Source organism: Mesorhizobium sp. WSM4816 (assembly GCF_055811535.1).
Genome location: NZ_JBVVQR010000013.1, coordinates 57,672 through 112,922 on the forward strand (window position 1 = coordinate 57,672; position 55,251 = coordinate 112,922).

The 55,251-nt window shown below is 63.1% G+C and carries 56 protein-coding genes, 1 tRNA gene, 1 other RNA gene and 2 pseudogenes (2 of these 60 running past the window's edge); 39 read left to right on the forward strand and 21 right to left on the reverse strand.

Going from position 1 to position 55,251, the window contains the following annotated elements:
- The 3 genes from AC0L3H_RS16070 to AC0L3H_RS16080 form a co-directional block, all read right to left on the reverse strand.
- Window positions 1-918: the 5' portion of a DUF1186 domain-containing protein gene (locus AC0L3H_RS16070; protein WP_473586118.1), read on the reverse strand. 198 nt of this gene lie to the left of the window's left edge; only the first 918 of its 1,116 coding nucleotides appear in the window; its start codon is at window positions 916-918; the stop codon falls past the left edge of the window.
- Window positions 919-1,242 carry a hypothetical protein gene (locus AC0L3H_RS16075; protein WP_128248061.1) on the reverse strand — a complete coding sequence of 108 codons (324 nt, stop codon included), beginning with the start codon at window positions 1,240-1,242 and terminating at the stop codon, window positions 919-921. It abuts the gene before it with no gap.
- A gap of 79 nt (window positions 1,243-1,321) precedes the next feature.
- Window positions 1,322-2,215: an alpha/beta fold hydrolase gene (locus AC0L3H_RS16080; protein WP_473586119.1), complete on the reverse strand. Its 894-nt coding sequence runs from the start codon at window positions 2,213-2,215 to the stop codon at window positions 1,322-1,324.
- Between the two features lie 189 nt (window positions 2,216-2,404).
- Between AC0L3H_RS16080 and AC0L3H_RS16085 the strand changes: the two genes are divergently transcribed.
- Window positions 2,405-3,385 carry a Tim44 domain-containing protein gene (locus tag AC0L3H_RS16085; protein ID WP_473586120.1) on the forward strand — a complete coding sequence of 327 codons (981 nt, stop codon included), beginning with the start codon at window positions 2,405-2,407 and terminating at the stop codon, window positions 3,383-3,385.
- An 82-nt stretch (window positions 3,386-3,467) separates the two neighbouring features.
- Here AC0L3H_RS16085 and AC0L3H_RS16090 read toward each other — a convergent pair whose 3' ends face one another.
- From AC0L3H_RS16090 to AC0L3H_RS16100, 3 genes are all read right to left on the reverse strand, one after another.
- Window positions 3,468-4,361 (reverse strand): LysR family transcriptional regulator, encoded by an 894-nt coding sequence (locus AC0L3H_RS16090; RefSeq protein ID WP_128248059.1) that lies wholly within the window; start codon window positions 4,359-4,361, stop codon window positions 3,468-3,470.
- A gap of 134 nt (window positions 4,362-4,495) precedes the next feature.
- Window positions 4,496-4,906 (reverse strand): cyclophilin-like fold protein, encoded by a 411-nt coding sequence (locus AC0L3H_RS16095; protein ID WP_473586121.1) that lies wholly within the window; start codon window positions 4,904-4,906, stop codon window positions 4,496-4,498.
- A 65-nt stretch (window positions 4,907-4,971) separates the two neighbouring features.
- Window positions 4,972-6,090 (reverse strand): alpha/beta hydrolase, encoded by a 1,119-nt coding sequence (locus tag AC0L3H_RS16100; protein ID WP_473586122.1) that lies wholly within the window; start codon window positions 6,088-6,090, stop codon window positions 4,972-4,974.
- Window positions 6,091-6,288: 198 nt separating this feature from the next.
- Here AC0L3H_RS16100 and AC0L3H_RS16105 point away from each other — a divergent pair.
- Window positions 6,289-6,564 (forward strand): annotated as a pseudogene (locus tag AC0L3H_RS16105) (hypothetical protein); the annotation flags it as partial.
- A gap of 181 nt (window positions 6,565-6,745) precedes the next feature.
- Here AC0L3H_RS16105 and AC0L3H_RS16110 read toward each other — a convergent pair.
- Both AC0L3H_RS16110 and AC0L3H_RS16115 read right to left on the reverse strand, forming a co-directional pair.
- Window positions 6,746-7,462, reverse strand: coding sequence for a pentapeptide repeat-containing protein (locus AC0L3H_RS16110; RefSeq protein ID WP_473586123.1), 717 nt, complete (start codon window positions 7,460-7,462; stop codon window positions 6,746-6,748).
- Between the two features lie 441 nt (window positions 7,463-7,903).
- A tRNA-Ser gene (locus AC0L3H_RS16115) sits at window positions 7,904-7,993 on the reverse strand.
- Window positions 7,994-8,308: 315 nt separating this feature from the next.
- Between AC0L3H_RS16115 and AC0L3H_RS16120 the strand changes: the two genes are divergently transcribed.
- From AC0L3H_RS16120 to AC0L3H_RS16130, 3 genes are all read left to right on the forward strand, one after another.
- Window positions 8,309-8,968 carry a 50S ribosomal protein L21 gene (locus AC0L3H_RS16120; RefSeq protein ID WP_473586124.1) on the forward strand — a complete coding sequence of 220 codons (660 nt, stop codon included), beginning with the start codon at window positions 8,309-8,311 and terminating at the stop codon, window positions 8,966-8,968.
- 99 nt (window positions 8,969-9,067) lie between these two features.
- Window positions 9,068-9,337 (forward strand): 50S ribosomal protein L27, encoded by a 270-nt coding sequence (gene rpmA / locus AC0L3H_RS16125; RefSeq protein ID WP_023678077.1) that lies wholly within the window; start codon window positions 9,068-9,070, stop codon window positions 9,335-9,337.
- A 116-nt stretch (window positions 9,338-9,453) separates the two neighbouring features.
- Window positions 9,454-10,041: a GNAT family N-acetyltransferase gene (locus tag AC0L3H_RS16130; RefSeq protein WP_128173597.1), complete on the forward strand. Its 588-nt coding sequence runs from the start codon at window positions 9,454-9,456 to the stop codon at window positions 10,039-10,041.
- Window positions 10,042-10,051: 10 nt separating this feature from the next.
- Here AC0L3H_RS16130 and AC0L3H_RS16135 read toward each other — a convergent pair whose 3' ends face one another.
- Window positions 10,052-10,921 carry an endonuclease/exonuclease/phosphatase family protein gene (locus tag AC0L3H_RS16135; RefSeq protein ID WP_473586125.1) on the reverse strand — a complete coding sequence of 290 codons (870 nt, stop codon included), beginning with the start codon at window positions 10,919-10,921 and terminating at the stop codon, window positions 10,052-10,054.
- Between the two features lie 164 nt (window positions 10,922-11,085).
- Between AC0L3H_RS16135 and obgE the strand changes: the two genes are divergently transcribed.
- From obgE to AC0L3H_RS16160, 5 genes are all read left to right on the forward strand, one after another.
- Window positions 11,086-12,114: a GTPase ObgE gene (gene obgE, locus AC0L3H_RS16140; protein WP_473518023.1), complete on the forward strand. Its 1,029-nt coding sequence runs from the start codon at window positions 11,086-11,088 to the stop codon at window positions 12,112-12,114.
- Window positions 12,115-12,116: 2 nt separating this feature from the next.
- Window positions 12,117-13,313, forward strand: coding sequence for a glutamate 5-kinase (proB, locus tag AC0L3H_RS16145; RefSeq protein WP_473586126.1), 1,197 nt, complete (start codon window positions 12,117-12,119; stop codon window positions 13,311-13,313).
- Window positions 13,314-13,316: 3 nt separating this feature from the next.
- Complete coding sequence (locus AC0L3H_RS16150) at window positions 13,317-14,603, forward strand: glutamate-5-semialdehyde dehydrogenase (protein ID WP_473586127.1); 1,287 nt, start codon at window positions 13,317-13,319, stop codon at window positions 14,601-14,603.
- Between the two features lie 206 nt (window positions 14,604-14,809).
- A complete protein-coding gene (locus tag AC0L3H_RS16155; protein ID WP_473586128.1) occupies window positions 14,810-15,442 on the forward strand; it encodes a nicotinate-nucleotide adenylyltransferase in 633 nt (210 codons plus the stop codon).
- A 194-nt stretch (window positions 15,443-15,636) separates the two neighbouring features.
- The gene (locus tag AC0L3H_RS16160) at window positions 15,637-16,932 is read left to right on the forward strand and encodes an MFS transporter (RefSeq protein ID WP_128246131.1); all 1,296 of its coding nucleotides are present in this window, start codon (window positions 15,637-15,639) and stop codon (window positions 16,930-16,932) included.
- A 21-nt stretch (window positions 16,933-16,953) separates the two neighbouring features.
- Here the strand turns inward: AC0L3H_RS16160 and AC0L3H_RS16165 are convergent, their stop codons facing one another.
- Window positions 16,954-17,808: a mechanosensitive ion channel family protein gene (locus tag AC0L3H_RS16165; RefSeq protein WP_473586129.1), complete on the reverse strand. Its 855-nt coding sequence runs from the start codon at window positions 17,806-17,808 to the stop codon at window positions 16,954-16,956.
- Window positions 17,809-18,047: 239 nt separating this feature from the next.
- Between AC0L3H_RS16165 and rsfS the strand changes: the two genes are divergently transcribed.
- The 8 genes from rsfS (at window position 18,048) to AC0L3H_RS16205 (ending at window position 26,398) form a co-directional block, all read left to right on the forward strand.
- Window positions 18,048-18,425 (forward strand): ribosome silencing factor, encoded by a 378-nt coding sequence (gene rsfS / locus AC0L3H_RS16170; protein ID WP_023800052.1) that lies wholly within the window; start codon window positions 18,048-18,050, stop codon window positions 18,423-18,425.
- Between the two features lie 81 nt (window positions 18,426-18,506).
- Window positions 18,507-18,989, forward strand: coding sequence for a 23S rRNA (pseudouridine(1915)-N(3))-methyltransferase RlmH (gene rlmH, locus AC0L3H_RS16175; RefSeq protein WP_473586130.1), 483 nt, complete (start codon window positions 18,507-18,509; stop codon window positions 18,987-18,989).
- 146 nt (window positions 18,990-19,135) lie between these two features.
- Window positions 19,136-20,557, forward strand: coding sequence for a murein hydrolase activator EnvC family protein (locus AC0L3H_RS16180; RefSeq protein WP_473586131.1), 1,422 nt, complete (start codon window positions 19,136-19,138; stop codon window positions 20,555-20,557).
- Window position 20,558: 1 nt separating this feature from the next.
- On the forward strand, window positions 20,559-21,884 hold the full coding sequence (locus tag AC0L3H_RS16185; protein ID WP_473513284.1) for a S41 family peptidase: 1,326 nt from the start codon (window positions 20,559-20,561) through the stop codon (window positions 21,882-21,884).
- A gap of 130 nt (window positions 21,885-22,014) precedes the next feature.
- Entirely contained in the window at window positions 22,015-23,226 is a 1,212-nt protein-coding gene (locus tag AC0L3H_RS16190; protein WP_473586132.1) for a divergent polysaccharide deacetylase family protein, read from the forward strand.
- A 2-nt stretch (window positions 23,227-23,228) separates the two neighbouring features.
- Complete coding sequence (locus tag AC0L3H_RS16195; protein WP_473586133.1) at window positions 23,229-23,750, forward strand: RNA pyrophosphohydrolase; 522 nt, start codon at window positions 23,229-23,231, stop codon at window positions 23,748-23,750.
- Between the two features lie 90 nt (window positions 23,751-23,840).
- Window positions 23,841-24,989: an alanine racemase gene (gene alr / locus AC0L3H_RS16200; RefSeq protein ID WP_473586134.1), complete on the forward strand. Its 1,149-nt coding sequence runs from the start codon at window positions 23,841-23,843 to the stop codon at window positions 24,987-24,989.
- 152 nt (window positions 24,990-25,141) lie between these two features.
- Entirely contained in the window at window positions 25,142-26,398 is a 1,257-nt protein-coding gene (locus AC0L3H_RS16205; protein ID WP_473586135.1) for a D-amino acid dehydrogenase, read from the forward strand.
- Between the two features lie 99 nt (window positions 26,399-26,497).
- Here the strand turns inward: AC0L3H_RS16205 and AC0L3H_RS16210 are convergent, their stop codons facing one another.
- Entirely contained in the window at window positions 26,498-27,379 is an 882-nt protein-coding gene (locus tag AC0L3H_RS16210; RefSeq protein ID WP_128171135.1) for a LysR family transcriptional regulator, read from the reverse strand.
- Window positions 27,380-27,611: 232 nt separating this feature from the next.
- Here AC0L3H_RS16210 and AC0L3H_RS16215 point away from each other — a divergent pair, with 232 nt between their 5' ends.
- The 3 genes from AC0L3H_RS16215 (at window position 27,612) to AC0L3H_RS16225 (ending at window position 30,438) form a co-directional block, all read left to right on the forward strand.
- Entirely contained in the window at window positions 27,612-29,108 is a 1,497-nt protein-coding gene (locus tag AC0L3H_RS16215; protein ID WP_473492147.1) for a CoA-acylating methylmalonate-semialdehyde dehydrogenase, read from the forward strand.
- 430 nt (window positions 29,109-29,538) lie between these two features.
- Entirely contained in the window at window positions 29,539-29,838 is a 300-nt protein-coding gene (locus AC0L3H_RS16220; RefSeq protein ID WP_473586136.1) for a hypothetical protein, read from the forward strand.
- A 285-nt stretch (window positions 29,839-30,123) separates the two neighbouring features.
- Window positions 30,124-30,438 carry a hypothetical protein gene (locus tag AC0L3H_RS16225; RefSeq protein ID WP_473586137.1) on the forward strand — a complete coding sequence of 105 codons (315 nt, stop codon included), beginning with the start codon at window positions 30,124-30,126 and terminating at the stop codon, window positions 30,436-30,438.
- Window positions 30,439-30,505: 67 nt separating this feature from the next.
- On the opposite strand, the gene AC0L3H_RS16230 is transcribed toward AC0L3H_RS16225, so the two are convergent.
- On the reverse strand, window positions 30,506-31,165 hold the full coding sequence (locus AC0L3H_RS16230) for a GntR family transcriptional regulator (protein ID WP_473586138.1): 660 nt from the start codon (window positions 31,163-31,165) through the stop codon (window positions 30,506-30,508).
- 101 nt (window positions 31,166-31,266) lie between these two features.
- Between AC0L3H_RS16230 and AC0L3H_RS16235 the strand changes: the two genes are divergently transcribed.
- The 13 genes and pseudogenes from AC0L3H_RS16235 to AC0L3H_RS16295 all read left to right on the forward strand — a co-directional run bounded on the left by AC0L3H_RS16235 (window position 31,267) and on the right by AC0L3H_RS16295 (window position 45,851).
- On the forward strand, window positions 31,267-32,160 hold the full coding sequence (locus AC0L3H_RS16235) for a dihydrodipicolinate synthase family protein (RefSeq protein ID WP_473586139.1): 894 nt from the start codon (window positions 31,267-31,269) through the stop codon (window positions 32,158-32,160).
- Between the two features lie 106 nt (window positions 32,161-32,266).
- Window positions 32,267-32,617 carry a GNAT family N-acetyltransferase gene (locus tag AC0L3H_RS16240; protein WP_473586140.1) on the forward strand — a complete coding sequence of 117 codons (351 nt, stop codon included), beginning with the start codon at window positions 32,267-32,269 and terminating at the stop codon, window positions 32,615-32,617.
- Window positions 32,617-33,870, forward strand: coding sequence for an NAD(P)/FAD-dependent oxidoreductase (locus AC0L3H_RS16245; RefSeq protein ID WP_473586141.1), 1,254 nt, complete (start codon window positions 32,617-32,619; stop codon window positions 33,868-33,870). Before AC0L3H_RS16240 ends, AC0L3H_RS16245 begins: the two co-directional genes overlap by 1 nt.
- 12 nt (window positions 33,871-33,882) lie before the next feature.
- On the forward strand, window positions 33,883-34,884 hold the full coding sequence (locus AC0L3H_RS16250) for a 4-hydroxyproline epimerase (protein WP_473586142.1): 1,002 nt from the start codon (window positions 33,883-33,885) through the stop codon (window positions 34,882-34,884).
- A 337-nt stretch (window positions 34,885-35,221) separates the two neighbouring features.
- Window positions 35,222-36,124, forward strand: a complete 903-nt coding sequence (locus AC0L3H_RS16255; RefSeq protein WP_023800038.1) for a branched-chain amino acid ABC transporter permease — start codon at window positions 35,222-35,224, stop codon at window positions 36,122-36,124.
- A gap of 106 nt (window positions 36,125-36,230) precedes the next feature.
- Window positions 36,231-37,724, forward strand: a pseudogene (livM, locus tag AC0L3H_RS16260) (high-affinity branched-chain amino acid ABC transporter permease LivM); the annotation flags it as partial.
- Window positions 37,724-38,878 carry an ABC transporter ATP-binding protein gene (locus tag AC0L3H_RS16265; protein WP_473492158.1) on the forward strand — a complete coding sequence of 385 codons (1,155 nt, stop codon included), beginning with the start codon at window positions 37,724-37,726 and terminating at the stop codon, window positions 38,876-38,878. The pseudogene livM and the gene AC0L3H_RS16265, both read left to right, overlap by 1 nt.
- Window positions 38,878-39,606, forward strand: coding sequence for an ABC transporter ATP-binding protein (locus AC0L3H_RS16270; RefSeq protein WP_027152864.1), 729 nt, complete (start codon window positions 38,878-38,880; stop codon window positions 39,604-39,606). Before AC0L3H_RS16265 ends, AC0L3H_RS16270 begins: the two co-directional genes overlap by 1 nt.
- A 17-nt stretch (window positions 39,607-39,623) precedes the next feature.
- Window positions 39,624-39,971 (forward strand): DUF6867 family protein, encoded by a 348-nt coding sequence (locus tag AC0L3H_RS16275; RefSeq protein WP_027152865.1) that lies wholly within the window; start codon window positions 39,624-39,626, stop codon window positions 39,969-39,971.
- 139 nt (window positions 39,972-40,110) lie between these two features.
- Window positions 40,111-41,229, forward strand: a complete 1,119-nt coding sequence (locus tag AC0L3H_RS16280) for a branched-chain amino acid ABC transporter substrate-binding protein (RefSeq protein ID WP_473492160.1) — start codon at window positions 40,111-40,113, stop codon at window positions 41,227-41,229.
- A 238-nt stretch (window positions 41,230-41,467) separates the two neighbouring features.
- A complete protein-coding gene (gene pyc / locus AC0L3H_RS16285) occupies window positions 41,468-44,926 on the forward strand; it encodes a pyruvate carboxylase (protein ID WP_473492161.1) in 3,459 nt (1,152 codons plus the stop codon).
- Window positions 44,927-45,086: 160 nt separating this feature from the next.
- On the forward strand, window positions 45,087-45,347 hold the full coding sequence (locus tag AC0L3H_RS16290; RefSeq protein WP_023800031.1) for a DUF2312 domain-containing protein: 261 nt from the start codon (window positions 45,087-45,089) through the stop codon (window positions 45,345-45,347).
- A 48-nt stretch (window positions 45,348-45,395) separates the two neighbouring features.
- Complete coding sequence (locus AC0L3H_RS16295; protein WP_473586143.1) at window positions 45,396-45,851, forward strand: hypothetical protein; 456 nt, start codon at window positions 45,396-45,398, stop codon at window positions 45,849-45,851.
- 22 nt (window positions 45,852-45,873) lie between these two features.
- On the opposite strand, the gene AC0L3H_RS16300 is transcribed toward AC0L3H_RS16295, so the two are convergent.
- Window positions 45,874-46,383: an arsenate reductase ArsC gene (locus tag AC0L3H_RS16300; RefSeq protein ID WP_473586144.1), complete on the reverse strand. Its 510-nt coding sequence runs from the start codon at window positions 46,381-46,383 to the stop codon at window positions 45,874-45,876.
- Window positions 46,384-46,600: 217 nt separating this feature from the next.
- On the opposite strand from AC0L3H_RS16300, the gene AC0L3H_RS16305 reads away from it, so the two are divergent.
- Window positions 46,601-46,945: a hypothetical protein gene (locus AC0L3H_RS16305; RefSeq protein ID WP_027152869.1), complete on the forward strand. Its 345-nt coding sequence runs from the start codon at window positions 46,601-46,603 to the stop codon at window positions 46,943-46,945.
- 60 nt (window positions 46,946-47,005) lie between these two features.
- On the opposite strand, the gene msrB is transcribed toward AC0L3H_RS16305, so the two are convergent.
- The 6 genes from msrB to AC0L3H_RS16335 form a co-directional block, all read right to left on the reverse strand.
- On the reverse strand, window positions 47,006-47,410 hold the full coding sequence (msrB, locus tag AC0L3H_RS16310; RefSeq protein ID WP_473586145.1) for a peptide-methionine (R)-S-oxide reductase MsrB: 405 nt from the start codon (window positions 47,408-47,410) through the stop codon (window positions 47,006-47,008).
- Window positions 47,411-47,518: 108 nt separating this feature from the next.
- Window positions 47,519-48,340 (reverse strand): MBL fold metallo-hydrolase, encoded by an 822-nt coding sequence (locus tag AC0L3H_RS16315; protein ID WP_473586146.1) that lies wholly within the window; start codon window positions 48,338-48,340, stop codon window positions 47,519-47,521.
- The gene (locus AC0L3H_RS16320) at window positions 48,341-49,531 is read right to left on the reverse strand and encodes a vWA domain-containing protein (protein WP_473492169.1); all 1,191 of its coding nucleotides are present in this window, start codon (window positions 49,529-49,531) and stop codon (window positions 48,341-48,343) included.
- Between the two features lie 10 nt (window positions 49,532-49,541).
- Entirely contained in the window at window positions 49,542-49,946 is a 405-nt protein-coding gene (locus tag AC0L3H_RS16325; RefSeq protein WP_473492171.1) for a type II toxin-antitoxin system HicB family antitoxin, read from the reverse strand.
- A 46-nt stretch (window positions 49,947-49,992) separates the two neighbouring features.
- Entirely contained in the window at window positions 49,993-50,439 is a 447-nt protein-coding gene (locus AC0L3H_RS16330; RefSeq protein WP_287172907.1) for a GNAT family N-acetyltransferase, read from the reverse strand.
- 175 nt (window positions 50,440-50,614) lie between these two features.
- On the reverse strand, window positions 50,615-51,454 hold the full coding sequence (locus AC0L3H_RS16335; RefSeq protein ID WP_473586147.1) for an AAA family ATPase: 840 nt from the start codon (window positions 51,452-51,454) through the stop codon (window positions 50,615-50,617).
- A gap of 181 nt (window positions 51,455-51,635) precedes the next feature.
- Between AC0L3H_RS16335 and ssrS the strand changes: the two genes are divergently transcribed.
- From ssrS to AC0L3H_RS16355, 4 genes are all read left to right on the forward strand, one after another.
- A non-coding RNA gene (gene ssrS / locus AC0L3H_RS16340) (6S RNA) lies at window positions 51,636-51,791 on the forward strand.
- Between the two features lie 94 nt (window positions 51,792-51,885).
- Window positions 51,886-52,473: a 5-formyltetrahydrofolate cyclo-ligase gene (locus tag AC0L3H_RS16345; protein WP_473586148.1), complete on the forward strand. Its 588-nt coding sequence runs from the start codon at window positions 51,886-51,888 to the stop codon at window positions 52,471-52,473.
- An 81-nt stretch (window positions 52,474-52,554) separates the two neighbouring features.
- Window positions 52,555-53,379, forward strand: a complete 825-nt coding sequence (locus AC0L3H_RS16350; protein ID WP_473586149.1) for a TIGR00282 family metallophosphoesterase — start codon at window positions 52,555-52,557, stop codon at window positions 53,377-53,379.
- 72 nt (window positions 53,380-53,451) lie between these two features.
- On the forward strand, window positions 53,452-54,219 hold the full coding sequence (locus tag AC0L3H_RS16355; protein WP_473586150.1) for a TerC family protein: 768 nt from the start codon (window positions 53,452-53,454) through the stop codon (window positions 54,217-54,219).
- 284 nt (window positions 54,220-54,503) lie between these two features.
- Here AC0L3H_RS16355 and AC0L3H_RS16360 read toward each other — a convergent pair whose 3' ends face one another.
- Window positions 54,504-54,968: an SRPBCC family protein gene (locus AC0L3H_RS16360; RefSeq protein ID WP_473586151.1), complete on the reverse strand. Its 465-nt coding sequence runs from the start codon at window positions 54,966-54,968 to the stop codon at window positions 54,504-54,506.
- Between the two features lie 27 nt (window positions 54,969-54,995).
- Window positions 54,996-55,251 carry the 3' portion of a VOC family protein gene (locus tag AC0L3H_RS16365; protein WP_473586152.1) on the reverse strand. Its footprint extends 107 nt past the window's final position, so only the last 256 of its 363 coding nucleotides appear in the window; its start codon lies beyond the right edge, outside the window — the gene reads right to left on this strand; its stop codon occupies window positions 54,996-54,998.

Consider the following 55,251-nt stretch of genomic DNA (forward strand, 5'->3'; position numbering starts at 1 on the left):
AAGCACATCGTCGATATAGCCGAGACCGGTCCGCTCGAATCGATCGACGTCGTTCGGGCTTTGCTCGGCTGCCCGGAGATCGTCTTCGAAATCACTGAGTTCAAGCATGCCCATTGGGACGCGGCCGTCGTCCCACGCGCTGTGAACCAGCGGCGCCAGATCGCGCAAGCCAAGCCGGGCGATTGCCTCCAGCCAGGCGATCCAGGCGAAATCGTCGTCACCGGCCAGCCTCTCGGTGTGGAATCGCTCGAGAAAATCTCGCATTCGGTCACGCTCGAGGCGGCCTTCCCAGGTCAGGAAGGTCGCTGCGCCCAAAACTGCATCGCGGACGTATTCATCGACAGAGCGGTCGCTGATCAAGCTGAACAAAGCGTCGGCGTCGCCATCAAATACGCCGGCGACGATACGCGCCATGCTCTCGGTCACCACGTCGCCGAGCAGGTCATCGAGCTCGCGTTCCGGACGGCGCAGCAGGCGCAACAAGGGCCCGAACGTTCCAGTGTCGCGAGCGCCGCCCAGGATGTAAATGCCTCGCAGGAGCCGCATCTCATCATCCCGCGACAGATCCTCTCCTTCGGCCGCTCTTGCGATGACCGCCCGCAGCGCGGGAGCGGATTCCTCAATCCTTGCGATGCAGTGGGCGATGGCGACGTCCGGAAATTGCCCTTCGCGTGCCAGGTCATGCAGTTGATCTTCAATAGGACCCAGATCGAAGCCGGGCCCGCCACGGCCAAGGACGGTTTCCAGCTCTTCCTTCTTCATGGCATCCTCGCTGTCGTTCGTGCTTGGCAAATCTACGACAGACCGGCTGCCTTTCAACAGTTCATCCGCCGCACGAACGGCAAATACCTGTGCAGAAGGTCTCAGACTCGCGGGATCGCTTCGACAATGCTCGGCCTTCGGCAGCAGGCGCCGCAATCAGCACCTGCTTCGTCTCACAGCTGCGATCGCAGCCTCCTGCTGCTGCAATTGCTCGATTTTCGCGTTCTGGCGGGCAGTGACGGTAGTGGCGACACGCCGGGCTCCCCATAGCCAGTTCGGAATGTTGGTTTTCGCGACTTTGCCCCGGGTGATCGCTGTCGCCGACAGCTCCTTGGCGACTTCGCCCATGGCCACGTTGAGTTCGACGCAACTCATCCTGTCGTATTTCGCTGCATCAAAGGATGCATGGAAGGGCGAAGCGCAACCTCCGACAAACACGAGACTGCATGTCAGGGCCGTGGCTGTAGAGATGGCTTTCATTTTATCAAGCAGATTTGATGCCGGACGGGCGAATGAGGCATGTGAACCTCTACAACACTCTGTCCTGGGCGTCATTCCCCTATTCATCCTCGAAGAATTTCGAGAGAGTCGCTGCAGTCTGATGAGGGTGCTCTTCTGGAAAGAAGTGCCCGCCCGGAACGGGACCTCCTTCAACTCTGTCGGCCCATTTCCTCCAGATAGCCAGCGGGCCGCCTTGCTCCGCATACCAGGTCTCGAGGCCGCCTTGGCTACTCCACAGTGCCAGGAGCGGACATTTGATGCGACGACCGTTTATCTGGTCCAGCGCGTCATGCTCACGATCGATCGTGGCAGCGGCCCGATACTCTTCGCAAATCGCATGAATATGAACGGGATCGCGAAGCGCCTTGACGTAAGCCTCCCTGATCGTTGCAGAGAACATTTCTGCCGGCGATCCCCACTGCACGATCGCATTGTCGACGATGGCATCGGGCGCCGCGCCGATCAGCCGCTCCGGCAGCGGTTCCGGTTGCGCAAGAAGGCTCCAGGGCCAGAAGCCGAGAGCCAGACTGGCATCCGCCCTGTCCCACGCGGCGGCGGTCGGGATGACGTCGAGGACCGCGACCTTGGACATCTCATCGGGGTGATCGAGTGCCAGGCGATAGGCGACCCGCCCACCGCGGTCGTGTCCGGCAACCATGAACCGCTCAAAACCCAACTGCTGCATGACTTGAACCATGTCTGCGGCCATGGCGCGTTTGGCGTATGGGCTATGATCGGCCGAGGAGACCGGGCAGCCACTTTGCCCATAGCCGCGAAGATCGGCGGCGACGACTGTGAAGCGGGGCGCCAGGGCCGCGGCAATATCCCTCCACATCAGATGCGTTTCTGGAAAACCGTGAAGCAGCAGCAGCGGCGGACCCGTTCCGCCGATCCTTGCGAAAATGGTCGTGTCGTCCAGTTGCAAGCTGGTGGCCCTGAAACCTGCAAACACCGTTTTTCTCCTCGGTGTGCCTCAGGCGACAACGCACAAGGTGGCAGAAGGATCACGGTCGGCTGCTTTGCCTGAATTTGTGGCGGCCCTGGAATTCTCCTAAATTGCCAGGTACGGAAACTGCGGCCACTGATATTTCGATCGGCGCACCCCATATAGCGCCAGAGTGTCGCTTGAGGATTTGCCAAGATGATTTCGCGTTCGAGCCGGTTTGCCGTTTTGTTTGCAGGACTGTTCCTGGCTTTTTCCATGGTCACGGCCGATTACGCCGAGGCGCGGCGTGGCGGCAGCTTCGGCAGCCGCGGCACGCGCACGTTCCAGTCGGTTCCGCCGACCAGGACAGCGCCACAGCCGGCCGCGCCGGTCGAGCGCTCGATGACGCCCAACACCGCAACGAACAATGCGGCGCGCCAGACACCGGCAGCCCAACGACCAGGGATCTTCAGCGGCCTCGGCGGTTCGATGATGCGCGGCCTGCTGCTCGGCGGTCTGATCGGACTTCTTTTGGGCCAGGGGTTCGGCGGCTTGGCTGGCATGTTGGGCCTGCTGCTGCAAGGACTGCTGATCGGCGGCGCGATCATGCTAATCATCCGCTTTTTCCGGTCGCAATCGGCACGCAATCAAGCGCCTGCCATGGCCGGCGTTCCCCAGGGCATGGGCAATTTTGGGCGAAACGCGGCAGCCCAGCGCGAGGCGGACAACGTCACATCTTTCCCCATTCCAGGCATCGGGCCTGGCTTTGGCCGGACGGCTCCAGCCAACGATCAAATTACGATGACGCCGGCCGATCTCGATACGTTCCAGCAGCGGTTGACCGAAGTTCAGGAAGCGTTCGGGCGTGAGGACCATGCTGGCTTGCGCCGGCTGGCGACCCCCGAGATGGTGTCGTACCTGTCCGAAGAACTTGCCGACAATGCCAAAAACGGCATCAGGAACGAGGTGTCGAACGTCAGCCTGCTGGAGGCCGATATTGCGGAGAGCTGGCGGGAAGATGATCGTGACTACGCGACGGCTGCCCTGCGCTACGAGTCTCTTGACGTGATGCGTGATCGCGCCACCGGCAAGATCGCCGCCGGCGAAGCCGATCGGCCGACGGAAACAACCGAACTGTGGACCTTCACGCGCCAGAACGGCGGCGACTGGAAGCTGGCGGCAATACAGCAGCCCTGACCGATACGCTGCAGCCTCGGCGGTTCACGTCCTCTGGCGATGGCTTCAGTGGCAGGAACGTCGAAGCCCGCGGCATCGATAGTCACTCGCGATGGCGCAGCGCATCGACCAGGGCAACGAAAGCAGGCGAGGATTGCCGGCGGCTCGGATAATAGAGATGGTAGCCATCCCAATAGGGCGACCATCCTTCCAGGACCCGCGCCAGCCGACCTTTGGCGATGTGGGGAAGGGCCATTTCTTCCGGAACATAGCCGAGGCCGCGGCCGGCCAGCGCGGCGTCCAGGACATGAAAGATGTTGTTGAAGACGAGCTGCCCATCGACGCGAATTTTGATCTCGCGGCCGTTCTCCTCGAACTCCCACACATAAAGAGCCCCGGACGTTGGAAAACGGTAGTTGATGCAATTGTGCTGCACGAGGTCCTGCGGCTTCTCCGGCGCGGGATGCTCGGCAAAGTAGGATTCTTCGCCGACGACCGCGAAGCGGAAATCCGGTCCGATGCGAGCCGAGATCATGTCTTTCGCAAGCTGTTCGCCCATGCGGATCCCGGCGTCGAAGCGCTCCGTCACGATGTCGGTGAGGCCGTTGTCGAGCAGGAGTTCGACCTTGATGTCGGGATATTTCGGCAGAAAGCGTTTCAGCTTGGGCCAAAGGATGCTGCTGATTGCATAGTCAGGCGCTGACAGCCGGATGGTTCCGGCGGGCTTTTCTCTCAGTTCGTTCAGGGCATCGACCTCGATTTCGATCTGGTCAAAGTGCGGCCCAATCCGCTGCAAAAGCCTCTCACCCGCCTCCGTGGGAGCCACCGCGCGCGTCGTGCGGGTGAGCAGGCGAACGCCAAGGCGCGCTTCGAGTTGACGGATGGTGTGGCTTAGCGCCGATTGCGATATGCCGAACCGGGCTGCGGCGCGCGTAAAACTACGCTCCCGAGCAACAGCCAGGAACGCGAGCAGATCATTGACATTCTGCCGCGACACTCATGAATCCTTGTAATAGCCAGAACTCGATTATACCGGATAAATCGAAGGCGAACACAGAGACTTCATTGAGCGGCAGCTATTCAATCCGCCGCTCGCCCCCGGCGACGAACTACGAGCGGATTGCGCATGTTTCAGTCGGCGCGTTCAACGCGGATGGTGACCGGACCGGGACGGTCAAAGATCGAGACATCGCCAGTGACCTGCCCGAGCCTGATGATGCCAGGCGCCGGGAGGCGACCGCTCCGATAGTAGATCACGAAATGATCGGAACTCCACAACCCAAGCGTGCCGACAGAGAACTCGCGGTGCCGCGCCAGCTCGGGCAAGGCGGAAGGCAGATTGCCGGTCTTTTCCTGGCGCAGATGATCGGACATCTCTATCGTGAGCGGCAGCATCTGCGCCAGAGATCTTGCGGCCTCGTTATCGGCGAGATCGGCTGTGACCTCGCCCCAATCCGAAGAAATGCGAATGCGTTCTTGAGCCATGGCAGGTCCAACCGTTCCGAGTGCGACAACAGCGGCGCTCAGCAATAGTTTCAGCATGCGGTCGTATCCCCGATCAATGCTGATGGAGCCTGTACCGTCTGGTACAGGCTCCATCGCGCCGTTCACGCAGAGAGATGCTGATTGAAGAAGCTGGTCAGCTTGTCGAACGGGATCAGGTCGACGCGATCGTAGAGGTCGACGTGCCCGGCGCCGGCAACCCACACAAGCTCCTTCGGCTCGGCCGCTCGCTTGTAGGCATCCTCGCTGAACTCGCGCGAGTGAGCCTGATCGCCGGCGATGAACAGCATCGAGCGCGGCGAGATCGTCTCGATGTCGTTGAACGGGTAAAAATTCATGAACTTGACATTGCTGGTCAGCGTCGGATGCGTGGTGATCTGCGGGTTTGCGCTTGCGGGCGTGAATTCACCCCGCGGCGTGCGGTAGAAGTCATAGAACTCCCGCTGGATGGGATGGGTGCCGGCGGTCAGCTCGTGCACAGTGCCGCCGGTATATTCGACCGCGGCGCCTTCAGACTCGGCCCAGCGCTGCTCGGCAGCTGCAGCAATGATCTGCTTGCGCTGTTCGATGCTCAGCGAATCATTGAGCGCGTCGCGATTGGCGGCCCCCATGTCGTACATGCTGACGGTCGCGACGGCGCGCATCCGCGGGTCGATCTTGGCCGCGCTGATGACGAAGCTGCCGCTGCCGCAGACGCCGATCGCGCCGATGCGGTTTCTGTCGACGAATGGCCGCGTGCCGAGGAAATCGACCGCGGCGCTGAACGCTTCGGCGTAGACGTCAGGCGAAACGATCTGGCGGGCCTCGCCCTCGCTTTCGCCCCAGAACGGCAGGTCTATGGACATGGCGACGAAGCCCTGTTCGGCCATCTTGGTGGCATAAAGATTCGCGCTCTGCTCCTTCACCGCACCCATCGGATGCCCGACGACGAGCGCCGGATGGCGCGCATTGCGGTCGAGCTTGTTGGGAATGAACAGATTGCCCGCAACGTTCATCTGGTATTGGCTCTTGAAGGCGATCTTTTCCAGCGTCACCCGATCACTGGTGTAGAAGTTGTTGGCGCCGTTTGACATGTCTTGAGCCTTTGCGAAGGGGATGTTGAACAGCGACGCCGCACCGAGCGCGGCAACGCCGGCGCCGGTCAGCTTCAGCAGATCACGCCGGCCAAAGTCGACACTGGACTGTGGTTCCGCCGTGCTCTCGATTCCGATCTGCTTGTTCATGCCTGTCCCTTTGATCGTCCTGAACTGTCGCAGGGCTGCCGGGCCATGCTCATTTCCTCGGCATGCGCGGCAGTGTTGCGAATGTGTGAAATAGAATAGCGACGACGCCGGCGATCGATTAGACGGCAAAATCCGCATGTCGTTATGAGGATGATTCATCAATCGAATAGCGCAGGCTCGTCCCGAAGGTGAACAGATTCGTCCGCCGGCCGCATCTGCATGCACAGGAAGAAGATCGTCACCGTGCCCGCCGATCAAAGGTTCGGCGTCAACGAGTTCGACGATGGCATTTGGCCCTTGAGCCTCATGCCCTATGATCTTGGATACTTCGACCTGGAACAGAGGACATTGGCAAAGCCCCATCCCGCATTCTTGGCGCAGCCGGGATGCTCGCACCTATGGTGTATAATGCCGGGGCGCGTGACGGGCTCCATTGCATCCGGAAGGCGGATCAGTTCGTCACTCATGCTATGATCCTTCCTTCTGAGCAGGAGGTGGACTAGCCACCTCTGCGAACGGTGCGGAAAGCACGAGTTCATGCATGTCGAGACGCAAATCCCAACGCTCGGGAACGGCAGGGCATTCGGGTTAGGCGGCTTGCCGAAAGGTTCGTATCCTGTCGGGTGCAGCATTGCCGCAGTTCGCTTGCCGACAACTATTCCTGCTGGAATTGACAGGGCCAATCTTCAGGCCTCGTCAAGCCAGAAGGCAACTCGGTCCGGGCGTCTCCGCAAGCCATGTTGAGCTGCCACTGGGACAGACCCGCCGAATTGGAAAGGTCGACGCCCTCGATACGGGTCAGAAAGAAAAAGGCGCGGTCAAAGTCTATCGGCGCGGTGAACGTCGCTCCTCGGAAGTCCGCCCGTGCGAGATTGGCAAACGAGAAGCGGCTGCCGCTGATATCGGCGTCATGGAACTGCGCACGCCCCAATTCTGCCTTTGTGAAATCAACGTTGGTCAGATTGGCGTCCTGGAAATTCGAGCGCTGCAATTCCGCGCTCGCAAACACAGCGCCCTGCGCGTCCATACGGCTGAAGTCGGTCCTGTAGGCCTCGATTCTGTCGAACCGGGCGCCTTTGGCGGTCGAGTCGGCCAGGGAAGCACGCACAAGCGTTGCCTTCTCAAGATTTGCCGCAAGGAGATTGCTGTTCCTCAGGTCGGTCGAAGTGAAATCAACACCGAACAGGTTCGCCCCGCTCAGGTCCTGTCCTTCTAGGATGAGAAGCTTCTTGACACACTCGTGCCAATTGACGCCAGGCGTCGCGGCTGCGTGGCAATTGTGAGCAGCAGTGGCGTTCTGCCAAGCAAACACAGTGCAAATCGCTAGAACCAAGCCGGATGCGGCGTAAGCTCTGGTTCGCCTCAAAGTCATGGTTGCTGGACCTCTGCTACTCGCCGACACTCAACCTGACCACATCTGCTGACACTCGAGAGTGCTCCTCGTCTACACCACCGTCAACCCGGGAGCAGAGGACCTGGCGACGGTCGCCGCAGATGCGCAGCGGACGTCAACAATGGGAAGCCTGCTCGGGTGCTGACCGCCACCGCCGGCGTCCGCCGCCGACAAGCGTGAATCCGCTTGGGTCCGCACCGATCGGTACTTCCCGACGGCGAGGTTGATTCCGCTGTCGCTACCCCACGACTTCGCTTAGCGAGGCCGAAGTCGATCTCTGCCATCTACCAGGTCGAAGCATGAACCCCGCATATTTGTGTCGTAAGCTGCCGTGCCGCGAATACGGCGTTTTCAGTAGGCGGGCTTTATGGCGGGCGCGCAACCTATTCTTTGATTTTTATCAATGTAAACAATGTTGTATGGCGGAGAGGGAGGGATTCGAACCCCCGATGGGCTTGCACCCATGCCGCATTTCGAGTGCGGTGCATTCGACCACTCTGCCACCTCTCCGCGGTCATGGTCCGCCGCTGCCGGCGCGGCGCACTAGATAACGGCTGGATGGACAGGTTACAAGGGCCAATCTGCCTGATATCAGGCTTCTCTCCGGGGCTCGTTCTTCGACACCTCCGCCGCCTGTGCCAACGGCACCGTCTTGCTTTCAGCCGTTTGCCTTGACTCGCGCTGCACCTTCGGCTAGGGACGGCGCGCAATCGGCGTGGAGGGCTCTTCCGCGCCGCTTGCTTTTTGAACCCGCAGACTGACAAAAAGACGGCCGAACCGCCTGAAGCGGTTCGTCAAGGCCGACCGAACAGCGAAAGGCAAAAAATGTTCGCAGTCATCAAAACGGGCGGCAAGCAGTATCGCGTCGCCGCCAACGATCTCCTGAAGATCGAAAAAGTCGAAGGCCAGGTCGGCGACATCGTCGAGATCGGCCACGTGCTCGCGCATGGCGAGGGCGAGAATGTCACGTTCGGCGCGCCGTTCGTCGACGGCGCCTTGGTCACCGCCGAAGTCGTCGAACAGGGCAAGAACCGCACCGTCATCGCTTTCAAGAAGCGCCGCCGGCAGAATTCGCGCCGCAAGATCGGCCATCGCCAGTTGTTGACCACCGTGCGGATCGCCGAGATCCTGCTGGGCGGCGCCAAGCCGACGAAGAAGGCCGCGGCCAAGGCCGAGGCGAAGGCTGAAGCTGCGCCGAAGACCGAAGCGAAGCCAGAGGCTGCGCCGAAGAAGGAAGCCAAGGCAACTGAAACCGCCGCCGCGCCGTTGTTCAAAGCGCCGAAGGGCGAGCCGGACGATCTGACCGTGATCAAGGGCATCGGCCCGGTTGCGGCCGGCCAGTTGAACGAGCAGGGCATCACGACCTTCGCCCAGATCGCCAAGCTGTCGGACAAGGATATCGCCAAGATCGACGAGCATATGCCGTTCAGCGCCGACCAGATCACGGACTGGCGCGAGCAGGCCAAAGATTTGGCGAAGAAGTAAAGCGGGCCGGCGCGATCGTCGCCGGTTCGGACTTGAAACGGAACGCGAACGCGTTCATAAGACCCTTTAAGCGCCTAGCGGCGCATCGGAGTTAGTTAGATGGCACACAAGAAAGCTGGCGGTTCGTCGCGCAATGGTCGCGACTCCCATTCCAAGCGGCTCGGCGTGAAAAAATTCGGCGGCGAAGCCGTGATTCCGGGCAACATCATCATTCGTCAGCGTGGCACGACGTGGCATCCCGGCACCAATGTCGGCATTGGCACGGATCACACGCTGTTTGCGCTCGAAGCTGGCGCAGTCACCTTCAACAAAAAAGCCAATGGCCGAACCTACGTATCGGTGAACCCGATGACCAAGGCCGCGGAGTAGCCGGTTCCGCACGAGAACACCGGCACCCATCTCGGGAACCGGTGTCTGGCCAAGCCAGGAAATGGATCAGGGGAGATGGGTTTCCATCTCCCCTTTTTCTTGCCTGGAGGACTGACATGGTTGCCGAAGCGGATGACACAGACGGTGAAAGTTACGCGATAGATTGTCCGGTCCTGGTGACCGAGCGGCTGGTCCTGCGGGCACCGCGCGAAAGCGACATCGAGCAACTGGTGGCGCTCGCCGACAATCGCCATGTCGCCGAAATGCTGGCCCGCATGCCGCACCCCTATGGCGAGGCTGAGGCACGCGCCTTCCTCGCGATGACGGCATCGCGCCGGGCCGGCATTGCCTATGCCTTGACCCTGGCCGGCACCGAAACCTTCGTCGGATGCGCCGGCCTCAACACCACCGATCGCGGGCTGGAGCTCGGCTACTGGATCGGCGAGCCATACTGGAAGCGCGGCTATGCGACGGAGGCCGCGCATGCGCTGGTCGACCTCGCCTTCCAGAGGACGTCGATCCAGGTGCTGCATGCCTCGACGCGGGTGATCAATCCGGCCTCGCGCCGGGTCATCCACAAATGCGGCTTCCAATATGCCGGCCAGGGCATGCTGAACTCGATCGTCGCCGGCCAGGTGCCGGTCGAGCGCTACCGTCTCGATCGCAAGACCTGGACGAGCCTGCGGAACTGGGTGCATTTCTGACCGACGCTGGTCAAACCATCTCGACCCAAACCGGCAAGTGGTCCGAACCGACTGCTTGCCGGTCGACCCACAGGCGCTTCAGCGATTTGGCCAGCGACGCGCTGGTGAAGACATAATCGATGCGCTTGTGGCGGCTGGCGTCGTCAGGCCGCTTGGGGTCGACCCAGGTGGCGAGATCGGCGCCTGCGGCGGCAAGGCGCAGGGCGGCATCGACGGCAAGATCCGCGGTTACCGGCATGCCGAATTCGTGATCCAGGCGGCCGGCGAATTCGACATATTCCGGCGATCCGGCCAGCATGTTGAAGTCGCCCATGACGACGAAGCCTTCGGGACAAGGCAGGTCCGGCAGGCCGACCTCGGCGACGCCCGACAGCGCGCCGCCCTCGATCGCATAGTTCAACAGGCGCCGGCGCAGAAACCGGATCTGGCTGGCGCGTTCGACCGGGCTGCGATGGTCGAGATGGGTGGAATAGAAGCGGATAAAACCAAGCGGCGTCTCGATCAGCGCCTCCAGCGCGCCGCGCTGGAAATTCATCACTTCGAAACTGCGGCTGCGCGGCAAGAGGAGATTGCGCGACAGATGAACGGGGGTTTTCGACAGCACCATGTTGCCGAGTTGGAAGGTGGTGGTGATGGCGCGGCCGTTTTCCAGCCGCGAGCCGACATTGGCCTCGAAATTGCTGCCGTAGACGGCGAAATATTCGGGCAGCGCCTCGCCAAGCTCGGCCACCATGTCGCGGCCGCCATTGCTGGGGTTGTTGCGCGAGACCTCCTGCAGCGCGATCACGTCGGCGCCGCGCACGGCATCGGCGATGCGGCCGACATCGTAGCGGCCGTCAAGACCGACGCCGTAGTGGATGTTGTAGGTTACAAGCTTCATTGCGACTCCGGCGATGTTCAGACTCGGACCATGTTCAGACTGGGGCCATGTTCAGACTGGGGCCATGTTGATAAACAGCCTCGCCCTTCGCGCCACCTTGGTTTAGAGCAGTGCCAAACGTTAGAGCAATGCCGCAAGGCCGTTAGCAGAAACTCAGCAATACGATGAAATTTCTCGATCAAGCCAAGGTCTATGTCCGCTCCGGCGATGGTGGCGCCGGATCGGTGTCGTTCCGGCGCGAAAAGTTCATCGAGTTCGGCGGTCCCGACGGCGGCGACGGCGGTCGCGGCGGCGACGTCTGGGTGGAGGCGGTCGATGGGCTGAACACGCTGATCGATTATCGCTACCAGCAGCATTTCAAGGCCAAGACCGGCACGCACGGCATGGGCCGCAACATGACCGGCGCCAAGGGCGCCGACGTGACGCTGAAAGTGCCGGCGGGAACGCAGGTCTTTGCCGAGGACAACGACACGCTGATCTGCGACCTGACCGTCGTCGGCCAGCGTTTCCTGCTGGCCAAGGGCGGCAATGGCGGCTTCGGCAACCAGCATTTCAAGACCTCGACCAACCAGGCGCCGCGCCGCGCCAATCCGGGTCAGCCGGGCGAAGAGCTCAACATCTGGCTCCGGCTCAAGCTGATCGCCGATGCCGGCCTGGTCGGCCTGCCCAATGCCGGCAAGTCGACTTTCCTCGCCGCCGTCACCGCTGCCAAGCCGAAGATCGCCGACTATCCCTTCACCACGCTGCATCCGGGCCTCGGTGTGGCCCGCATCGACGGGCGCGAGTTCGTCATCGCCGATGTTCCCGGCCTGATCGAAGGCGCGCATGAAGGCGTCGGCATCGGCGACCGTTTCCTCGGACATGTCGAACGCACGCGGGTCCTCCTGCACCTCGTCTCGGCGCAGGAAGAAAATCCGGGGAAGGCCTACAAGACCGTGCGCGCCGAACTCGACGCCTATGGCCATGGGCTGGTCGAGAAGGTCGAGATCGTCGCACTTTCCCAGGTCGACACGCTCGATGCCGACGCGCGCAAGAAGAAGGTCGCTTCGCTGAAACGCGCCGCCGGCCGCGCGCCGATGCTTTTGTCCGCCGTCACCAGCGAAGGCGTCGAAGCCGTTCTGCGCGCGCTGATGACGGTCGTCGCCGAGGCGCGCGAAGCTGTCGCGGCTCCGGTCGAGACGCGCTGGAGATAGCGATGGCCGCGCAGTCGCTGAAAAAATACCGGCGCATCACCGTCAAGATCGGCTCGGCGCTGCTTGTCGACCGCACGGCGGGGCTGAAGCGCGACTGGCTGGCCTCGCTTGCCGACGACATTTCAGTGCTGGCCGAGAATGGCGCCGAGATCCTCGTCGTGTCGTCCGGCGCCATCGCGCTTGGCCGCACCATTTTAGGCCTCGGCAAGCGGGCGCTGAAGCTCGAGGAAAGCCAGGCGGCGGCGGCCGTCGGGCAGATTGCGCTGGCCGGCGCCTGGTCGGATGCGCTCGGCAAGGGCGGCCTGAAATCGGGCCAGATCCTGCTGACGCTCGGCGACACCGAAGAGCGCCGCCGTTATCTCAATGCGCGCGCGACGATCTCGACGCTGCTCAAGATGAAGGCGGTGCCGGTCATCAACGAGAACGATACGGTGGCGACCTCCGAAATCCGCTATGGCGACAATGACCGGCTGGCGGCGCGGGTGGCGACGATGATGGGCGCGGACCTTTTGGTGCTGCTCTCCGACATTGACGGGCTCTACACGGGGCCGCCGGCGCGCGACCAGCATGCCAGGTTCGTCGCTGTCGTCGACCGCATCACGCCTGACATCGAGGCGATGGCGGGTGCGGCCGCTTCGGAGTTTTCACGCGGCGGCATGCGCACCAAGCTCGACGCCGGCAAGATCGCCACCGCCGCCGGCACTGCCATGATCATCACATCAGGCACGCGGCTGTCGCCGCTGCTGGCGATAGAGCGTGGCGAGCGGGCGACGTTCTTCCGGCCGAGCGCCAATCCGGTCAAGGGCTACAAGACATGGATCGCCGGGCAGCTCGAACCGGCAGGCCGGCTGACAGTCGATGCCGGCGCCATCGGCGCGCTGCTGTCGGGCAAGTCGCTGCTGCCGGCCGGCGTCAAGCTGGTCAGCGGCAATTTCTCGCGCGGCGACACGGTGGCGATCCTGTCGCCCGAAGGCCGCGAGATCGCGCGCGGATTGGTTGCCTACGATGCCGCCGATGCCGTAAGGATCGCTGGCTTGAAAACAGCCGAGATCGAAACGGTGCTCGGCTATGAAGCGCGATCGGCGATGATCCACCGCGACGACCTGGTGGTGAGCCATTCTAGTGACCAAGTACAGGCCGGCGACCAAGTACAGGCCGCTGACCAAGCGGTCGGTGACGAGGTGAATAGCGGAGGATGAGCCATGCTGAAGCTGCATGAAAAATCCCGGGACGATACGGTGGCGCTGATGGCCGATATCGGCCGCCGCGCCCGCGCTGCCGCCCGACCGCTGGCCGTCGCCACAGCCGAGCGCAAGCACGCCGCGTTGATCGGTATGGCGCAGGCGATCCTTCGCCACGAGCAGGATATTCTCGACGCCAACGCCATCGACATCAAAAATGGCGAGCAGTCGGGGCTTTCGCCTTCTTTCATGGACCGGCTGAAGCTTGATCCCGGCCGCATCCGTGCCATGGCCGACGGCATCAGTGAAATCGCCGGGCTGCGCGATCCGGTCGGCGATGTCATTGCCGCATGGGACCGGCCGAACGGCCTGCATATCGAGCGCGTGCGCACGCCGCTCGGCGTTGTCGGCGTCATCTACGAAAGCCGGCCGAACGTGACCGCCGATGCCGGCGCGCTGTGCCTCAAGGCCGGCAATCCGGTGATCCTGCGCGGCGGCTCGGATTCGCTCAACTCCTCGGCGGCGATCCATGCCTGCCTGGTCGAAGGGCTGAAAGCGGCCAAGCTGCCGCAGGATGCCATCCAGCTGGTGCCGACCGCCGACCGCGCCGCCGTCGGCGAGATGCTGAAAGGACTTTCCGGCAATATCGACGTCATCATTCCGCGCGGCGGCAAGAACCTGGTCGAACGCGTCCAGAACGAGGCGCGGGTGCCGGTCTTCGCGCATCTCGAAGGCATCTGCCATCTCTACATCGACCGCTCGGCCGATCTCGACATGGCGGCCAGGATCGCGGTCAACGCCAAGATGCGGCGCACCGGCGTCTGCGGCGCGGCCGAGACGCTGCTGGTCGACCGCGCTGTTGCCGCCACTCATCTGGTGCCGATCCTCGGGGCGTTGCGCGCGGCAGGGTGCGAAATCCACGCCGACGCCGAGGTGCTGAAAGTGTTTGCCGACGCCCAGCCTGCGACCGACGCCGACTGGGTGAGCGAATATCTCGATGCCATCATCGCAGTAAAACTGGTCGATGGCGTTGCCGGTGCGATCGAGCACATCGAGAATTTCTCCTCGCACCACACTGAGGCGATCGTCGCCGAGAATACGAACGCCGTCGAACGGTTCTTCAACGAGATCGATTCGGCGATCCTACTGCACAATGCCTCGACGCAATTCGCCGATGGCGGCGAATTCGGCATGGGCGCCGAGATCGGCATCGCCACCGGCAAGATGCATGCGCGCGGCCCGGTCGGCGTCGAGCAACTGACCTCGTTCAAGTACCGCGTGCGCGGGACGGGACAGGTGAGGCCTTGAGCTTTTTCGCGGTTAGAGCCTGACAGGCGTGCGCCCAGCCACCCCCCTCTGCCCTGCCGGGCATCTCCCCCGCAAGGGGGGAGATTGGCGGCTTCATCCCTGGCGCCCTTACTGCGACGCCGAAGGTTGGCGAAAGTCTATGCGACATCCGATCTCCCCCCTTGCGGGGGAGATGCCCGGCAGGGCAGAGGGGGGTGCCTAGCGCGATGCTGTCATCTTCCGAGCCTGCTGTCCCCTCTCGCTACCTTCATATGCCGCATGCCGAAAAGGGCCTGGCCGTCGGGTTGTTCGGCGGCTCGTTCAATCCTGCCCATGCCGGCCATGCGCTGGTCGCCGAGATCGCGCTCAGGCGCCTGGCGCTCGATCAGTTGTGGTGGATGGTGACGCCGGGCAATCCGCTCAAGAGCGCGCGGGAACTGGCGCCGCTGGCCGAGCGGCTAAGCCTGTCCGAGCAGATTGCCCGGAACCCGAAGGTCAAGGTCACCGCCTTCGAGGCGAGCCATTATGTCCGCTTCACCGCCGACACGCTGGCCCTGGTCAAGGCGCGCAACCCGGGCGTCGACTTCGTCTGGATCATGGGCGCCGATTCGCTGCGCGATTTTCACCGCTGGCAGCGATGGCGCCAGATCGTGATGACGTTTCCGATCGCGGTGATCGATCGCCCTGGCGCGACGCTGTCGTTCCTGTCGTCGGTTGTCGCCAAGACCTTCGACTACGCGCGTGTCGACGAGGGCGACGCGCCGCGGCTCGCCCGCATGAAGGCGCCGGCCTGGACCTTCATTCACGGCCCGCGCTCGTCGCTGTCGTCGACCGCGATCCGCAAGATGGCGCAGGGATAGGAGTAGGGCAGTAGGGCAGTAGGGCAGTAGGGCAGCAGGGCAGCAGGTCAGCAGGGCAGCAGGCTACGCTGCTCGCCGACCCAGCCAATTTTTTCTTTTCCCTACTCCCATACTGCCCTACTCCCCTCCCACAAGACCGCTGATGTCGCATTTGCGGCTGCCTTTCCTCGGTCCGTGAGCGATCCTGCGCGGGCATGGCGATTCTCGAGCGAAACCAGACCAGACGCGACCCGGCACAGGGCAGCCCGCCGGCCCCGGCGATCGCCATCGCCAGCGTCGTCCTGTCGATGGCGCTGGTAGCGGTCGGCAACGGACTGATGTTCGCCTATATCCCGGTCCGGCTCGGCGCCGAGGGCTTCGATCCGACCTGGGCCGGGCTGATCGTCACCGGCCTCTCGGCCGGCGGCCTGGCAGGCTGCATTCTGACCGGTCCGCTGGTACGACGCGTCGGCCATGCGCGCGCATTCATGGTGCTGTCGGCTTTGATCGTGCTGTCGAACGCCGCCGTCGGGGCCGGACCGCACCCGCTGTCGTGGATCGCGGCACGCGCGCTCTACGGCTTTGCCATATGCGGCCTGTTCATCGTTGCGCAAAGCTGGCTGAACGACGTCATCGCCAACGCCATACGCGGCAGGGTCATGGCCTTCTTCTACGTCGCCTATGTCGCCGGGCTCGGTGTCGGCTACTCCACACTGGCGCTGATCGACATAAGGGCAGCGGACGCGCCGCTGGTCGGCATCGCCTTCACCGCGCTGTCGATCCTCCCCGTCGGGTTGACGCGGCTCGCACAGCCGCCGCCGCCGCAGGCGGCGTCGGTGGCGCTTGGCCGGGCCTGGCGGATTTCGCCGGTCGGCGTCGCCGGCATGCTTGCCGTCGGCGGCCTGTCGATGACGATTTCAGGCTTTGCGCCTATCCATGCCACGGCCAAGGGCTACAGCCAGGCCGATGTGGCACTGCTGCTGTCGGCGATGCCGATCGGCACATTGATCCTGCAGATCCCGCTCGGATGGATTTCCGACCGCACCGACCGCCGCTTTGTGCTGGTCGCCGCTTCGGCGCTTGCCATGGTGGCGGGCCTGTTCGCGCTGGGCTTCGATGGTGGTGCGCTGGCGGCGCTGGTCGTCATCTATGTGGTCTGGGCCGGCGCGTCGGAATCGATCTATTCGCTGGCCAGCGCACATGCCGCCGACCGCGCCGGCAAGGACGACATGGTGGCGCTGTCCAGTTCACTGCTGTTCGCGTGGTCGCTGTCCGGCTTCATCGTGCCCGGCATCGTGACCGGGCTTTCCGCCGTCTACGGAACCCAGGCCTTCATCCATGTGGCCGTCGTCATTGCCACCGTTTTTTGCCTGTTCGTGCTGTGGCGCGTGGTGGCGATGTCGCCTGTTCCCGCCACCGAGACCGGCAATTTCGCGCCGATGAGCGCGCAGGCACCGCTGCCCGTCGATCTTGCCTTTCCGTCCGAAGAGCAGCGCCGCGCGGATAAATAGCTATGCCGGGAATCGATCGTCTCACTGTCTGGTGACGGCTTCCTGCCGCGGTGCTTCCGGTGGTGGCGCGGGTATAGAAATGCCTTCGCTGTCGAAGACCTGCTTGGCGCGTTTGGTGAGATCGATCTGGGTCACGAAGAAATCGGCAGCCGAGGTCCAGTAGCGCAAGGTTATGGCGACGTTGCTGTCGCCGACAGTCGCCACAAAGGCAATCGGCGCCGGCTCCCGCCTGACGCGTCGCTCGGTGGCGGCGACGCCCAGCATGGTCTTTTGAGCGAGATCGATATCGTTCCACGAGCCGATGGTCAGGGTGATATCGGCGCGGCGGACGCCGTTGCGTGTATAATTGCGGACGGGCTGGTTCCACAGCGTCGAATTGGGAGCGAGCACGTAAACGCCTTCGACCGTTCTCAGCGTGGTGGCGAACAGCCCGATTTCCTCGATGGTCCCGGAAATAACCCCGACCTCGACATATTCGCCGATGCGGAATGGCCGCAGCGCCAGCAGCATGATGCCGGCGGCAATGTTCTGCAGCGTGCCCTGCAGCGCCAGGCCGATGGCCAGGCCGATGGCGCCAATGGCGGCAATGATCGAGGTCGTCTGGACGCCGAACTGGCCGAGCACCATGACGACGACGAGGATCAGTATGGCGTAGCGGACGATCCGCGAGAAGAAGTGGCGCAGCGTCGTGTCGAAGCCATGGATATGGCCGAGGCCGGCGTAGATCGAGCGCTGGGCAAGGCCGGCGACGATATAGCCGAGGACCAGCAGGATGACGGCGCCGATGGCCGAGAACGAGTACGAGACGATCAGAGCGCTGAGCTGCGCAAGGCCGGACTGCACGGTGAGGAGAGCGTTCTGAGGGTCGACAGGCATGAGGGGGATCCGATTGGTCAATGCGCCGATAACCCTCGCCAGGCGGCAAGAGTTCCGATTTTTCTTCAACTGCGGAACCGCAAGAACGGTTCTTCGTTGGCTACGGTAGGGTTGCCGTCTTGAAACTGCAACGCAACTCTGCCTATCTAAGGGTGTCACCTGCTTTGAAGGGTGATTTGGTTGTTCTTGCTGCGAAAGGAAATACACTGAGAACAGCACTTTGGAAGAAGGCCGACATCGTGCCTTCGCCGGCCGGGATCAGCGTAAACGACGCCGTGTCCCGCGCCATCAAGACAGTCCTTGCCAGTCTGGAAGACTCCAAGGCCGAAAACATCGTCTCAATCGACATTCAGGGAAAATCGAGCCTCGGTGATTATATGGTCATCGCGTCCGGCCGATCGCACCGTCATGTCTCGGCTGTCGCCGATCATCTCCTCAAGGCGCTCAAGGATGCCGGGCTCGGCACGGCGCGCGTCGAGGGACTGGCCGGCGCCGACTGGGTCCTGATCGATTCGGGCGACATCATCGTCCATGTCTTCCGCCCCGAAGTCCGCGACTTCTACAATCTCGAAAAGATGTGGCAGGCGCCGGACCTCGAGGAAGAGACCCTCCACTGAGCCGTATCGGTTGATGCATGTCGTGTCCCAAAACCGGTGACCACTTTTGGTGACATGCATTAGCGGCTCTTCGAGGCAGGGATGAAAATCACCGTTCATGCCGTGGGCCGGATGAAAGCCGGCCCCGAGAAGCTGCTCGCCGACCGGTATTTCGAGCGCTTCGCCAAGAGCGGACCGACCGTGGGCCTCGAATTCTCAGGGGTCGTCGAGATCCCGGAGGGCCGCGCCCAGACCGCCAACGAGCGTCGCCGCGAAGAGGGCCAGAAACTGCAGGCGCAGTTGCAGCCTGGCACCGCGCTGATGCTGCTCGACGAGCGCGGCAAGAGTTTTTCCTCCGAGGATTTCGCCGGGCGCATCGGCCTGCTGCGTGATAGCGGCCGCAAGGCGCTGGTCATCGCCATCGGCGGTGCCGACGGTCACGACCAGTCGCTGCGCGATCAGGCCGACCTGATGGTGTCGTTCGGCGCGCCGACATGGCCGCACCAACTGGTCCGTGTCATGTTGGGCGAGCAGCTTTACCGGGCGGCCACAATCCTGTCCGGCCATCCCTATCATCGCTCGTGAGCCGTTGCAGATTCGACCGAAACCGGTGGATTGGCGTGAGCCGCCCGGATTTTCGCCTCAATGCGTCACGAGGCTGTTTTCGGTCGGCGGGCTCTCGAACATGGTTGATTGTTCGTTAACGAAGCCACGCATAGAGTCGGGCTTCAATGGCTGAAGGTTGGAAATCGCGAACGGGCTTTTGGCGCGCAGGCTGCGGCTTGGCAGCGGCGGTGCTTATGCTGTCGCTCGGTGCCGCGCGGGCGCAGAGCAGGCTCGACATGGCGCCCGACCCGGACCAGAGCCGCGCCGAATACGAACGGATATCGCAGGAGATCACATTGTCGTCGGAGCGGCTGGCCAAGCTCGCCGCCGACATGGCGACGGTCAAGAAGGACCATGCCTCGATCACCGCGGCGCTGATCCAGTCGGCGATGACCGAGCAGAAGCTCGGCCAGGACATCGAGGACATCGGTGCCAAGCTGGAAGGGCTGAAGGGCGACGAGCAGAAAATCCGTGCCTCACTGGCTGCCAGACGCGACGTTCTGGCCGAGGTGCTGGCCGCGCTGCAGCGCATGGGGCTCAATCCGCCGCCGGCCATCCTGGTCAAGCCGGAGGACGCGCTGTCGTCGGTGCGCAGCGCCATCCTGCTCGGCGCCGTAGTGCCGGAACTGCGCCAGCAGACCGAGATATTGCTGGCGGAACTTAAGGAGCAGTCACGGGTGACGGCCTCGATCGAGGCGGAGCGGGCGCGGCTGACGGCGGCAGTCGCCGAGCAGACGGCGGAAAAGAAGCGGCTCGGCATGCTGCTCGAAGCCAAGCAGAAGCTCGAGGCCGAGACGCAAACGGCCCTGGCGGCGGAAAAGCAGCGATCCGCAGCACTGGCGGCCAAGGCCGGCAGCCTGAAGGAACTGATCGCCTCGCTCGAGGCCGACAAGGCCCGCAAGGCTGCGGACGCGGCGAAGGCAGCCGAGCAGAAGGCCGCCGAACAGAAAGCCGCCGAACAGAAAGCCGCGGAGCAGAAGGCAGCGGGTGCCGACAAGGCCCCGGCACTGGGGGCTCCGGCGCAGACGGCTCCGGCACAGAAGGCCCCGGAACAGGCGGAACTGGCGGCCCTGCCGGTGCCGGAAGCCAACCGGCTCACCGCCGCTGCGCCGTTTTCGGCGCTTCAGGGGCAGATCGCGTTGCCGGTCACCGGCAAGATCAAGCGGCGGTTCGGGGCCAGCGACGGTAACGGCGCAGTGATGCTCGGTGACATGGTTGCGACACAATCGGGAGCCATCGTCACCGCGCCGGCGGACGGAAATGTGCTTTATGCGGGACCTTTTCGCTCTTATGGTCAACTCTTGATCCTGAACGCAGGAGACGGCTATCATGTCGTTCTCGCGGGGATGAGCAGAATCAGCGTCGCGTCTGGCCAGTCGGTGCTCGCAGGAGAGCCGGTCGGCGCGATGGGAGAGGCCCGGGTGGCGAGCACCTCGGCATCGAAGAATGGAAATGCCACGCCGGAACTCTATGTTGAGTTCCGCAAGGATGGAAAACCCGTCGATCCGACCCCATGGTGGGCGGACCGTTTGTCTGGAAGGACGTGAGATGATGCGGAAACTGTCGCTTCTGTTTGCCGGTGCGCTGATGGGCGCATCAGCGATGAGCCTGGTCTATGGCGCGCCCGGCTCGACGGCGAACGCTGCGGGCTCCGAGACCTATAAGCAACTGGCGATCTTCGGTGATATTTTCGAGCGGGTGCGGGCGCAATATGTGACGCCGCCCGACGACAAGTCGCTGGTCGAAAACGCCATCAACGGCATGCTTACCTCGCTCGACCCGCACTCCTCCTACATGAACGCCGAAGAGGCGCAGGACATGCGCGTGCAGACCAAGGGCGAGTTCGGCGGCCTTGGCATCGAGGTCACCATGGAGAACGACCTGGTCAAGGTGATCACGCCGATCGACGATACGCCAGCTGCCAAGGCGGGCGTGCTTGCCGGCGACTATATCGCCAAGATCGACGGCGAGGAGGTTCGCGGCCTGAGCCTCAACGATGCAGTCGAGAAGATGCGCGGGCTGGTCAACACGCCGATCAAGCTCACCATCCTGCGTCAGGGCGCCGACAAGCCGATTGAACTGACGGTGGTGCGCGACATCATCAAGGTCAAGGCGGTCAAGTTCCGGGTCGAGAACGACATCGGCTACATCAAGATCACCTCCTTCACCGAAAAGACCCATGATGATCTCGAGAGCGCCATCGATACCATCGAGAAGCAGGTGCCGAAGGAAAAGCTCAAGGGCTACGTGCTCGATCTGCGCCTCAATCCGGGCGGGCTGCTCGATCAGGCGGTGAGCGTGTCCGATGCCTTCCTCAACCGTGGCGAGATCGTCTCGACGCGCGGCCGCGATCCGAAGGACGTCACCCGCTTCGATGCGCGGCCGGGCGACGATATCGACGGCAAGCCGCTGGTCGTGCTCGTCAATGGCGGCTCGGCCAGTGCGTCCGAAATCGTCGCCGGCGCGCTGCAGGATTTGCGCCGTGCCACCGTCGTCGGCACGCAGTCGTTCGGCAAGGGTTCGGTGCAGACCATCGTTCCGCTCGGCGAGAACGGCGCGCTGCGCCTGACGACGGCGCTCTATTACACGCCGTCCGGCAAGTCGATCCAGGGCAAGGGCATCACGCCCGACATCAAGGTCGACCAGCCGTTGCCGCCGGACCTGCAAGGCAGGGATCTGACGCGCGGCGAGTCGGACCTCAAGGGCCACATCAAGGGCAGCGAGGAGGGCGATGCCGGTTCAGGCTCGGCAGCCTACGTGCCGCCGGAGCCGAAGGACGATCTACAGCTCATCTTCGCCCAGCAGTTGCTGCGCGGCGAGAAGACCGATCCGGCGTTCCCGCCGAATCCGGACAAGGCTGTGCTGAACCAGTAGGGGCCGTGCTGAACCAGTAAAAGTCGATCAGCTGGACAACAGGTCTGGCTGCCTGATCGAAGCGATGTAATGCTGCCGGGGCCGCAAGGCCTCGGCAGTTTGATTCGGGGACCGCGGCTGGGGATGCGGCTTGGCTGACATCGGTAGTGACATCGAACGCCCACTCGGGCAGGCCGTCCGGCCGCCGCGCGCGGCCCGCAGGATCAGCGCTGGCGTGGTCGCGGCCACTGTCGTGGTGCTGGCCGTGATCGGCGTCTCCGGGGCGATTGCGCTGCGTGAAAGGCCGTTTCGAAAGCCGGAAGAAGTCGCCGTTTCGACGCCGAAGGCGACAGCCGTGGTCGAACCCGCAGCGCCGGTCACTGAACCGGCGCCGAAGGCCGAAGCAGCGTCCAAGGCGAGCATACCCAAGACGGGCGGGTCCAAGGCAAGCGGATCCAAGACGGGCGGGCCGCAGATCATCCACATGCAGACCGAAGCGGGCGACGGTCCGCCCGGGGCCATCGTCATCCACGACCCTTCGACGACCGGCCAGAACCTGAGGATCGCGCATATTCCCGACAGGGCACTGGTCGAGTCTGGCGAAACCGGTCCATTGCCGGTTCGTGCTGCCGACGGCAGGCGGCCGTTCGATGTCTATGCGCGACCATGGTCCGGCGCGCGCGGTGCGCGCGTGGCGATCGTCATCGGCGGGCTTGCCGTGTCACAGACCGGCACGCAGGCTGCCATCGCCAAGCTGCCGGCCGAAGTGACGCTGGGCTTTGCGCCGCAGGGCAACAGCATCGGCCGCTGGATGCAGGCGGCGCGGCAGAGCGGCCATGAGATCGTCATGCAGGTGCCGCTCGAACCGTTCGATTATCCGAATGTCAATCCCGGCCGCAACACGCTGACGGTCGTGGCGACACCCGACGAGAATTTGGAGAATTTGCGCTGGGCGCTGTCGCGGACGACCAATTACACCGGCGTCATGAACTATATGGGCGCTCGTTTTTCGGCCGATGCGGCGGCGATGGGGCCACTGATGGCCGAGCTTGGCAGGCGCGGCCTGGCCTATGTCGACGACGGTTCGTCGGCACGCAGCCTGGCGCCCGAACTGGCGTTGAAGAACGGTGTGCCGTTCGCCGCCGGCGACACGTCGATCGACGCCGTGCGCGACCGCGGCGCCATATTGAAGAAGCTGGACGAACTGGAAGCAACCGCGCGGGCGAAAGGCTTTGCCGTCGGCATCGGCTCGGCCTTCGACCTGACGGTCGACGCCGTGTCGTCCTGGGTGATCGAGGCCAAGAAGCGCGGCATCGAGATCGTGCCGATTTCGGCAGTGGCGGTGGATCCGGAAAAAGGTTGAGCATGGCGAAGAAAAAACCGGTCGACCCCGAGACGCTGCCCTATCGTCGCTGCGTCGGAGCGATGGTCCTCAACGGAGACGGGCTGGTCTGGGTCGGGCATCGCATTGCCGAGCCGGACAGCGAATTCGCCGGCACGACGCAGCTCTGGCAGATGCCGCAGGGCGGCATCGACAATGGCGAAGAGCCGCTGCAGGCGGCACAGCGGGAACTCTACGAAGAAACCGGCATGCGCAGCGTCTCGTTGCTGGATGAGGCGCCGAACTGGATATTTTACGACCTGCCGGCCCATCTGGTCGGCGTCGCCTTCAAGGGAAAGTATCGTGGCCAGACGCAAAAATGGTTCGCCTTCCGCTTTCACGGCGATTTGAGCGAGATTGAGATCAATCCCCCGCCGGGCGGCCACACCGCCGAGTTCGACAGATGGGCCTGGCGGCCAATGGAGGAATTGCCCGACCTGATCGTTCCGTTCAAGCGTCAGGTCTATGAGGACGTGGTTGCGGCATTCCGGCATCTGGTTGCGTAGGCCTGGCGCAAGCCGCGCTCGCGCCGACCACGGTTGCCGCGTCGGCGCGGTGGCCTTATTAATGGCCGATCCGCTGCAGACGGGATTGGCATGAACGGCATTTCCAAAAAATCTCTTTCTGAAAGGGCCGTCAAAGCCGCGCCGATCAGCGAAGCGGCGGCCGGCGCCATATTGACCGTCGATCTCAGCGCCATCCGCGAAAATTACCGGCGGCTCAAGGCGCGGTTGGGCGGTGTCGGCTTCGCCGGTGTCGTCAAGGCCGACGGCTACGGGCTCGGCGGGCCGCAAGTGGCGGCCGCGCTGGCGGCCGAAGGCTGCGCTGTTTTTTTCGTCGCGCATCTGGCCGAGGGTGCCTTGCTGCGCCAGGCGCTCGGCGCACGGGCGGCGATCCATGTGCTGAACGGCATTCAGCCGGGCGCCGAGAGCGAAGCCGTCGCAGCGGAGCTGGGCGTGGTCATCAACAGCGCCGGCCAGCTCGCCGCCTGGCGTGCGGCGGCGCAGCGGGCCGGCCACAAGCTCAAGGCTGCAATCCAGGTCGACAGCGGCATGTCGCGGCTCGGCATGGCGGCAGCCGAGGTGGAGGCCGTCGCTGCCGACCCGCAGGCTTTCGACGGTATCGACGTCACCTTGGTGATGAGCCATCTCGCGCGCGCCGACGAGCCCGAACATCCGGCCAACGAGCAGCAGCGGCTGGAATTCGAGCGGTTGCGCAAGGTGCTGCCAAAGGCGCCGGCCTCGCTCGCCAATTCCTCCGGCATCTTCCTTGGGCAGTCCTTTCACTACGACCTCGCCCGGCCCGGTGCGGCGCTCTACGGCATCAATCCGACGCCAGCGGTGGAAAATCCGATGCTGCCAGTGGTGCGGCTTCAAGCAAAAATCATCCAGACGCGCAGCCTCGAGAGGGGAGCCGGCGTCGGCTATGGCCATATTTTTCACGTCACCGATTCGCTGATCGCCGCAACGATCTCGCTTGGCTATGCCGACGGCTGGCATCGACGTGCGGCCTCGGCCGCCTGGTTCGAAAATGTGCGCTTGCCGTTCCTGGGCCGTGTGTCGATGGATTCGATCGTCCTCGACATTTCGGCCCTGCCGCCCGGCAGGCTGAAGGCGGGCGACCTCGTCGAACTGATCGGCCCGTCGCAGACGGTCGACCAGGCGGCCGGCCATGCCGGCACCATCGGCTATGAAATCCTGACCAGCCTCGGACACCGCTTTCACCGGCGCTATGTGAATGGATAGCGCGCGGGCTTTTTTAGGCATGTGTCGTCGTCCCAAAACCTCCTGCCTACTTTTGGGCGACATGCTTGGGCACTTGGCGGACGCGGTAAAATCCGGCAGACAGAAAGCCACGATGCGCCCGCTGACAAGACATCGTTCTGGAGAGCTATGCGATGAAGATCTTCGTGCTGGGCGGCGGCGTCATCGGGGTCACCACTGCTTATTACCTGGCCGAGGCCGGCCATGAAGTGACGGTGATCGACCGCCAGAAGGGCCCGGCGCTGGAAACCAGCTTTGCCAATGCCGGCGAGATCTCGCCAGGCTACGCCTCGCCCTGGGCCGGTCCCGGCGTCCCGCTGAAGGCGATCAAATGGCTGCTGATGAAACATGGGCCTCTGGTGGTGCGGCCGACTCTCGATCCACGTATGTGGGTATGGCTGGTCAGGATGCTGCGCAACTGCACGGCCGAGCGCTATGCAGTCAACAAGGCGCGCATGGTGCCTTTGGCCGAATACAGCCGCGACACGCTGAAAGTGCTGCGCGAGGCGACCGGCATCGCCTATGACGAGCGCAGCAAGGGAACGCTGCAGCTTTTTCGCACGCAACAGCAGCTCGATGGCACAGCCGGCGATGTCGAGGTGCTGAAGACATATGGCGTTCCCTACGAGATCCTTGATCCCGACGGCTGCATCGCGGCCGAGCCGGGCTTGGCAGGGATCCGTGAAAAGTTCGTCGGCGGCCTGCGGCTGCCGGGCGACGAGACCGGTGACTGCAAGATGTTCACTGACCGTCTGGCCGAGCTCTGCGCAGCGCGCGGCGTCACCTTCGAATACGACACGTCGATCAGGCGCATCGTGCGCAAGCGCAACCAGATCGCCAACATCAATACGAGCAAGGGATGGAAGGCCGCCGACGCCTATGTGATGGCGATGGGCAGCTATTCGGCCAAATTCATGCGCTATCTGAAACGACCTATCCCGGTCTATCCGGTCAAAGGTTATTCTATCACCGTGCCGATCAAGGATGCTGCCGCAGCACCGGTGTCGACGGTGATGGACGAGACCTACAAGGTGGCGATCACCAGGCTCGGCGATCGCATCCGGGTCGGTGGCACCGCGGAGATTTCCGGCTTCGACCTGACGCTGCATGAATCGCGGCGGCGCACGCTCGAACATTCGCTCGGCGACCTTTTTCCAGGCAGCAGCGACATGCGGTCGGCGACCTTCTGGTGCGGGTTGCGGCCGATGACGCCGGACGGGCCGCCGCTGATCGGCCGCACCGAGCTTTCCAACCTCTATCTCAACACCGGCCACGGCACGCTCGGCTGGACCATGGCCTGCGGCTCGGCCAAGGTCCTGGCCGACATCATTTCCAGCCGGGTGCCGGACATCGATGTCCGCGATCTCGGACCGGAGCGATACCACCGGTAGGATCGGAAGGGTCCTTCACGCATTTAAGCGGGGTGAGAAACTTGCCGCGTGACTCGGGATCAGGCTCCAACACACCTCGCCGCGTCAGAGAAAATATCGTCAGACGAACAGGCTTCGCTCCCGTTCCACCGCCCTGGTGATGAAGCTTGCGACGATCTGGACGCGGCGCAGCGGCCTGACCGATTCGTGATAGACCAGCCAGTAGGCGCGGCGGATGGGCGCGACGATGTCGACGGCCACCAGTTCCGGCATAGAGTGGGCGACGAAGGTGTGCAGGATGCCGATGCCGGCGCCGGAGCGCACCGCTTCGGCCTGGCCGAGCGCCGAGGAGATGGCGAAGCTCGTGCGCCAGTCGGCGCTGAACTCGGCCGCATAGTCGAGCGAGGGGCTGACGATGAGGTCCGGCACATAGCCGATCAGCGTGTGCCGGCCGAGCTCGGCCGGCGTCTGCGGCAGGCCATGCGCGTCGGCATAGGCGCGGGACGCGAACAGGCCGAGCGTGTAATCGACCAGCTTTCCCGCCACCAGCCTGCCTTCCGTCGGTCGCTCCACGGTGATGGCGATGTCGGCTTCGCGCCTGGACAACGAGAAGGAACGCGGCACCGGCACCAGCTGGATGGTGAGTTCACGGTGAAGCGTCGTCAGCGCGCCGAGGCGTTTGGCCAGGAAGGCGACGCCGAAACCATCAGGCGCGCCGATGCGCACGGTGCCGGAGACGTCGTCACCTTCGCCCGCGACGGTCGCGCGGGCGGCGATCATGTCGCCTTCCATGCGCTCGGCGATGTCGAGGAAACGCTCGCCCGCCGGCGTCAGCTCGCTGCCGGTGGTCAGCCGACGAAAAAGTTTTGTGCGCAGCGCATCCTCGAGCGCGGCGACGCGGCGCGATACTGTGGCGTGGTTCAGCTCCAGCCGCTTGGCCGCGCCGAGGATCTGGCCGGCACGCGCCACCGCCAGAAAGATGCGGACGTCATCCCAGTTCATGAGGAGGGTCCGGATGACAATCGTCGACGTTGCGTTCCGTGGCACGGGGCGCGAAGGAACTCAATTTCTCTATCCTTGCCGCTAAGGAACCTGCATCCTATCATTTGCGGCAATTGATGCACAGGCGTCGCTCGCACTCTATTTACCGCACAACGGTTGCGTGTTCGCTCGCGTTGCCATCGGCGGCGCAAAGGCGGACAATGCCGCATCACAAATACAGGGAGAGAAAACCATGATCGACTACGGTCATTTCATCGGCGGCAAGCGTGTCGCCGGGACCAGCGGCCGCAAGCAGGACGTCATGCAGCCGATGGACGGCACGGTGCGCGGCACCGTGGCGCTGGCTTCGCAGGCGGAGCTGCGCGCAGCCGTGGAGAACGCCAAGGCGGCGCAGCCCGGCTGGGCGGCGACCAATCCGCAGCGGCGCGTGCGCGTCCTGATGAAGTTCCTCGAACTGGTCGCCCGGGAGTACGATGCGCTGGCCGACATTCTGGCGCGCGAGCACGGCAAGACCATCGCCGACGCCAAGGGCGACATCCAGCGCGGCCTGGAAGTGGTCGAGGTCTGCATCGGCGCGCCGCACATGATGAAGGGCGAGTTCACCGACGGCGCCGGCCCCGGCATCGACGTCTATTCGATGCGCCAGCCGCTCGGCGTCGTTGCCGGCATCACGCCGTTCAATTTTCCGGCGATGATCCCATTGTGGAAGATCGCGCCGGCTATCGCTTGCGGCAACGCCTTCATCCTGAAGCCTTCGGAGCGCGACCCGGGCGTGCCGATGCGCATCGCCGAGCTGTTCATCGAGGCCGGCCTGCCAGCGGGCATTCTCAACGTCGTCAACGGCGACAAGGAGGCGGTCGACGCCATCCTCGACGATCCCGACATCAAGGCCATCGGCTTCGTCGGCTCGACGCCGATCGCCCAGTACATCTATTCGCGCGGCTGCGCGGCCGGCAAGCGCGTGCAGTGCTTCGGCGGCGCCAAGAACCACATGATCATCATGCCCGACGCCGACATGGACCAGACAGTCGACGCGCTGATCGGCGCCGGCTACGGCTCGGCCGGCGAGCGCTGCATGGCGATCTCGGTGGCTGTCCCGGTCGGCAACGATACCGCCAATCGGCTGATGGAAAAGCTGGTGCCGCGCGTCGAAAGCCTGAAGGTCGGCCCATCGACGGATTCGTCCGCCGATTTCGGCCCGCTGGTGACGGCGCAGGCGCTGGAACGGGTCAAGGGCTATGTCGACATCGGCGTCAGGGAAGGCGCCAACCTGGTCGTCGACGGGCGCGGCTTTTCCATGCAGGGCTATGAGAACGGCTACTATATGGGCGGCTGCCTGTTCGACAACGTGACCGCCGATATGCGCATCTACAAGGAAGAGATTTTTGGGCCGGTGCTCTCGGTGGTGCGTGCGCCGACCTACGAGAACGCGATCAAGCTCGCCAACGATCACGAAATGGGCAACGGCGTCGCCATCTTCACCCGCGACGGCGATGCCGCCCGCGATTTCGCCTCGAGGGTCCAGGTCGGCATGGTCGGTATCAACGTGCCGATCCCGGTGCCGATCGCCTACTATACGTTCGGCGGCTGGAAAGCGTCTTCCTTCGGCGACCTCAACCAGCACGGACCGGACGCATTCCGGTTCTACACCAAGACCAAGACGGTGACCTCGCGCTGGCCGTCAGGCGTGAAGGACGGCGCCGAATTCGTCATCCCGACGATGAATTAGCCGGACGGTTGCTTGTCTGCGCGTCCTCGCCTTCGGCTGCGGGCGCGCGGGCAGGCGTGAAGGGTGGGGCCGAATTCGTCATCCCGACGATGAATTAGCCGGACGGTTGCTTGTCCTGCGCGTCCTCGCCTTCGGCTGCGGGCGCGCGGGCAGGCGTGAAGGACGGCGCCGAGTTCGTCATCCCGACGATGAATTAGCCAGTCGACAAACAGCTCCAGATTTTATGATTGAAGACGAAAAAGGCCCGGCCAGAAACCGGGCCTTTTTGCTGACCGGTCGCGGCCGCGTGTATGCCTGAACGCTAATGTGATGGAACCAGGCGGACAGCAGAAGCCTTAACTTGCAATCCTGCCGCAAAGGAGACGCGGCAGATCGACCAACGGCGCTGGCGACAGCTTCGGGGGCTACGGCCGGCGCAAGGAGGTGTGAGATGACACGTCTCATGGTGTCGATACTTGGCGCGGCGGCTGCCGCGTTTTCCGCGGCCCCGGCAACAGCGGCCGAACAATGCGCGCCACGAGTCGACATGATCAAGGCGCTCGACGAGAAGTTCCGGGAAAATCCAACCGCGATCGGCGTCGTCAATCCGAATGTGATTGTTGAAGTCTTCGTTTCCGATCAGGGCACCTGGACCATCCTCGCCAGCGACACACGCGGTCAAAGCTGCGTGGTTTCGGTGGGTGAAGGCTGGGAGAGCGCGGTGAAGACGGCGGCGCTGCCAGGGACCTGAGCCGCGTAGCGGGCGGCAGCCGCCTTAGCATAGCCGCGCAGGCCGCGGTTCTCGGTGACGACCATGAAACGGATCCACAGGCGCCCCAGCGGGCGCCTGCTTGCGCTTTTTTGTTGCCGACACCATATATGGAACATAGTGGGAACATTTGGAATCGTCCCGCTGATGACAGACCGGAACACGGAAAGGAACGACGCGATGGTGATGACGTCGGGACCGGCCTGGATCGTTCCGGCAAAATGAGGGCTCTTCCTTTGCCGGACGTGATGGCAAAGGAGATGCCCTATGGCGCGCAAATCGCTGTTGGTTGGATTGAAAACCCTGATTCTTGCTGGCGCATTGGCGGTGGGTACGAACGCCGCAAGCGCCCAATATCAATACTGCGTTGAACATCGCGATCTCGTCGCCCACCTGAGCGAGCAGTTCCAGGCAAGACAGTTTGCTTTCGGGCTGATCGGTCAGATGGCGATTATGGAAGTCTATGTCGCCGACAGCGGAAGCTGGACGGTCATCGTCACCGACGTCGCCGGCAGAAGCTGCATCGTCGCGGCCGGCGAACATTGGGAAAACGTGGTGATCCCGACCGACCAGGACGCCTGACGAATTGAGCGATGCTCAGCGCCTGTGGGCGGAACTCAAAGAGCCTGCCGAAGCTTGCTGCCGATCTCTATCGCGTAGCGGCCGCCGCGGCATGGCCGCGCAGCAGCGCCATCAGGCGCTTGGCATCCTTGGCGGCGGCGTCCTCGTCGCCGTCGAGGATCGAGCGGATCAGCGCGACATGGTGCTCGGCCGATTCGGCAAGCCCGGTGTCGGCCTTGTAGCGGAACCAGAAGCGGCGGCTGTGGGTCTGCAACGGGGCCGCCAGCCGCGCGGCGAAGGGATTGTCGGCCGCAAGCGCCAGCGCCTCGTCGAGCGCCTTGTCGGCCTGAATGAAGGCCAGCACATTGCCCGATATCACCGCCCTCTGCATGGCCAGTGCCGCGTCGTGAAACAGGTCGGCGGCCTCGCGGGTGACGAAGCGGGCGGCCGAGCGGGCAAGAACCACCTCGACGCCACGTCGTGCATCGAGAACGCGCAACCAGTCGCCGGGATGCAGCGGGGCAATGGCGATGCCGGCACGCGGCCGGACATCCAGCAGTCCCTCCCACGCCAGCCGCTGGATCGCCTCGCGCACCGGCGTGCGGCCGAGCCCCAGCCTGTCGATCAGCGCGCCTTCGGTGATGAAGCTTGCAGGCGCCAGTTCGAGCGTCACGATCATGTGCTCGAGCACGCGGTAGGCTTTCGCCGCCACTGGCTCGAATGCCGGGCTTGCTTCATTGAATATCAAACGCGAGCTCCTGATATATTTTTGGTATATCATAGCGAAATCCGTGTTGACAGTGCGTTTCCTAATAAATATACGACTGATATATCAGATGGAGCACCGCTATGTGGACCGGAGTTTTCCCCGCCGTCACGACCAAATTCACTGAGGACGACCGCCTCGACCATGCCGAGATGGAACGCTGCTTTGCGCTGCAGATGGAGGCTGGCTGCGACGGCATCATCGTCTGCGGCTCGCTCGGCGAAGGGCCGATGCTCTCGCATGACGAGAAGATCGACGTGCTGAAGACCGCGCAGAAGATCGCCGGCAACAAGCCGGTTCTGCTGACGGTTAACGAAGCCGGCACCCGCGAGGCGGCGGCGATCGCGCGCCGCGCCGCCAAGGAGGGCGCCAACGGGCTGATGGTGGTGCCGAGCCCGATCTATCACACCAATGCGGAGGAGACGGTTGCCGCACTGCGCGCCGTCGCCGAGGCCGGCGACCTGCCGGTGATGATCTACTCCAACCGGCTTGCCTACCGCGTCGACGTCACCGTCGATCAGATGGAGGAACTGGCGAAGGACAAGCGCTTCGTCGCCATCAAGGAATCCTCCGACGACATCCGCCGTTCGACCGAAATCATCAACCGCTTCGGCGACCGCTACGATTTGTTCACCGGCGTCGACAATCTGGCGTTCGAGGCGCTGTCGGTCGGCGCCATCGGCTGGGTGGCCGGGCTGGTCACCGCGTTTCCGCGCGAAACGGTCGCGATTTACCAGTTGATGAAGCAGGGCCGCCGCGAGGAGGCGCTGACAATCTACCGCTGGTTCCGGCCGTTGCTCGACCTCGACGTGTCGACCTATCTGGTGCAGAACATCAAGCTCGCCGAAGTCCTGGCGATCAACACCAACGACCGCGTGCGCATGCCGCGCCAGCCGCTGTCGGGCGAGCGCCGCAAGATGGTCGAGAAGATCGTCCGGGATGCGCTGGCGGCGCGGCCGGAGCTGCCGAGGTTTTGAGGAAGGTTTTATGCCGTCTCGGATCCGTCTCAAACGCGTCGAAAGCGATGGAGATTGGGCGGCATATCACCGTATTCGTAAGCGGGTTCTTTGGGAGAACCGGGGCTTGGATGGATATGACGAACAGCATCCCGACGACCGTCTTACGAGCAATCACCCACTGCTCCTCATGCACGATGGCAAGCCAGTAGGCACTGCCAGACTAGACGTTGCTGGTCCGCGCCTCGGCGTTGTCAGGCTTGTTGCCATCGAACCGAATCTGCAGCGGCGTGGCCTAGGCCGGATTCTCATGCAGGAAGTCGAGAGCTATGCCCGCCATGTTGGTTTGGAGCGGCTTGAAGTCAATGCCGCTAAGGAGGCAGAGGGGTTCTATCAAAGCCTCGGCTGGGTGGCCGTTCGGTCCGACCGGAAAAACCCATTGATGACAAAGTCCCTCAGTCCTGGAGAAATCCAATAGTGGCGGCGCCAAACCAGACGGTCGACATCGCCATTGTCGGCGGCGGCATCATCGGCATCTGTGTCGCCGCCTATCTGGCCGAGGCGGGGCGAAACGTCACGATCTTCGATCGGACGGGGATCTGCGAGGAAACGAGTTCCGGCAATGCCGCCGCCCTGGCCTTTTCCGATGTGCTGCCGCTGGCCCACAAGGGCATGATCAGGCATCTGCCGAAATGGCTTGCCGATCCGCTCGGCCCGCTCAGCATCCCGCCCGCCTACCTGCCGAAACTGCTGCCCTGGCTTATTCGCTTCTGGCGCGCCGGACGAAGCGACCGCTACGCGGCCAGCCTCGCGGCGCAGGCCGGGCTGATGCGGCTCGCCGAGGCCGAATGGGCCGGGCTGATGGCGCGCTCGGGCACCGAAAACATGCTGCGCGAGGACGGCTCGCTCGAACTTTACGAGAGCGAGGCCGAATACAAGGCGTCGCTGCCCGGCTGGGCGGCGAGGCAACGCTTCGGCATCGGCTTCAGCCATGTCGAGGGCGATGCGCTCGCCGCCTTGCAGCCGGGCCTGTCGCCGCGTTTCGTCAAGGGCACTTTCGTGCCGGGATGGAAGACTGTTACGGATCCGAAATTATTGGGCAAAGCAATCTGGGCCTATGCCGAGAGGAACGGCGCGCGTTTCGAAAAGGCTCGGATCGACCACGTCGGGGCGGGACAGGACGGCGCGACATTGACGCTGGCCGATGGCACGGTGCGGCAGGCAAAATGCCTCGTCATCGCCGCCGGCGCCTGGTCGCATCTCCTGGCGAAACATATCGGCGACCGCATCCCGCTCGAGACCGAGCGCGGCTACAACACGACGCTGCCGAAGACCGCCTTCGACGTGAAGCGGCAACTGATCTTCTCCGGCCACGGCTTCGTCGTCACGCCGCTTGAAACCGGCGTGCGCGTCGGCGGCGCGGTCGAGCTCGGCGGCATTGAGCGGCCGCCCAACTACGCCCGCTCGAAAGCGCTGCTCGACAAGGCACAGAAATTCCTGCCGGGGCTTGACCCGGCCGGCGGCCGCGAATGGATGGGATTGCGGCCATCGCTGCCGGATTCGCTGCCGGTGATCGGTGGCGCCAGGCGGGCCGGCACGATAGTCTATGCCTTCGGCCACGGCCATCTCGGCCTGACCCAGGCGGCTGCCACCGGACGCCTGGTTCGCGATCTCATTCTCGGCCAAAATCCGGTGTTTGATCTGTCTCCGTTTTCTCCGAACCGCTTCTGACGGGATCTAGAAATGGCGCGCCACTCCTTCTTCTGCATCGACGGTCACACCTGCGGCAATCCGGTGCGGCTGGTCGCCGGCGGCGGACCGCTGCTCAACGGCGCGACGATGATGGAGCGGCGCGCGCATTTCCTGGCCGAGTATGACTGGATCCGAACAGGGCTGATGTTCGAGCCGCGCGGCCATGATTTGATGTCCGGCTCGATCCTCTATCCGCCGACGCGACCCGATTGCGATATCGCCATCCTGTTCATCGAAACCTCGGGCTGCCTGCCAATGTGCGGTCACGGCACCATCGGCACGGTGACGATGGCCATCGAGCACGGGCTGGTCAAGCCGAAGACACCGGGCTTGCTCAGGCTGGACACGCCGGCCGGCCTGGTCACCGCCGAGTACAGGCAGGTCGGCGACTATGTCGAGGAGGTGCGCATCACCAACGTGCCGTCCTTCCTCCATGCGGAGGGTCTGACTGTCGAATGTCCGCAGCTCGGCGAGATCAGCGTCGATGTCGCCTATGGCGGCAATTTCTACGCCATCGTCGAGCCGCAGAAGACCTATCGCGACATGGCCGACCACTCTGCCGGCGAACTCATCGCCTGGAGCCCGGTGGTGCGGCAGCGGCTCAACGAAAAATACGCCTTCGTGCATCCCGAGAATCCCGGCATCGGCCGGCTGTCGCACATACTGTGGACGGGCGCGCCGACCGACAGCAAGGCTGATGCGCGCAACGCCGTCTTCTACGGTGACAAGGCGATCGACCGCTCGCCTTGCGGCACCGGCACCTCGGCGCGGATGGCGCAGCTTCACGCCAAGGGCAAGCTTGGGACCGGCGACGAGTTCGTCCACGAATCGATCATCGGCTCGCTGTTCAAGGGCAGGGTCGAGAAGGAAGTCACGGTGGCGGGCAAGCCGGCTATCATCCCCTCGATCGGCGGCTGGGCTCGCATGACCGGATTGAACACGATCTTCATCGACGATCGCGACCCGTTCGCGCACGGATTCGTCGTCAAATAGAGGGAGAATCCTGACGCAGGGGAATCGAACAGAATGCAAGGATCGATTGTCCAGGCGGCGCAACGATCCCGCTCATCAACTTATTTTTACGGCGATTCCTTCGAAGCAGCGTGCATTTTGACGACGAATCGCCAAAGACATTGCGTTAGGCCAATGATAGGGTCGGCGATAGTCCAGAGGCCGGGAAGGGAAGAACGGGCAATCCGATTGCGTGCTTCAAAATCACGCATGCCGATTAAAGAATGACGTTGCAATCCGGGCTCGAAACTTTACGACTAGGGGAAATACGAAAAGGAATGCGTCTGCATGGGCGACATTCCAGGGGAGCCACGACAGCATGCAGTATTTTGTCCAGCAGCTTATCAATGGGCTGACGCTGGGATCGATCTATGGACTGATCGCGATCGGCTACACGATGGTCTACGGCATCATCGGCATGATCAATTTCGCCCATGGCGACATCTTCATGGTCGGCGCCTTCGCCGCCCTCATCGTTTTCCTCATCCTCGGCGCGATGTTCTATTCGGTGCCGGTGGTGATCGCGCTGCTGGTCATGATGATCGTCGCGATGCTGCTGACCAGCCTGTACAACTGGACGATCGAAAAGGTCGCCTACCGGCCGTTGCGCGGGTCGTTCCGGCTGGCGCCGCTGATCACCGCGATCGGCATGTCGATCGCGCTGTCGAACTTCGTCCAGGTGACGCAGGGGCCGCGCAACAAGCCGATCCCGCCGATGGTGTCCAAGGTCTATAATATCGAGGGCGTCAGCGTGTCGCTGAAGCAAATCGTCATCGTCATCGTCACCGCGCTGCTGCTGGCGCTGTTCTGGTACCTGGTCAACAAGACCTCGCTGGGTCGAGCCCAAAGGGCGTGCGAGCAGGACCGCAAGATGGCGGCGTTGCTCGGCATCGACGTCGACCGCACCATCTCGATCACCTTCGTCATGGGTGCAGCCCTTGCAGCCGTCGCCGGCACGCTGTTCCTGATGTATTATGGCGTCATCGCCTTCTCCGACGGTTTCACGCCCGGCGTGAAGGCGTTCACCGCGGCCGTGCTCGGCGGCATCGGCTCGTTGCCCGGCGCCGTGCTCGGCGGGCTTATGATCGGCTTCATCGAAAGCATGTGGTCGGCTTATTTCTCGATCGACTACAAGGACGTCGCGGCCTTCTCCATCCTGGCGATCGTGCTGATCTTCCTGCCTTCCGGCATTCTCGGCCGGCCAGAAGTCGAAAAGGTCTGAGTTCATGGCGGTCACCACGTCTCCGGAGCGCGACATCGTCGCCACTCCCATGCAGCGCGCTACCCGCGAAGCGCTTTATGCCGGCGCCATCGCGCTCGGCCTGTTCGTGCTGTTCATCGGCCTGAGGACCGATCAGAACATCTCCAACGAGCTGATCCTTGTACAGCGCTGGTGGCTTCTTGCAGTCGTGGTCGTGCTGACCATGGCCGGCCGTTTTCTCTATGTCGCCTACGGACAGCCTTTCCTGGCAAATCAGAAGATCGTCGACGTCGCCACCGGCCTGCTGCCGCAGAGCATGGCGGCGCGGTTCTTCCGCTTGCCGTATTTCATCGCTGCCGTCGTCATAGTGGCCGTGCTGGTTTTCCTTGCCGGCTCCCTTGACGGATCGCTGGGGCCTGGCCTGGCCGGTTATGCAAGGTTCCTGAGAGCGCTGGCGACCATCTACGCCCTCGCCTCGGTGATGTTTTATTTCCGAACCTTCATCCATGCCCATTTCTCGGCATTGGGCATAACCGCACTGGCGCTCTACCCGATCATCGTTGTGCTGGTGCTTGCTGTGTATGGAGGATCGGTGGCAGCCGGGTTCCAGGGTTCTCTGAAATGGGTCGACAATTACGGCATTCAGATCCTGATCTATGTCATGCTGGCCTGGGGGCTGAACATCGTCGTTGGCCTCGCCGGCCTGCTCGACCTTGGTTATGTCGCCTTCTATGCCGTCGGCGCCTATGCCTATGCGCTGCTCGGCACGCAATACGGCCTGTCGTTCTGGATTCTGCTGCCTGCCGCCGGCGCCATGGCCGCCTTCTGGGGGGTGCTGCTCGGCTTTCCGGTGCTGCGCCTGCGCGGCGACTACCTGGCGATCGTGACGCTGGCCTTCGGCGAGATCATTCGTCTCGTGCTGATCAATTGGCGTGAGGTTACCAACGGCTCGGCCGGTATCTCCGGCATTCCCAAGGTCACGTTTTTCGGACTGATGTCGTTCAACGTCTCGGATCCCAACTATATCGCCAAGGTCTTGGACATCGCCACGTCGAGCGCCTATTACAAAATCTTCCTCTACTACCTGATCCTCGGGCTCTGCCTGCTCACCGCCTTCGTCACCATGAGGCTCAGGCGCATGCCCGTCGGCCGCGCCTGGGAAGCGCTGCGCGAGGACGAGATCGCCTGCCGCTCGCTCGGCATCAACACCACCACCACCAAGCTCACCGCCTTTGCCACCGGCGCCATGTTCGGCGGCTTCGCCGGCTCGTTCTTCGCCGCGCGGCAAGGTTTCGTCAGTCCCGAATCCTTCATCTTCCTGGAATCGGCCATCATCCTCGCCATCGTCGTGCTCGGCGGCATGGGTTCGCTGGTTGGCATCGCCGTCGCCGCCATGGTGATGATCGGTGGCACCGAGGTGCTGCGCGAGCTCGATTTCCTGAAGCAGGTCTTCGGTCCCGACTTCACGCCGGAACTCTACCGCATGCTGCTGTTCGGCATGGCCATGGTCATCGTCATGCTGTGGAAGCCGCGCGGCTTCGTCGGCAGTCGTGAACCGACAGCCTTTCTCAAGGAGAGCAGGGCTGTATCCGGCTCCTTCACCAAGGAGGGCCACGGCTGATGAGCGATGCGAACCCATCCGTGAACGATGCCATCCTGCAGGTCGAACATCTGTCGATGAAGTTCGGCGGTCTGGTCGCCATCGGCGACCTGTCCTTCCAGGCCCGGCGCGGCGAGATCACCGCGCTGATCGGGCCGAACGGCGCCGGCAAGACAACCGTGTTCAACTGCATCACCGGCTTCTACAAGCCGTCTGAGGGCATGCTCACGCTCAACCGGCGCGACGGCTCGAGCTATCTGCTCGAACGGCTGCCGAACCATGAGATTCCGGCGCGAGCCAAGGTCGCGCGCACCTTCCAGAACATCCGCCTGTTTTCCGGCATGACGCTGCTGGAGAACCTGCTGGTGGCGCAGCACAACAAGCTGATGAAGGCGTCCGGCTACACTGTCCTCGGCCTGTTTGGCTTCAGCGGCTACCGGACGGCGTCGGCCGAGTCGATCGATCTCGCCAAGCACTGGCTGGAAAAGGCCGACCTCGTCGATCGAGCCGACGATCCGGCCGGCGACTTGCCCTACGGCGCGCAGCGGCGCCTGGAGATCGCGCGGGCCATGTGCACGGGTCCGGAACTGCTCTGCCTCGACGAACCGGCGGCCGGGCTCAATCCGAAGGAATCAATGGCGCTCAACGCGCTCCTTATGGACATCAAGGACAACACCGGCACCTCCATCCTGCTGATCGAGCACGACATGGCGGTGGTCATGCAGATTTCCGACCATGTCGTGGTGCTCGAATATGGGCGCAAGATCTCGGACGGCAGTCCGCATGCGGTGCGCACCGACCCGCGTGTCATCGCCGCCTATCTCGGCGTCGAAGACGAGGATGTCGAGACGGTGCTGATCGAGGTCGGTGACGAAGACGTCATCGAGCAACTCGACACCGGCCCGGATTCGACGCACGGTCCGGGCTCGTCGTCCTCGTATTTCGCCGGACCGGTGACCGAAACGGTCGGACACAGTGAGGGCGAACGCGTCACGGTGTCGAAGGGCGCGTCGAAAGCCGGGCAGGTCGATGCAAGGTCGGGCGCGGCGGCAAGGCCCGCATCGCCGGCCGAAGCCAAACCGACGGAGAAACCTTCCGCGACAAAGCCGGCCGCCAAGGCTCCGGCAAAGCCCAAGACACCGGGCGACTCCAACCGGGGCGGAGGGAATGAATGATGGCCGGCACAACGCTGCTCGACATCAAGGGCGTCCAGACCTACTACGGCAACATCAGGGCGCTGAACGGCGTCGATGTCACCGTCAAGCAGGGCGAGATCGTGGCGCTGATCGGCGCCAATGGCGCCGGCAAGTCGACGCTGATGATGACCATTTTTGGTGCACCACGGGCGCGGGCGGGCACCATCACCTTCGCCGGCACCGACATCACCCAGTTGCCGACCCATGAGATCGCGCGCATGCGCATCGCCCAGTCGCCGGAGGGCCGGCGCATCTTCCCGCGCATGACGGTGATGGAAAACCTGCAGATGGGCGCCAGCCTCGACGACCTCAAGCACTACGACGAGGACGTCGAGAAGGTGTTCACGCTGTTTCCACGCCTGAAGGAACGCATTGCCCAGCGCGGCGGCACGCTGTCGGGCGGCGAGCAGCAGATGCTTTCGATCGGACGTGCGCTGATGGCGCGGCCGAAACTGCTCTTGCTCGACGAGCCGTCGCTGGGCCTGGCGCCGCTGATCGTCAAGCAGATCTTCGACGCCATCCGCGAGTTGAACCGCACGCAGGGGCTGACCGTGTTCCTGGTCGAGCAGAACGCCTTCGGCGCGCTGAAGCTCGCCACGCGCGGCTATGTCATGGTCAACGGCAACGTGACGATGAGCGGCACCGGCAAGGAGCTGCTCGCCGATCCGGACGTGCGCGCCGCCTATCTCGAAGGCGGCCATCACTGAGTTCAGGAGTCTTCATCATGCAGGGCATTCTCTATGAGGAACCCTCGGTCTGGCAGTTCTTCTTCGTCACCTGCCTGCTTGGCGGCTGGGCGGCGTGGATGACGGGCAAGGCCTGCGCCCAGACATGGCGCAGCGTCGTCCAATTGTTCGCCTATTTGCTCGGCCTCGGTATAGCCGTAAGGTTCATCCATCACGCGCTGTTCGGCGGCACGATGTTTTCGCTGCACTACTACATCGTCGACACCATCGTCCTGATGATATTGGGCTTCATCGGCTATCAATACACGCGCACCAACCAGATGGTGACACAGTATAGCTGGCTCTACGAAAGAGCATCGCTTTTGAGTTGGAAACCAAAAGGTTGACGTTCATCATTAACGCCTTTTCGCGGATGAATCGGCGTGACAAGTGCCTGAAAATCGGCAAAGTACGCTTTCTGCGAGTAAAGGTGGGCATCGCATGAAAGCATCATCCACGCCCACCCTGTAAATGGGAGCGTTTTACATGAGAAAATCACTTTTGTCCGCCGTCGCCCTGACCGCGCTCGTCGCGTTCAGCGGAGGCGCGTGGGCTGACGTCCTGATCGGCGTTGCCGGTCCGATCACCGGCCCGAATGCCGCCTTCGGCGCGCAGTTGCAGAAGGGCGCCGAACAGGCTGTCGCCGACATCAATGCGGCCGGCGGCATCAACGGCGAGCAGGTCAAGCTCACGGTCGGTGACGACGTCTCCGATCCGAAGCAGGGCATTTCGGTCGCCAACAAGTTCGTCGGCGACGGCGTCAAGTTCGTGGTCGGCCACTTCAACTCGGGCGTTTCGATCCCGGCATCGGAAGTCTACGCGGAGAACGGTATCCTCGAGATCACGCCGGCCGCGACCAACCCGCAGTTCACCGAGCGCGGCCTGTGGAACACGTTCCGCACCTGCGGACGCGACGACCAGCAGGGCAGCATCGCCGGCGCCTATCTCGCGGAGAACTTCAAGGATGCCAAGATCGCGGTCGTCCACGACAAGACGACCTATGGTCAGGGCCTTGCCGACGAGACCAAGAAGGCGATGAACGCTGCCGGCGTGACGGAAGTCATGTATGAAGGCGTAAATATCGGCGACAAGGACTTCTCGGCGTTGATCGCCAAGATGAAACAAGCCGGCGTTTCCATCATCTATTGGGGTGGTCTGCACACTGAAGCCGGACTGATCATCCGCCAGGTGGCTGACCAGGGCCTCGAGGCCACGCTGGTTTCCGGCGACGGCATCGTGTCGAACGAACTGGCCTCAATCGCCGGTGACGCGGTTGCGGGCACGCTGAACACGTTCGGCCCGGATCCGCGTCTGATCCCGGCGAACAAGGAACTGGTCGAGAAGTTCCGCGCGCAGGGCTTCGAGCCGGAGGCCTACACGCTTTATTCCTACGCCGCCATGCAGGCGATCGTGGGAGCCGCCACAGCCGCCAAGTCGAACGATCCGATGGAAGTTGCCAAGGCTCTCAAGGCCAACGGCCCGTTCAAGACCGTGCTGGGCGATCTTTCCTACGACGAGAAGGGCGATCCGACGCTGCCTGGCTACGTCATGTACGAATGGAAGAAGGGCGACGACGGCAAATACACCTACGTCCAGAAGATGTAAGCCTGTCGACGACGACGACAATTCCGAAATGCCCGGCCCTCGCGCCGGGCATTTTTCGTGTGTGCCGTTTTACCTTTCGTCGGAGCACCCTTTGCGCATTCGAGGGAACGCGCGGCGCTCTACCCAATGAGCGGATTTAAATCGGTTTAATGGCCGTCGCCCGATTTTGTTTGCGCTGCAGCATTTTCGCGTTAATCATGGCGCAGTTCCCCTTCCGTTAGCGTCCGGAGCCTTGTCCTTGGCAATCACGAAGATCCTTGTCGCCAACCGGTCCGAAATCGCCATCCGCGTCTTCCGCGCGGCCAACGAGCTCGGCCTCAAAACCGTGGCGATCTGGGCCGAGGAGGACAAATACTCGCTGCACCGCTTCAAGGCGGATGAAAGCTATCAGGTCGGGCGCGGGCCGCATCTGAACAGGGATATGGGACCGATCGAAAGCTATCTGTCGATCGAGGAAGTGATCCGCGTCGCCAGGCTTTCGGGCGCCGATGCCATCCATCCGGGCTATGGGCTGTTGTCGGAAAGCCCTGAATTCGCCGAAGCCTGCGCCAAGGCCGGCATCATTTTCATCGGACCCAAGCCGGATACGATGCGCAGGCTCGGCAACAAGGTCGCCGCACGCAACCTGGCGATCGAGGTCGGCGTGCCGGTAATCCCCGCCACCGATCCCTTGCCGGACGACATCGAGACAGTGAAGGCGCTCGCCAGGACGATCGGCTATCCGGTGATGCTGAAGGCGTCGTGGGGCGGCGGCGGCCGCGGCATGCGCGCCATCCGTTCGGAAGTCGATCTCGCCCGCGAGGTGACGGAGGGCAAGCGTGAAGCGAAAGCCGCCTTCGGCAAGGACGAGGTCTATCTCGAAAAGCTGATCGAGCGCGCCCGCCATGTCGAGGTGCAGGTGCTGGGCGACACACACGGCAATGCCGTGCACCTGTTCGAGCGCGATTGCTCCATCCAGCGCCGCAACCAGAAGGTGGTCGAGCGCGCGCCGGCGCCGTATCTCGAAATGTCGCAGCGCGAAGAGCTTTGCGGCTATGCGCTGAAGATCGCGCGCGAGACGAGCTATATCGGCGCCGGCACGGTCGAGTTCCTGCAGGATGCCGACACCGGAAAATTCTACTTCATCGAGGTCAACCCGCGCATCCAGGTCGAGCACACCGTCACCGAGCAGGTGACCGGCATCGACATTGTCAAGGCGCAGATTCATATCCTCGATGGCTTTGCCATTGGCACGGCGGAATCGGGCGTGCCGGCGCAGAAGGATATCAGGCTCAACGGCCACGCGCTGCAGTGCCGCATCACCACGGAAGATCCCGAGCATAATTTCATCCCCGACTATGGCCGCATCACCGCCTATCGCGGCGCCACCGGTTTCGGCATCCGCCTCGATGGCGGCACCGCCTATTCCGGCGCGGTCATCACCCGCTTTTACGATCCGCTGCTGGAGAAGGTGACGGCCTGGGCGCCGACGCCGGCCGAGACCATCGCCCGCATGAACCGGGCGCTGCGCGAGTTCCGTATTCGCGGGGTGGCGACCAACCTCACCTTCCTCGAGGCGATCATCAATCACCCAAGTTTCGCCGAAAATTCCTATACGACCAAGTTCATCGATACGACACCGGAACTGTTCGCGAGCGTGAAGCGGCAGGATCGCGCGACCAAGCTGCTCAACTACCTGGCCGATGTCAGCGTCAACGGCCATCCCGAAACCCGTGGCCGGCCGCAGCCTAAGGCCGATGCGGCGGCACCCATGGTGCCCTACCTCAACGGCAACGTGCCCGATGGCAGCAAGCAGAAGCTCGACGCGCTTGGGCCGGAGAAATTCGCGGCCTGGATGCGCGCATGCAAAGAAGTGCTGGTCACCGACACGACGATGCGCGACGGACACCAGTCCCTGCTCGCGACGCGCGTGCGCACCTATGACATCGCCGGCATTGCCGGCACCTATGCACGCGCGCTGCCGCAGCTTTTGTCGCTCGAATGCTGGGGCGGGGCGACCTTCGACGTCGCCATGCGCTTTCTCACCGAGGACCCGTGGGAGCGGCTGTCGCTGGTGCGCGAGGCAGCGCCCAATCTGTTGCTGCAGATGCTTTTGCGCGGCGCCAACGGCGTCGGCTACACCAATTATCCCGACAATGTCGTCCAGCATTTCGTCAAACAGGCAGCAAGCGGCGGCGTCGACCTGTTCCGCGTCTTCGACTGTTTGAACTGGGTCGACAACATGCGCGTCGCCATGGACGCGGTCGGCGCCGAAGGCAAGCTGATCGAAGCAGCGATCTGCTACACCGGCGACATACTCGACCCGGCCCGAGCCAAGTACGACCTCAAATACTACGTCGCGCTGGCCAGGGAGTTGCAGGCGGCCGGCGCCCATATCGTCGCGGTCAAGGACATGGCCGGGCTCTTGAAGCCGAATGCCGCCCGCGCACTGTTCAAGGCGCTGCGCGAGGCGACCGACCTGCCGATCCACTTTCACACGCACGACACGTCAGGCCTGTCGGCGGCGACGGTGCTGGCGGCGGTGGACAGCGGTGTCGACGCCATCGACGCGGCGATGGATGCCCTGTCCGGCAACACCTCGCAGCCTTGCCTGGGCTCGGTCGTCGAGGCTCTGAAGGGCACCGAGCGGGATCCGGGCCTCGACCCGCAATGGATCAGGAACATCTCGTTCTACTGGGAGGCGGTGCGCAACCAGTATGCTGCCTTCGAAAGCGACCTGAAGGGGCCGGCCTCGGAAGTCTACCTGCACGAAATGCCGGGTGGGCAGTTCACCAACCTCAAGGAGCAGGCGCGCTCGCTCGGGCTGGAGACGCGCTGGCACGAAGTGGCGCAGACCTATCACGACGTCAATCTGATGTTCGGTGACATCGTAAAGGTGACGCCGTCGTCCAAGGTCGTCGGCGACATGGCGCTGATGATGGTGAGCCAGGACCTGACGGTTGCCGATGTCGAAAATCCGGCCAGGGATATCGCCTTCCCCGACTCGGTCGTGTCGATGCTGCGCGGCGACCTCGGCCAGTCGCCGGGCGGCTGGCCGGAGGCACTGCAGAAGAAGGTGCTGAAAGGCGACAAACCGATCACCGTGCGGCCCGGTTCGCTGCTGAAAGCAGCCAATCTCAAGGCCAGCCGCAAGGAGATCGAAGACAAGCTCGAGCGCAAGCTCAGCGAATTCGAATTCGCCTCGTGGCTGATGTACCCGAAGGTCTTCTCCGACTTTACCGCAGCGCAGGAAACCTATGGGCCGGTGAGCGTGCTGCCGACGCCGACCTATTTCTACGGCATGAAGCCGGAGGACGAGATCTTTGTCGACATCGAGAAGGGCAAGACGCTGGTGGTGCGCTGCCTGGCCATCGGCGATGTCGACGAGAAGGGCATGGTCACCGTGTTCTTCGAGCTCAACGGCCAGCCGCGCCGGGTCAAAGTGCCGGATCGGGCGCACGGCGCTTCCGCCGCCAAGGCGCGGCGCAAGGCCGAGCCCGGCAACGAGGCGCATGTCGGCGCACCGATGCCGGGCGTCGTCTCGGCGCTCGCCGTTGCCGCCGGCCAAGCGGTCAAGGCCGGCGACGTGCTTTTGTCCATCGAGGCGATGAAGATGGAGACGGCATTGCATGCCGAGCGCGACGGCACAATCGCCGAAGTGCTGGTCAAGACCGGCGACCAGATCGACGCCAAGGATCTGCTGATCGCCTTCGGATGAGACAGAAATGTTGCCCGGGCAGAGTAGTCTGTGTCTGGCGGCAGCCCTTCATGCCGCATCGATAACAGCTTGACCGGTCGCCTCCGGTCGGGCATCGAACCGCTGCAAATTCGCCGCGACGGTTCGTGAGTCGCGGCATGGAAAACGACGCGGAGAAAAAATGGCCGACGACATCACCGAGACTAGCCAGACTGTTGCCGCCGGCCAGCTGCGAGCCTTCATCGAGCGCATCGAGCGGCTCGAAGAAGAGAAGAAGACGATCGCCGACGACATCAAGGAAGTGTTCGCCGAGGCCAAGGGCACCGGCTTCGACACCAAGGCGATGCGGTCGATCATCCGGCTGCGCAAGAAGGACCAGGCTGAGCGGCAAGAGGAGGAAACCATCCTCGATCTCTACAAAGCCGCACTCGGGATGGTGTAAGGCTGGTAACAGCCCTGGGCGCCGGTTGCGCCCGCAACGGGTCGAACCATGAGCGAATTCGACTTTGGCGGCCGCCGCGCCTCTGAGTTCCGCCAACGCGGCTTCTGGACGCTGTTCGCGGAACGGCATCCGGAAGAAAGGCCTCTGATGGCGCGGCGCGGACCCTGGTTCTGGCAGCGCGGGCTGCCCGACTTCGCCTTGGTCCTTTCCATGTATGTCGCGCCGGCGCAGAACCATATCGGCGTTTTCTTCGGCCGCAACGAGAAGTTCGGTGCCACGCAAGCCTGGTCGCGGTTGAAGCCGTTCCAGCCGGCGATCGAAGACAGGTTGAAGCTCAGGCCGGAACAGAGTTGCGAGGGCCTTGGCATCAATTCGCTGTGGCGCGTGAACTGTTTTGCCGAGGACAATTGGCCGGCCATGGCCGACTGGCTGGTGACGGAAGCATCGCGCTTCGAGCGCGCTGTTACCGAGGTGCTGGGCGGAGGTGGCGAAGCCGGTTCGTGAATTCGCGTCGCAGTGGCTTGAGTTAGTTCGGCTTCGCCGTGTCGCGGCCAATCCGATCGAGATGCTGTTGCAGCGCCAGATGGTCGAGCGCATCCATCCGCAGATTGGTGAACAGCGAGATGCGGTTGTTGAGCATGCGATAGGCATCGGCAAAGGCAAGATGCAGTTCGGCTTCGGTGCCGTCTGCCTTGGCTGGGTCCGGTATCGACCAGAGCGCGGTCATCGGATGACCCGGCCAGATCGGACAGGATTCATTCGTGGTGCTGTCGCAAAGCGTGAAGAGAAAATTCATTGCCGGCGCGTCGGGCTCGGCAAACTCGTCCCAGCCTTTCGAACGGGCGAAGCTCGTATCGTAGCCGAGGCTTTCGAGCAGCTGCAGTGCGTAGGGATTGACCTCGCCCTTCGGTTGCGAACCGGCGGAAAACGCCTTGAACCTGCCGCCACCGATCCGGCTGAGAATGGCTTCCGCCATGATCGATCGCGCCGAATTGGCGTTGCAAAGAAACAGCACGTTGTAGACATTATCGCTCATCTCAAGACCTCCCTTGGCAGGCGACTGGATGATGGGGGCGGCAGAGTCCGGCAAGGTATCTTTGCCGAAACGCCGACAAGGGCGACGTAGAAAGGTTTCACGACCGTTTGATGACAATTTGTCAAATCATACGCTTGCGTGGCGATGATCGATTCGCGTTGACAGGCTTGCTGCTTTGGAAATCTCTGCGGCTGTCGAATGAGGGAAAGCCGCATCGATGAGTGCGCCAGAGACTTTCGAAGGCGAAGACGGCAAGGCAGGCCGTGCGGCGGGTTTCTTCCGCTCGCGCTGGCAAGGCACGGCGCCGCTAGACCGGCTGTTCTGGCGCGATCTTGTCCTTGTCGGCACGGCGATCAACATCGCCGTGTCGGTGCTGGCGCTGATCCTGCTCGGGCTGAAGCTGCCGCTCGCTCTCGTTCTGGCGGTGCATTTCGCACCGGTGCCGTACAATTTCTTCCTGACTTTTGCGGTGTGGCGGACCGCCGAGAAAACCGGCGGCGTCAAGGCTTCGCTGATGACGCTGGGGGCTGTGCTGTGGCTGATCCTGGTGGTGGTGATCTGACGGAGAGTGCTGCCGGCAAAGGCCGGCGGAAGCCGTTGTTTGACAACGTCTGGATTCCAGTCAGGCAGCCGGCTCGAATTTCAGCGCGACCCCGTTGATGCAATAGCGCAGGCCGGTCGGCGGCGGGCCGTCCTCGAAGACGTGGCCGAGATGGCTGCCGCAGCGGGCGCAGTGGCATTCGGTGCGAACCACGCCGTAGCTGCGGTCGACGGTCGTCTCGACCGAACCGGGCACCGGATCGTTGAAGCTTGGCCAGCCGGTACCGCTCTCGAACTTCAGCTTGGATTCGAACAAGGGCTGGTCGCAGCCGGCGCAGGAAAATGTGCCGGCGCGCTTCTCGTGAAGCAGGGCGCAACTGCCCGGCCGCTCGGTGCCGTGGTTGCGCATCACCGCATATTGCTCCGGCGTCAGCCGGGCGCGCCATTCGGCATCGGTGCGGGTAACAGGGTAGGTGCGACTATCCATTTTTGCCTCTTAGCTCATGCTGCTATTGGGCTGCTTTCCCAAGTTCGCCTAAAATAGGCATTTGTTACGGCGTTTGCCCGTATTTCCAATCCTGCCGCGAAGAATTCCTCAGGCGATCGCTGCCAGATAGCGCGCAACAGAACTTGCAAATGCCGTCTTTGCATCGCCGATGACGTTCTGATTCCACCATGCGCCATAGATATGGTCGAACGCGAAAGGCTCCAGTGCCGACGCGATGCGGAGCACCTTCGGCGCATTGAGCGGGATGTAGTTCGGGTAGCTGTACATGAAGCTGACATGGCGGCGGGTTGGCGTCACCTGCAAGATGTCGCCGGCCAGGATGGCGTTGCCGCCGTCGCGCTTCCAGTGCAGCACCTGGCCACCGGCAAAGTGACCGCCGCAACGGATAAGTGTCAGCGACGGGTTCGGGGCGCGCGTCTCACCCTGCCAACTGACAACAGCCGGATGCGGCCGCATGATCCACTGACGGTCATCGGTGTGCAGATAGATCGGCACGCCGCCAAACGCCTCGCTCCACTCGACCATCGCCGAATAATAATGGCAGTGCGAAATGGCGATCGCGGTGAGGCCGCCTCGTCGGTTGATTTCGGCCACCGCCTCGTCGCTGACCATCGAGATGCAATCCCACAGCACATTGCCGTGCGGCGTCTGTGCCAGCAGCGCCCGCTGACCGATGGCGAAGCGCGGCTCGATGCCGAAGGCGAGCACGCCGGCGTCGTCCTTCATCACGATCCGATGCCCGGCGGCGAGCTCTTGCGGCGTGATCCAGGCCTGGCCCTCCCAGCGCACATATTGCCGCTCGTCCTCGCAGATCGGGCAATGTTGCGGCGGCGTCGCTGCCGCCGCGAACTGGACGCCACATTGCAGGCAGAGGAAACAGGTCGGACGTCCTGTTTTGCGTGGATCCATTCAGTGCTTCCTTGAAAGCTGCTTCGTCGCGGCCTCGAGTCCGGCGAGCGTCAGCGGAAACATGCGGCCGCCGAAGATGTCGCGGATCATGGCGATCGAATGGGTAAAACCCCAGTGCTTTTCGCTTTCGGGGTTGAGCCATACCGCGTTCGGCCATTGCTGCAGCAGACGGCCGAGCCAGACGACGCCGGCCTCCGGATTCCAGTGCTCGACCGAGCCGCCGGGATGCGCGATCTCATAGGGGCTCATCGAGGCATCGCCGACGACGATCACCTTGTAGTCCGGACCGTATTTGTGGAGGAGATCGAAGGTCGGAATCACCTGCGCATGGCGGCGGCGATTGTCCTTCCACACACCTTCGTAGAGGCAGTTGTGGAAGTAAAAATATTCGAGCTGGCGGAATTCGGCGCGGGCGGCCGAAAACAGCTCCTCGACGCTTCTGATGTGATCGTCCATCGAGCCGCCGACATCGAAGAACATCAGCAGCTTCACGGCATTGCGCCGCTCGGGCCGTGTCTGCACGTCGAGATAGCCGTGCTCGGCCGTGGCGTGGATGGTGCCGGGCAGGTCGAACTCCTCCTCGGCGCCTTCGCGCACCCAACGGCGCAATCGCTTCAGCGCGATCTTGATGTTGCGGGTGCCGAGCTCGACGGCATCGTCGAAATTCCTGAATTCACGCTTGTCCCAGACTTTCACCGCACGGCGGTTGCGGCTCTCATGCTGGCCGATGCGAACGCCTTCGGGATTGTAGCCATAGGCGCCGAATGGTGAGGTGCCGCCGGTGCCGATCCATTTCGACCCGCCCTGGTGGCGGCCATTCTGCTCCTCCAGCCGCTTTTTCAGCGTTTCCATCAGCTTTTCGAAACCGCCCAGGGCCTCGACCAGCTTTTTCTCTTCATCGGTCAGGTGCTTTTCGGCAAGCCGCCGCAGCCATTCCTCCGGGATGTTTTCGACGTCGACCGGGTTTTCGCCAGCCAGCGCTTCGACACCCCTAAAGAAGTGCGAAAAGACCTGGTCAAAACGGTCGATGTGGCGCTCGTCCTTCACCAATGCCGAGCGGGCGAGATAGTAAAAACCCTCGACGTCATAGTCGACCAGCCCCGCCTCCAGCCCTTCCAGCAGCGACAGATATTCCCGGAGCGAGACCGGAACCCGCGCAGCCTTCAGTTCGAGGAAGAAAGGGATGAACATCGTGCGACTTTTATCTGTGCCCTTCGATCTTCTCGCGAGCGGCGCTGGCGATGAAGGCGGAACGCGTGAGGCCGCGCCGGCTCGCTTCGGCATCGATTGCCGCCAAGAGACCTGCGTCGAGCGACAGATTGGCTCGGACAGGCCGTCCGGAATCGATCAGCACGGGGATCATCACGGCAGATTCGCCGGCGGCGCTATCGATTTCGCCCAGTCGGAGCAGATCTGCCACCGTGCGCGCGCCGGGCAAGGGCAAGTGCTTCGCCATTCGTGCCTCGGCCCATTCGCGAACGGCGGAGGTCGCATCGGCTATCGCCTCCTCGGGACTTGCGCCACCGCCATGACATCCGGGAAGATCGGGGACCCGCACTCCCCAGACATCATCTGCGCCGTCAAGAATTCCGACATAGTGCGTCATGATTTGTCCTCAAATCCATCCGGCAAGCCGGGTGATCGATCGTTCATCACATCAGATCATATTCGATGAAGCCGGTCCTGCGCGCCACGTGGTCGTAGAGCTTGCGCGCGGTGGTGTTGGTCTCGTGCGTCATCCAGTAGACGTTCTTGACGCCGATCTTGCCGGCTTCCTGCTTGACCGCTTCGATCAGGGCGGCGCCGACGCCTTTGCCGCGCACATCCGGGTCGGCGAACAGGTCCTGCAGATAGCAGTTGTTTTTTTCGGACCAGCAGGAGCGATGGTAGAGGTAATGGGTGAGGCCGACCGCCTTGCCGTCGAGGGTGGCGATGAACCCCTTTGGTTCGAACTCCCCCGCCGTAAAAAGCCGCTTCCAGGTGACCGCGTAGACGTCTTCCGGCAGTTTGGTTTCGTAGAAGGCGAGGTAATCAGTCCACAGACGCTGCCAGTCGGCATGGTCGGATTGTGCGAGTGGGCGGACGGTGATCTCGGTCATTTCATTTCCTTCCGAAGCTTCGGGCCAAGGCTGCCCCGGTGCCCGGACGGCGGCAACGGTCCAGCAACGGGAAAGCGCTGTCCGCCGCATGCCCGGCCCTGCGCTATGGCTTCGGGCGTTCGTCGCTCGAAAAGCCAAATCGTTGGCTTTTCGTCGGCCTTTGGCCGACCGCTCCTCACCCCTGCCTTCTCGCCATAAAGGCCAGCCGCTCGAACAGATGCACGTCCTGTTCGTTCTTCAACAGCGCGCCGTGCAGCTTGGGCAGCGCGTTTTTCGGGTCGCCGCGCAAATCCTCGGGCGCGATATCGTCGGTCACGAGCAGGCGGATCCAGTCCAGTGCCTCGGAGGTCGACGGCTTCTTCTTCAGGCCCGGCACGTCGCGGATTTCGTAGAACTGGGTGAGTGCGGCGCGCACCAGGTTCTGCTTGATGCCGGGATAGTGCACGTCGACGATCCGATGCAGCGTCTCGACGTCGGGAAAGCGGATATAGTGGAAGAAGCAGCGGCGCAGGAAAGCGTCGGGCAGCTCCTTCTCGTTGTTGGAGGTGATGATGACGATCGGGCGCACAGCGGCGCGGATCGTCTCGCCGGTCTCGTAGACGAAGAACTCCATTCGATCGAGTTCCTGCAGCAAATCGTTGGGGAACTCGATGTCAGCCTTGTCGATCTCATCGATCAGAAGCACGACCTTCTTGGTCGTCGCGAAGGCATCCCACAGCTTGCCACGCTTGATATAATTGCTGATGTCGTTGAAGCGCTCGTCGCCGAGTTGGCTGTCGCGCAGCCGCGACACGGCGTCATACTCGTAGAGGCCCTGCTGCGCCCTTGTCGTCGACTTGACATGCCATTCGATCAGCTCGAGGCCGAGCGCGGCCGCCACTTGCCTGGCCAGTTCGGTCTTGCCGGTGCCGGGCTCGCCCTTGACCAGCAATGGCCGCTCCAGCGCGATCGCCGCATTGACCGCCACCATCAGATCCTTGTCGGCGACATAGGCCGCCGTGCCTTCGAAACGCATTTTTGCTCCTCGGTTTTCATGGCAACCGTAAGGAGACAGCCCAGCCCATGCAAGGCGCAGCGGCGAGGGCGCGGTGAACCCATGTGCCGCGCAGCTCCCAAGCAGGACCTTGCGACGAATAAAGCCGCCGAACATGGCCGTCTCTCTGGCGCTTGGCCTGCCATCGGCCTATATTGGGCGTGACGGTCTGCGCTTCCCGGCAGGAGAACATTTTCCCCGGGGCCTTAATGATCCCTAGGGAGCTGTCCCTGGGAAGACCTGTGGGTTTTCTCATACGGCGCCCACCTACTTTGTAGGTTCCCGGGATCGCTCTCTCCACCGGTTGTGTGGATCGTCACTTGACGCAAAGGATCCACGCTTCGGTGGATCATGCGGTGGAAAACGTCGCTCCTAAAACTCCATCCAAATCTGACCTTTTCTATCGTCGGCGCATGACATCCTCGAAAGACCTGAAAAGACAGTTGCGACGCGAAGCACTCGGGCGCCGCGGCGCGCTCGATCCGTTCTGGCGGGTGGAGGCAGCGCTCGAAATGGCCGAGACGGCGCGGGACAGCATTGCAATGGAGCCGGGCCAGATCGTCTCCGGCTTCTGGCCGATGCGCTCGGAAGTCGACGTCCGGCCGTTGATGTTCGCCTTGCGCGAAAAAGGTGCACGGCTTTGCCTGCCGGCGATTCTCGACAAGACCACCATCGTCTTTCGCGAACTGGTGCGCGGCGCGCCGATGATCGACATGGGGTTCGGCACCGTCGGGCCGCATGAGGAGGCCGAGGTGCTCGATCCCCAGGTGATGCTGGTGCCGCTCGCGGCTTTCGACGCGCGCGGCCACCGCATTGGCTATGGCGCCGGCTATTACGACCGTGCCATCGCGCGGCTGGTCGACAAGGGGCAGCCGCCGCGGCTGATCGGCATTGCTTTCGACTGCCAGCAGGTGGCGCTGGTGCCGGACGAGCCGCATGACGTGACCATTCCGGAAATACTCACCGAGAGCGGGTTGCGCCGGTTCGCGCCGAAATTGTAGATAAGTTCCTGGACGCATGGTCTTTTCCGGAAGTCATGCAGCTTTTTGCTTCGCTGACCTTCGGTTCGGGATCATGTTTAGATGAGACTTCTCTTCCTCGGCGATATGGTCGGCAAGACGGGACGCACGGCGGTGTGGCAACAACTGCCCGGCCTGATCTCAGATTTCAAACTCGACTTCGTCATCGTCAATGGCGAGAACGCCGCCGGCGGCTTCGGCATTACCGAAGAGATCTTTCGCGAGACGATCTCGGCGGGCGCCGACGTCGTCACAACCGGCAACCATGTCTGGGACCAGCGCGATGCGCTGGCTTTCGCGCCGCGCGAGGAACGCTTCCTGCGTCCGTCCAATTTCCCCAAGGGCACGCCGGGGCGGGGCTCGGGCGTCTACATCGCCAGGAACGGCGCGCGCGTTCTGGTCGCCAACATCATGGGCCGGGTGTTCATGCATCCTGAACTCGACGATCCATTTCAGGCCGGCGAGCGCGAGCTTGCCGCCTGCCCGCTTGGCGAACAGGCCGATGCGGTGGTCATTGATTTCCATGCCGAGGCGACCTCTGAAAAAATGTGCTTTGCGCACTTCGTCGACGGCCGCGCCAGCCTGGTTGTCGGCACCCACACGCATCAGCCGACCGCCGACCACCATATCCTCAACGGCGGCACCGGCTATATCTCAGACGCCGGCATGTGCGGCGACTATGATTCTTCGCTCGGCATGGACAAGGAGGAGCCGCTCAACCGGTTTCTGTCGAAGGTGCCGAAAGGGCGCTTCGAGGCGGCGAGCGGCCCGGCGACATTGTGCGGCGTCGGCGTCGACATTTCGGATCGCAGCGGCCTGACCGAGCGGATTGCGCCGTTTCGCCGCGGGCCGCGGCTCGAAGAAACCGCGCCCTCGTTCTGGTCATGACATTGATGTAAGCGATTGCAGTACCTAATTGCCGGCCACGCCTGCTTCAGATCGTAAGAGGGGACGACCTTCATGCAGTTCATCGAATTCCTGGCGCCACATTTCGCCTTTGTCTCCGATCCGACTGCATGGGTCGCGTTGCTGACGCTGATCGTGCTGGAGGTGGTGCTCGGCATCGACAATCTGATCTTCATCTCGATCCTGACCAACAAATTGCCGGAGGCGCAGAGGGCCCGCGCCCGGCGAATCGGTATTTCGGCGGCGCTGATCATGCGGCTGGTGCTGCTTGCCACCATCTCGATCATCGTCCAGTTGACGGCGCCGGTGTTCACCGCTTTCGGCCATGGTTTCTCCTGGCGCGATCTGATCCTGATCGCCGGTGGCCTGTTCCTCGTCTGGAAAGCGACCAAGGAAATCCACCACACGGTCGATCTCGAGGACCATCAGGACACGATGATCGGCGAAACGCTGCAGCTTTCGCTGGGCGGCGCCGTCTTCCAGATCCTGCTGCTCGACCTCGTCTTTTCGATCGATTCGATCATCACCGCGGTCGGCATGACCGACGAGATCGCCATCATGTATATCGCCGTGATCGTGGCAGTCAGCGTGATGATGCTGGCGGCTGGACCGCTCGCCAATTTCATCGCCAAGAACCCAAGCATCGTCATGCTGGCGCTGAGCTTCCTGCTGATGATCGGCATGACGCTGATCGCCGACGGCATGGGCTTCCATGTGCCGAAGGGCTACATCTACGCCGCCATGGGCTTTTCCGCTCTTGTCGAGGGCCTCAACATGCTGGCGCGACGTCGCAGGAAGGCAAAGGCGGGCGCAGGGCACTGAGGTTGGCGGGGCGAACCGACGGCGCGAAGGCCTGAGCTCTGCCTCACTTGTCGCGGCCATGTAGAACCTTTGAGACGTCGGAGGGACAGCCACCCCCTCTGTCCTGCCGGACATCTCCCCCTCAAGAAGGGAGATTGGCAGTTTAGCGCTCCGCTCGTCCTGCAGCGTTGGAGATTGGCGAAAGCCTCCGATCTCCCCCCTTGCGGTCCCTTGCGGGGGAGATGTCCGGCAGGACAGAGGGGGTGGGAAGGATCGCTGCAGAACGGCTTTTTGCACCCGGCGAATTAAGCGGTCGGCGTGCCCTTCGGATGACGGTCGCCGATCAGGCCAAGCGTCAAGCCTTGCTCCAACCAGGCCTTGGCGCCGGCGAGCACCAGCGCGAAGCCATCGGTCGAGCCGATCGCCTGCTTGACCTGTTCATCGGTGCTGCCGGCAAAACCGAAATTGCGAACCTCGACAAAGGTGCCGCCCTGCATCTCGGTAAGAGTCCAGACCACCGTGGTCGGCGGATCGCTCCATTGCATGACGATCTTTTCGTTCGTGACGAACTCGCTGACCGTGACCGGCGTCGAAACGCCATACATCCGCCACTCCCAGCGAACTTCCTTGCGGCTGTCCAACCTGCCGCTGCCGTGGGTGAACCAGAATTTCGTCGTGATCGCCGGATCGACGATGGCCTCGAACACTTCTGCGACCGGCCGCCGGATCAGCATGCCGGCTTCGGCGGTCGGTGTCTCACGGATGTCCATTTCGTCCTCCTTCCGAACCGGTCTCCGTCACCAGGCGTCGGGTTCGCGCACTAGGTGAATGATGTTGGCCGGATTGGTGATCCAGCCGCCACGAAAACCTTCGCCGAGCGCCTCGATGGCGTCGCAGTGCACAACACCGGCCTTGGCGAGATGATCGGCGGCGGCCGGAAAATCATCGGTGAACAGTTCCAGCCAGATCTCGGCCTGGCTCAGCATCGGCGCTTCGTCGATCCACAGGCGATTGGGACCAAGTTCGAATCCAACAGCCGGCGCTTTGGCCGTG

Coding starts and splice junctions, on each gene's coding strand:
- AC0L3H_RS16075 (WP_128248061.1), bottom strand. CDS start 1,242: ATGAAAGCCATCTCTACAGCCACGGCCCTGACATGCAGTCTCGTGTTT.
- AC0L3H_RS16085 (WP_473586120.1), top strand. CDS start 2,405: ATGATTTCGCGTTCGAGCCGGTTTGCCGTTTTGTTTGCAGGACTGTTC.
- AC0L3H_RS16095 (WP_473586121.1), bottom strand. CDS start 4,906: ATGCTGAAACTATTGCTGAGCGCCGCTGTTGTCGCACTCGGAACGGTT.
- AC0L3H_RS16100 (WP_473586122.1), bottom strand. CDS start 6,090: ATGAACAAGCAGATCGGAATCGAGAGCACGGCGGAACCACAGTCCAGT.
- AC0L3H_RS16110 (WP_473586123.1), bottom strand. CDS start 7,462: ATGACTTTGAGGCGAACCAGAGCTTACGCCGCATCCGGCTTGGTTCTA.
- AC0L3H_RS16120 (WP_473586124.1), top strand. CDS start 8,309: ATGTTCGCAGTCATCAAAACGGGCGGCAAGCAGTATCGCGTCGCCGCC.
- rpmA (WP_023678077.1), top strand. CDS start 9,068: ATGGCACACAAGAAAGCTGGCGGTTCGTCGCGCAATGGTCGCGACTCC.
- AC0L3H_RS16130 (WP_128173597.1), top strand. CDS start 9,454: ATGGTTGCCGAAGCGGATGACACAGACGGTGAAAGTTACGCGATAGAT.
- AC0L3H_RS16135 (WP_473586125.1), bottom strand. CDS start 10,921: ATGAAGCTTGTAACCTACAACATCCACTACGGCGTCGGTCTTGACGGC.
- obgE (WP_473518023.1), top strand. CDS start 11,086: ATGAAATTTCTCGATCAAGCCAAGGTCTATGTCCGCTCCGGCGATGGT.
- proB (WP_473586126.1), top strand. CDS start 12,117: ATGGCCGCGCAGTCGCTGAAAAAATACCGGCGCATCACCGTCAAGATC.
- AC0L3H_RS16150 (WP_473586127.1), top strand. CDS start 13,317: ATGCTGAAGCTGCATGAAAAATCCCGGGACGATACGGTGGCGCTGATG.
- AC0L3H_RS16155 (WP_473586128.1), top strand. CDS start 14,810: ATGCTGTCATCTTCCGAGCCTGCTGTCCCCTCTCGCTACCTTCATATG.
- AC0L3H_RS16160 (WP_128246131.1), top strand. CDS start 15,637: ATGGCGATTCTCGAGCGAAACCAGACCAGACGCGACCCGGCACAGGGC.
- AC0L3H_RS16165 (WP_473586129.1), bottom strand. CDS start 17,808: ATGCCTGTCGACCCTCAGAACGCTCTCCTCACCGTGCAGTCCGGCCTT.
- rlmH (WP_473586130.1), top strand. CDS start 18,507: ATGAAAATCACCGTTCATGCCGTGGGCCGGATGAAAGCCGGCCCCGAG.
- AC0L3H_RS16180 (WP_473586131.1), top strand. CDS start 19,136: ATGGCTGAAGGTTGGAAATCGCGAACGGGCTTTTGGCGCGCAGGCTGC.
- AC0L3H_RS16185 (WP_473513284.1), top strand. CDS start 20,559: ATGATGCGGAAACTGTCGCTTCTGTTTGCCGGTGCGCTGATGGGCGCA.
- AC0L3H_RS16195 (WP_473586133.1), top strand. CDS start 23,229: ATGGCGAAGAAAAAACCGGTCGACCCCGAGACGCTGCCCTATCGTCGC.
- alr (WP_473586134.1), top strand. CDS start 23,841: ATGAACGGCATTTCCAAAAAATCTCTTTCTGAAAGGGCCGTCAAAGCC.
- AC0L3H_RS16205 (WP_473586135.1), top strand. CDS start 25,142: ATGAAGATCTTCGTGCTGGGCGGCGGCGTCATCGGGGTCACCACTGCT.
- AC0L3H_RS16210 (WP_128171135.1), bottom strand. CDS start 27,379: ATGAACTGGGATGACGTCCGCATCTTTCTGGCGGTGGCGCGTGCCGGC.
- AC0L3H_RS16215 (WP_473492147.1), top strand. CDS start 27,612: ATGATCGACTACGGTCATTTCATCGGCGGCAAGCGTGTCGCCGGGACC.
- AC0L3H_RS16220 (WP_473586136.1), top strand. CDS start 29,539: ATGACACGTCTCATGGTGTCGATACTTGGCGCGGCGGCTGCCGCGTTT.
- AC0L3H_RS16225 (WP_473586137.1), top strand. CDS start 30,124: ATGGCGCGCAAATCGCTGTTGGTTGGATTGAAAACCCTGATTCTTGCT.
- AC0L3H_RS16235 (WP_473586139.1), top strand. CDS start 31,267: ATGTGGACCGGAGTTTTCCCCGCCGTCACGACCAAATTCACTGAGGAC.
- AC0L3H_RS16250 (WP_473586142.1), top strand. CDS start 33,883: ATGGCGCGCCACTCCTTCTTCTGCATCGACGGTCACACCTGCGGCAAT.
- AC0L3H_RS16255 (WP_023800038.1), top strand. CDS start 35,222: ATGCAGTATTTTGTCCAGCAGCTTATCAATGGGCTGACGCTGGGATCG.
- AC0L3H_RS16265 (WP_473492158.1), top strand. CDS start 37,724: ATGAGCGATGCGAACCCATCCGTGAACGATGCCATCCTGCAGGTCGAA.
- AC0L3H_RS16270 (WP_027152864.1), top strand. CDS start 38,878: ATGGCCGGCACAACGCTGCTCGACATCAAGGGCGTCCAGACCTACTAC.
- AC0L3H_RS16275 (WP_027152865.1), top strand. CDS start 39,624: ATGCAGGGCATTCTCTATGAGGAACCCTCGGTCTGGCAGTTCTTCTTC.
- AC0L3H_RS16280 (WP_473492160.1), top strand. CDS start 40,111: ATGAGAAAATCACTTTTGTCCGCCGTCGCCCTGACCGCGCTCGTCGCG.
- AC0L3H_RS16290 (WP_023800031.1), top strand. CDS start 45,087: ATGGCCGACGACATCACCGAGACTAGCCAGACTGTTGCCGCCGGCCAG.
- AC0L3H_RS16295 (WP_473586143.1), top strand. CDS start 45,396: ATGAGCGAATTCGACTTTGGCGGCCGCCGCGCCTCTGAGTTCCGCCAA.
- AC0L3H_RS16300 (WP_473586144.1), bottom strand. CDS start 46,383: ATGAGCGATAATGTCTACAACGTGCTGTTTCTTTGCAACGCCAATTCG.
- AC0L3H_RS16305 (WP_027152869.1), top strand. CDS start 46,601: ATGAGTGCGCCAGAGACTTTCGAAGGCGAAGACGGCAAGGCAGGCCGT.
- msrB (WP_473586145.1), bottom strand. CDS start 47,410: ATGGATAGTCGCACCTACCCTGTTACCCGCACCGATGCCGAATGGCGC.
- AC0L3H_RS16315 (WP_473586146.1), bottom strand. CDS start 48,340: ATGGATCCACGCAAAACAGGACGTCCGACCTGTTTCCTCTGCCTGCAA.
- AC0L3H_RS16320 (WP_473492169.1), bottom strand. CDS start 49,531: ATGTTCATCCCTTTCTTCCTCGAACTGAAGGCTGCGCGGGTTCCGGTC.
- AC0L3H_RS16325 (WP_473492171.1), bottom strand. CDS start 49,946: ATGACGCACTATGTCGGAATTCTTGACGGCGCAGATGATGTCTGGGGA.
- AC0L3H_RS16330 (WP_287172907.1), bottom strand. CDS start 50,439: ATGACCGAGATCACCGTCCGCCCACTCGCACAATCCGACCATGCCGAC.
- AC0L3H_RS16335 (WP_473586147.1), bottom strand. CDS start 51,454: ATGCGTTTCGAAGGCACGGCGGCCTATGTCGCCGACAAGGATCTGATG.
- AC0L3H_RS16345 (WP_473586148.1), top strand. CDS start 51,886: ATGACATCCTCGAAAGACCTGAAAAGACAGTTGCGACGCGAAGCACTC.
- AC0L3H_RS16350 (WP_473586149.1), top strand. CDS start 52,555: ATGAGACTTCTCTTCCTCGGCGATATGGTCGGCAAGACGGGACGCACG.
- AC0L3H_RS16355 (WP_473586150.1), top strand. CDS start 53,452: ATGCAGTTCATCGAATTCCTGGCGCCACATTTCGCCTTTGTCTCCGAT.
- AC0L3H_RS16360 (WP_473586151.1), bottom strand. CDS start 54,968: ATGGACATCCGTGAGACACCGACCGCCGAAGCCGGCATGCTGATCCGG.